Consider the following 56,487-nt stretch of genomic DNA (forward strand, 5'->3'; position numbering starts at 1 on the left):
AACCGACACGCCGATGAGCATGTAGAACAGATGCTGGAGAGACAAAAGCGTGCCAAGCGCAGACAGTAACGTGTCAATCACGGTCATAACTCCGTGAACACCGCGGCGATCCGCAGGTTCTCAAGATGTTTGATGAGATCTGGAAGGCGCATGGCAAGGCGTGACAGCACGCATCGCCGCACCGGACGGGCAGGAGAGCAGGATCCCGGCTCTAGTGGCGGTTTTCCCTGGAGGCCCGGGCCGCATCCGCGCCCGGGGCCAGGTCACATCCCGCCGGGGCCTGCAGTCCCGCTGTAAACAGCGTTGCAGCCGGATCCCTCGCGCCCTGGCGCGTCAGTGCAAACAAAGTCAATGGATCATTCCTCCCCCGGCCCCTGAACAGCATCAGGATGCAGCCAATTCTTATCTTCTGATGGAAGCGGACTTGATTTCTCCTCGTCAAGTCTGCTTGATCGCACATTACGAAAGTTTGCTGTCCATAACCTGTCTGACAACAGAAGGCACGAAGGTGCGAATAATCCTCGTCGAAGATAACATGAGCCTGGCACAGGGCATCGAGAATGCGCTGAAAGATCAGGGTCATGCAGTCGACCATCTCGACGACGGGCTGGCCGCGGAAGAATTTCTCAGAACAGAGACCTGCGACGTCATCATCATTGACGTCAACCTGCCGGGCCTGACGGGGATAGAGCTCACCCGCCGCCTGCGCCAGCGCGGGGATGCAACGCCCGTGCTGATGCTGACCGCCATGGGCAAGACCTCCGACCGGGTCAACGGACTGGATGCGGGGGCCGATGACTATCTGGTCAAACCCTTCGAAATGGCAGAGCTTTTCGCCCGCCTCCGCGCCCTGTCCCGCCGCCGCCCGCAGGTTGCGCCGCAGATCGAAACGGCTGGCAGCCTGACCTATGACCGGCAGCAGCGGACGGTCTACCGGGATGGCGAAAGGCTGGACCTGCCCCGCCGCGAACTGACCCTGTTCGAGCTGCTGCTCGACCAGAGGGGCCGGCTTCTGGCCAAGGAGCATATCACCGCATCGCTCTATGGCACCGGGGCGGAAGTCGAGGCCAATGCCGTCGAACTGCTGATTTCCCGCCTGCGCCGCAAGCTTGAGGGCAGCGGCGTCCAGATCCGGACCGCGCGCGGCCTCGGCTACATGCTGGACACGGACCCCGCATGAACCGGCTCTCCCTGCGCGCGCGGCTGTTCCTGCTGCTGATCGTGCCGCTGGTCATCATTGCCGCCTTCGGCGCCTATGCCCGTTATGAAGCGGCGCAGAACCTGTCGCGCCAGCTTTATGACAAGACGCTGCTGGCGGTCGCCCTGACCATCTCCCGCGATGTGATCATTTCCGAAGGCGACATGCTGACCGAGCCGCTCCTCGAAGAGCTGACCACCGCACTGGGGGACCCGGTCTATTACCGCATCACCGGCCCGGGCGGCAGTTTCGTCACCGGCTATTCCCACTCCCCCCGGATTCCGGAGGACATCAGCCTGCAGAGCGGCCAGCCCAGCTTCTTTGACAGCATTTATCTCGGCAGCGAGGTCCGTTCGGTCGTGCTGCGGGAGTTCATTGCCCATCCCCGCTTCAATGGCTGGGTCACCGTTGAAGTGTGGCAGACCACCACGCAGCGCAGCGCGCTGAGCCAGGAACTCTTGACGGAATCCCTGCTGCTGCTGGGTACGGTCATCCTGTCGGCCGCGCTGATCCTGTGGTTCGGCATCCAGCTGGGCCTCAAGCCGCTTCTGGACCTGCGCAATGCCATCAGCCTGCGCACGCCGGATGACCTGCGCCCCATCCGGCGCTGGGTGCCGAAGGAGCTGCGGCCTCTGGTGGAGACGACAAACTCGCTCTTCTCACGGCTCGCCAAGGCCTTCGAGATCCGGGCCGCCTTCATCTCCGACGCCGCCCATCAGGTGCGCAATCCCATTGCCTCCATCGTCAGCCAGGCGGAAGCCGCCCTGTCCGCACCGGATGAGGAAACGCTGCGCAAGCGGGTGAGCGCCATCGCCGTTTCGGCAAGGGCAACCGGGCGGCTGACCAACCAGCTTCTGTCGATGGAACGGGTGCGCGGCCGCAGCCTGCGCTCGCTGTTCACACAGGCCGATCTCGCCGCCCTCGTGGCCGAGCGCGTGCGTGCCTTTGCCGAGATCCAGATGCGCCGCGATGTTGCGGTCAGCTTTGCCATGGAGGGCGAGGCAAGGCTCGTCACCTGCGATCCGGTGATGGTTGAGGAAATGCTGGCCAATCTTCTCGACAATGCCGTCCGCTATGCCCTGAAGCCCGGTGGTGAGCTGACCGTGACGCTGGACTTCCAGCCGGAAACCGTGCGGCTGAGCGTGCAGGACGACGGGCCGGGCGTGCCGGAGGACCTGCGCGAGCGGGTGTTCGACCGCTTCTTCCGGCGCAGCCTCGACATGGACAACGGCTGCGGCCTGGGTCTGGCCATCGTTGCGGACATCGCCGCCGCCCACGGCGGTCACGCCCGCTGCCTTCCGTCCGAACGCGGCGCGCTGTTCGAGGTGGAGATCAAGGGCTGAGACCAGAGAGCCGGGCCGTCAGAAAATTTACCGAACGGGAAGCCTGCTGCCGGAGAAACAGTTTTCATCCCGAACGGGAAGATTGACATTGAGCCACCGGCTTTCTTCCTGTACGGTAAGACAAACAGGGAGAAGCCGCTTGTTCAGAACCGCAGGGGATTTTGGCGCCGCAATCCGGAAACAGCGCAAGGCGCTTGGCTGGACACAGGCCGGGCTTGCCGCCCGCTCCGGCACGGGCGAGCGCTTCATCGTCGAGCTGGAGTCCGGCAAGCCCGGCTGCCATCTGGAAAAGGCGCTGACCGTCGCCCGCACCGTCGGCCTCGAAATCGGCGACCTGCGGCAAGCACGCCCTGCCCCCGCAACGCCCCCGGATGACGGCGATCTGGCCTTCCTGCCCGACTTCGGGGAAGGCCGATGACCGCGATCTTCTACGAGAGCCTTCCCGTCGCGCAGCTGCGCTTCGATGGAGAATGGCGGCTTGACTACGAGCCGGGCTGGGCAGCCCGCCGGGCGGCCTTTCCCGTTTCGCTGACCATGCCGCTGCGCTCCGGCCCAGTGGAGGCCGGACGGCTGCTGCCCTGGCTGGCGAACCTTCTGCCCGAAACGCATCTGGCGGAAATCGGCCAGAAGCTGAAGGTCTCGCCGCAGGATATCGTCGGCCTGCTCAGCCACATCGGCCGGGATACGGCAGGCGCCCTTTCCATCGGCGTGCCGCGCAAACCCGGCATCCACCTGATGCCGGTTCCCGGTGATGTGGCGCTGGAGCGCATTCTGGACGAGCTTCCGGCACGGCCCTTTCTCGCCGGAGAGCGCGGCGTTTCCATGTCTCTGGCCGGCGTGCAGGAGAAGCTGCCGGTCTTCGTGACGCCGGAGGGCACCCTGGCCATTCCCGTGGATGGCACGCCCTCGACCCACATCCTCAAGCCGGACACGCGCCATCTGGCGGGCAGTGTCGAGAATGAGGCCTTCTGTCTGGCGCTGGCACGCGCCTGCGGGCTGGAGGCCGCCCGCGCATCCATCGGCACGGCCGGAAAGCGGCGCTATCTGCTGGTGGAGCGCTACGACCGCTTCACCGACGGGCAAGGGGAATTGCGGCGGCTGCATCAGGAGGATCTGTGCCAGCTCACCGGCCAGTTCCCGGCGCAGAAATACGAGCGCATGACCGGCGGCCAGGGTGTCACGCTGAAGATGATGTTTGCCGCGATCGACACGCTGGTCAGCCCGGCCGAGCGGCTGAAGCTGCTTGATGCGGTCATCTTCAATGTGCTGATCTGCAACTCGGATTCCCATGCCAAGAACCACTCCGTGCTGATCGGTGCGGGCGGGTCGGCAAGGCTTGCCCCGCTTTATGACCTGATGTGCGCTGCCGTCTACCGCCACGTGGACCAGAGCCTGCCGCAGGCCATCGGCGGCCGCTACAAGGCAGCGGACCTCAGGGCCGATGACTGGAAGGCGCTGGCAGAGGACAACGGCCTCAGCCCCGCCACCACCATACGGCGCGTGAAGGATCTGGCGGAGCAGGTCTCAAGCCGCAGCGAAGGCACCGCCGCTGCCATCGTGAAGGCGGCAGGCGATCCCTCCCGCATTCTGGAGCGCACCTTGCACGAGATTGGCAAACGCTGCCGCAGGATATTGGGCCAGCTGGACTAGGAATGCGTCAGGAAAGCAGCGGTGGAGTGTTGTCCCACTGCCGTCCAGCCTCGCACATGCATGGCCAGCCTTGATGGATTGAACGAGACGAGAGGCAGCTGCCCGGCATGCAAGAGACCCCACAGCCCCTGAGGCTCAGTCCGAAATTCCGTGAAGCCCTGGCAGGTTATTGCGAGGTCATGACGGCGCTGCCGCCATCGGGCTGGAACACGCGCAAGCTGATCCACGAGTTTGCCCGCTACTACGCTGCCTACATGCTGATCATGAACTATTACGGCTGGAAGGCCGGGGTTGCGCCGCTTCCCTCGCTGGCGCGGCTCAAGGCTGTCTCGGGCATGAGTCCGAGGCAGACAGCAGCGGTCGTCTCGGCCTTCAGGGCGGGCGGCCTCGTGACGGCAGAGGCAGCCGAAGCCGACCGCAGGCAAACGCTGCTGCGGCCCGAACCGTCCCTTGTTCTGGAGGTGGGGCGCTCGACCGGCGCCTTTCTGGCGGCCTATGACAGGGTGCAGGGCACAAGCCTTGCCCCGCGGATTTGTGCATCGGCGGATCAGCTGGGCACCCTGATCTTCCATGCTGCGGTTCAGGTCCTGCAAGGGGGAACCACCATTGCCGCCTTTCCAACCGTTCAGGAAATGGCCACACTGGATTGCGGCTATCTCATTCTCGTCGCCGTCATGCAGGCTCATTATGACCCGAGCCGGGGAGAGCTGCGGCAGTCTCTCACCTATGAGGCGCTGGCCAGCCGCTTCCGGATTTCCCGCTCGCATGCCGGAAATGTTCTGAACCGGCTGCAGGCCTCCGGCAAACTGACGGCAGATCGCAGCCCCGCACCCGCGCTCATCGACGAATTCGAGCGCTGGTGCGAAACCGAGATGACGTTTTATCCGCCCCTCGCAAGACGCGTGATCGAGGCGGAAAAATAGTCAGATCCCCAGATAGGCCTCGCGGATGCGGGGGTCGGCGATGAGGTCTGCGGCAGGGCCTTGCATGGTGATCTTGCCGGTTTCCATCACATAGCCCCGGTCGGCGATTTTCAGCGCGCCGAAGGCGTTCTGCTCCACCAGAAGCACGGTCACATCCAGCGCCTTGAGGCTTTTCACCACGTCGAAGATCTGGGCAACGATGATCGGCGCCAGGCCCATCGACGGCTCGTCCAGCAGGAGGCACGAGGGCCGGCCCATCAGGGCGCGGGCCATGGCCAGCATCTGCTGCTGCCCGCCCGAGAGCCCCCCCGCCGCCAGATTGCGCTTTTCGCGCAGCACCGGGAACATCTGGAAGGCATCGTCCATGTCCTTGCCCACCCGGTCATCATCAAAGAGATAGGCCCCGAGCCGCAGGTTCTCCTCCACCGTCAGGTTGGTGAAGATCTGCCGCCCTTCGGGAGACTGGGCGAGCCCGCGCGCCAGACGCCGGTGGGAGGGCACCTTTGTCAGCGTCTCGCCGCGGAAGGTGATGGAGCCCGCCGCAAGGGGATGGACGCCGGACAGGCAGCGCAGCAGCGTCGTCTTGCCCGCGCCATTGGCGCCGATCACGGCAACGGTCTCGCCCGAATTGACGGAAAGGTCGAGGCCATGCAGCACCTCGATCCGGCCATAACGGGCACGCAGGCCCTCAACCAGCAGCATGATCAGCTCCCAGATAGGCGGCAATGACAGCCGGGTTGCGGCTGATGCCGGCCGGGTCCCCTTCGGCGATCTTCTCGCCATGGTCCAGCACGACGATGTGGTTCGAGATGCGCATGACCATCTTCATGTCATGCTCCACCAGCAGGATGGCGGTGCCTGCAGCGGCGATTTCGGCGATCAGGTGGTCGATCTCTTCCGTCTCCACCGCATTGCAGCCCGCCGCCGGCTCATCCAGCAGCAGCACTTTCGGCGACAGCGCCAGCGCCCGGGCGATTTCCAGCCGCTTCAGTGAGCCATAGGAGAGGCTGGCCGCCTCGCGCTCGGCCGCCCGCTCCAGCCCGGCCCGTTTCAGCAGCGCCCGCGCCCCCTCCTCTGCCGCCTTGCCGCGGCGGCGGGAGGCGGGAAGGGCAAAGAGGTCGGCCAGCACGGAGCCGCGCTCCTTCAGGTGAAACCCGGCGGTGACATTCTCCAGCACGCTCATCTGCTGAAAGATCTGCAGGTTCTGGAAGGTGCGCGACATGCCGCGCCGGGCCAGAAGATGCGGCGGCATGCCGGTCACATCCTCGCCGTTCAGCTTCACCTTGCCTGCACCCGGCTGGTAGATGCCGGAGATCATGTTGAACAGCGTCGTCTTGCCCGCCCCGTTCGGCCCGATGACGGAGACGATCTCGCCGGGCTTCAGCGCAAAGGACACGTCATGCACTGCCTTCAGCCCGCCGAAGCTGATGCCGAGGCCCTCGATCGACAAAAGGCTCATCCCTCGCCTCCCCTGATCTTGCGCAGAATGGACGGGATCACCCCCTGCCGCAGGAAGATCATCACCAGGATCATCACCAGACCCAGAACCAACTGCTCATATTCGGCAAAGACGGTCAGCACCTGCGGCAGCAGGGTCAGCACCGCAGCACCAAAGATGCCGCCCATCACCGAGCCGACACCGCCGAGCACGGCCATGGTCACCATCTCGACCGAATGCATGAAGCCCGCCACATCCGGCGTGATGAACTTGTTCTGCAGCGCCAGCAGCGAGCCGGAGACGGAGGCATAGACGGCGGAAATCACGAAGGCCTGCAGCTTTGCCGCCGCCACATCGACGCCCACCGTTCCGGCCGCCACTTCCGAGCCATGCAGCGCCCGCAGCGCCCGGCCCGTGGGGCTGTTGTAGAGATTGAGCGCAAGCCACGCCCCGAGGATGAGGCAAAGCCCGCAGAAAAAATACCAGAACTGGCCGTTCGTCAGGTCCAGCCCGATGCCTTTCAGCACGGCGCGCAGGCCGAATTCCGGCACGTCGATGCCGTCCGGCCCGCGTGTCAGCGCCCGCTCGTTGTTCAGCACCATGGAAATCAGGATGCCCATGCCGAGCGTGGCGATGGCGAGGTAATAGCCCTTGAGCCGCAGGATCGGCCGGCCGACCAGATAGGCCAGCAGCCCGGACACCACCGCCCCCAGCACCACGGCGAACACCGGCGGCAGGCCGAGGTGGACGGGCGCCAGCGCGCAGGCATAGGCACCGATCCCGGCAAAGCCCGCATGGCCCAAACTGACCTGCCCGGCCCAGCCGGTCAGGATGACGATGCCCGTCACGGCGAGGCCGTTGACGAAGATGAGCGCGCCCACCCGGTAATAGAAGCCGGAAGGGAACAGGAGCGGCGCCAGGACCACCAGCAGCGCCAGAATAAGAAGTGCCGTTGCTTTGGAAGACAGTCGCATCGCTTACACCCGCTCCGTGGCCTTGCGGCCAAACAGGCCCTGCGGCAGGAAGAAGAGAACCGCGAGAATGACGAGGAAGGCGGCGGCATCCTTGTATTGCGAGGAGATGTAGCCCGCCGTCAGCGCCTCCAGCAGGCCCAGCGTCAAGCCGCCCACCAGCGCGCCTTTCGGGTTGCCCATGCCGCCCAGCATCGCCGCCGCAAAGCCCTTCAGCGCAAGGCCGAGACCCACGTCATAGGACGTGAGCGTGATCGGCGTTACCAGCACGCCCGCCAGCGCACCGATGCCCGCCGACAGGGCGAAGGACAGCGTCATGACGAAGCCGGTGTTGATGCCCACCAGCTGCGCCGCCAGCGGATTGTTGGAGGTGGCCAGCACCGCGCGGCCCAGCAGGGTGCGGGTGAAGAACAGCCAAAGGCCGATGAACACGGCCACCGCCCCGCCAATCACCCACAGGCTCTGCGGCAGGATCGTCGCCCCGCCGATATGGAACGGCGCATCGCCGGAAAAGGCCGGGAAACTGTGGATCTGCTTGCCGAAAATCAGCTGCGCCGCGCCCCGGATGAAAATCGACGCACCGATGGTGATGATGACCAGCGACACCACGGGCGCCCCGCGCGCAGGCTCAATCGCCAGCTTGTTCATGGCGACGCCGAGGCTCGCGGTGATGACGATGGCGAGCAGCGCCGCCAGCGGCAGCGGCGCCCCGGCGAGATGGGCGAAGACGGTGATCATCCCGCCCAGCATCACGAACTCGCCCTGCGCGAAATTCACCACATCCGAAGCGTTGTAGATGATGGTGAAGCCAAGGGCCGCAAGCGCATAAACCGCCCCGACCGTCACCCCTGAAAAAAGAAATTGCAGCAGTTCCGGCATGTCAGTCTCCGGCTGGATATGCAGTGGTCATTGCAGCAGGTGCAGAGGGCATCTGTTTCCCTCTCCCTTGAGGGGCTGAAACGCTCAGACTGCTGACAAGCCTTGGGCCTCTCCATCGTCATCCTCGGCCTTGTGCCGAGGATCTAACCAAATCAATGGCTTGTAGATGGCCGGGACAAGCCCGGCCATGACGAAAGAGGAGAGCCCTCGCTTTGTCATCGACCTCGGCGTTTCCTCAAGATTCAGAAGGGATTACCCGTTCCCTGCGGCTGGGCCCCTCCGCTCCCCTCCCCCTCGTGGGGAGGGGTGAGGGGAAGGCCTTTCCGTCTGGCACAGTGTCCATTGAATTCAGACGGCTGCTCCCCCTGATGCCCCTTCGGAAAAAGTTCCATCTTTCAATCCCTTGCAGGCTCACAGCCCCCACCCCTCACCCCTCCCCACCAGGGGGAGGGGGGCGGAGGGGTGGGGGGGAACAGCCTCTCCGTCAGGCAGTGAGGCTGCAGCCCCCCTCGTCACCTCATTCAACAACCGTCCACTTGCCGCCCTTGATTTCCAGCATGCGGAAGGCGGAGAGGTCGAGGCCGAGGTGGTCTTCCGGCGACATGGTGTAGATGCCCGTGGTGCCGGCAAGGCCAGAGGTTGCCTCGATGGCATCGCGGATCGCCTTCGGCTCGGCGGAGCCTGCCCGCGTCAGCGCATCCACGAGGATGAGGAAGGCATCATTGGCATAGCCGCCGAAGGTGCTGACCGGCGTGCCGGTGCGGGCCTCGAACGCGGCCTTGTAGGCCTCCACCGCAGGCTTCTGCGGGTCGCCGTCCTTCAGCAGGTCCGCCACCAGCAGCGCCGTGCCCGGCAGGCGCACGCCTTCGGCCGCATCCTCGCCCGCCAGCTTGATGAAGCCGTCGGAGGCCACACCATGAGACTGGTAGAACGGCAGGCCGACGGCCAGCTGCTTGTAGTTGCGCGTGACGATGGACGGGCCCTGGCCGAAGCCGGGGTTCAGCACCGCCTGCACGCCGGCCGTCGCCTTGATCTTGGTCAGCTGCGCCGTCATGTCGGCGTCCTTGGGATCATAAGTCTCGTCGGCCAGGATCTCGATGCCATAGTCACCGGCCACCGACTTGCACTGCGCCTGCATGGAGGCGCCGAAGCCATCCGTGCCGGAAATCATGCCGATCTTGGTCAGGCCGCGCGTCTTCATGTCCTCGAAGATCTTCTGGCAGGCCATGCGGTCGGTGTGCGGGGTCTTGAAGGTGTGCGGCTTCACCGGGCTGATGATGTCGATGGCACCGGCCAGCGAGATGAACGGCACTTCCGCATCTTCCGCCACCGACAGGATCGACATGGTGGTGCCCGTCGTGGTGCCGCCGATGATGGCCACCACCTCGTCATCCTCCACAAGGCGGGTGGCGAAGGTGCGGGCCTTGTTGGGGTCGCCGCCGTCATCATAGGAAATGAGGGTGATCTTCTCGCCGTTGACGCCGCCCTTGGCGTTGATTTCCTCCACCAGCATTTCCAGCGTCTTGGCTTCCGGATCGCCCAGGAAGGCCGCCGGGCCGGTTGCGGAAATGGATGCGCCAATGCGGATTTCGGCAAGCGCGCCAGTGACAAGGCTGGTGGCAAGGCCAAGCCCGGCCGCCACTGCCAGCGCAGTTGTCGTCAAATAGGTCTTCATGCTCTCCTCCCACGGAAACCGGACCGGTCTATCTCTCTCTTCGGGATGCGGCCCATCCGAACGGCCACTCCTCTGGCCAGCCCGAACGGGGGTATAACGGCAGGGACACAGATCAGCGCTGCCTGCGGGCTGTGCCCGGCGAGCAGCCGTCCAACAGGTCCTTGCGAAGTCCTCCCGCCGGCCCATCCCTGACCGGCAAGGATTATCATTGACCGGCCGGTCGGTTTATGCAAGAGCTTTTTATGTCCGGTCCCATGGCCCGGACGGGAGGAGAAAAGACCATGCCAGAATCTGGGCCAGAAACTGGGTCCCAACCTGCAACCAGCACCGTGCTGGTGGCGCTGGACAACGGCGTGCTGCGCCTGACGCTGAACCGGCCGGAAAAGCTCAACTCGTTCAACGAAGAGATGCACCTTGCCCTGCGCGCAGGCCTGACCCGCGCCCATGAGGATGCCGCCGTGCGCGCCGTGCTGCTGACGGGTTCAGGCCGCGGCTTTTGTGCCGGGCAGGATCTGGGCGACCGCGACCCGCGCAAGGGCGGCCCGGCGCCGGACCTCGGCCACACGCTGGAAACCTTCTACAACCCCACGCTCCGCCTGATCCGCAGCCTTGAAAAGCCCATTGTCTGCGCCGTCAATGGCGTGGCCGCAGGGGCTGGCGCCAATATCGCGCTGGCCTGCGACATCGTTCTGGCGGCAAAATCCGCCCGCTTCATTCAGGCCTTCGCCAAGATCGGCCTCATCCCGGATGCCGGTGGCAGCTGGAGCCTTGCCCGCATTCTGGGCGAGCCCCGCGCCAAGGCTTTGGCGCTGACCGCCGAGCCCCTGCCCGCCGAAACCGCCGCCAGCTGGGGCCTGATCTGGAAGGCCGTGGAAGATGACGCGCTGATGGGCGAAGCCGGGGCGCTGGCCGCCTCGCTCGCCGCCGGTCCCACGCTGGGTCTGGGCCTCACCAAGCGGCTCATTCAGGCCGCCGCCACCAACTCGCTGGACGAACAGCTCGACATGGAGCGCGACCTGCAGCGCCAGGCCGGACGCAGCGCCGACTATGCCGAAGGCGTCACCGCCTTCCTTGAAAAGCGCAAGCCGGAGTTCAAGGGCCAATGAAACCGCTCAGCGCCATGACCCCGCAGGAGATCGCCGAAGCCTCCGCCCGCTCCCTGTGGGAAGGCGACACTGCCACGCAGCAGCTTGGCATGCGCCTTGAAGAGGTTGGCCCCGGCACCGCGACGATCAGCATGACCATCACGCCCGCCATGTCCAACGGGCACGGCACCTGCCACGGCGGCTATCTGTTCACGCTGGCCGACAGCGCCTTCGCCTTTGCCTGCAACAGCCGCAACCAGCACGCCGTCGCGCAGCACTGTTCCATCACCTACCTCCTGCCCGGCCGCATCGGCGACCGGCTGACGGCACAGGCCGTGGAAGTGTCGCGGCAGGGGCGCTCGGGCATCTACGACGTGCGCATCACCAACCAGGACGGCCAGCACCTCGCCGAATTCCGCGGCCACTGCCGCACGATCAAGGGCACGCATATTCCCGAGGGGTGAGGGCTCACGGCACAGCCTCTCAGCCCCCCTCCCCCTGGTGGGGAGGGGTGAGGGGTGGGGGGCGCGGAGCCTGAGACGAACTGAAGGATGGAAGATTCATTGGGAGGGACCAGAGGAAGGAACTGATGGTCGCCAGCCTTTGTTGCCCTGCCAGCCGGAGAGGCAGCCCCCCACCCCTACCCCCTCCCCACGAGGGGGAGGGGAGCGGAAAGGCCGTGCCAGCAGGAACAGATTGAGCCGCTGCCCCTCGCTGGAACCGGCTCACGGCACAGCCTCTCAGCCCCCCCTCCCCCTGGTGGGGAGGGGTGAGGGGTGGGGGGCTCGGAGCCAGAAATGGACGGGAACTGACAGCAAGACTCACATGCGCCCCGTGAGCGCACGAAACCAAGCATGAGACTGGATATCCTGGGGAGGAGACCATGGAAGACCTGACGCCGGACCGCAAGTCGCTCGACCCGATCGAGACCGCGTCCCGTGACGAGATCGAGGCGCTGCAGTTTCACCGCATGAAGCGGTCGCTGAAGCACGCCTATGAGAATTCGCCCTTCTACCGCAAGCGCTTCATCGAGCATGACGTGCACCCGGAAGAGCTGAAGAGCCTGAAGGACATTGCCCGCTTCCCCTTCACCACCAAGCAGGACCTGCGCGACACCTACCCCTTCGGCATGTTCGCCGTGCCGCGCAACAAGCTGACGCGGGTGCATGGCTCTTCCGGCACCACGGGCAAGCCCACGGTTGTCGGCTACACCGCCAATGACATTGACGTCTGGGCCAATCTGGTGGCCCGCTCCATCCGCGCCGCTGGCGGGCGGCCGGGCGACATGCTGCACAATGCCTATGGCTATGGCCTGTTCACCGGCGGCCTTGGCGCCCATTTCGGCGCGGAGCGGCTGGGCTGCACCGTGGTGCCGATTTCCGGCGGCCAGACCGAGCGGCAGGTAACGCTGATCAGCGATTTTCAGCCGGACATCATCATGGTCACCCCGTCCTACATGCTGGCCATTCTTGACGAGTTCCGCCGTCAGGGGCTCGATCCGCGCCAGTCCTCGCTGAAGACCGGCATCTTCGGCGCCGAGCCCTGGACCAACGCCATGCGCGAGGAAATCGAGCAGGCCTTCGACATGCACGCGGTCGATATCTACGGCCTGTCGGAAATCATGGGGCCGGGCGTAGCGCAGGAATGCGTGGAGACCAAGGACGGCCTGCATGTGTGGGAGGACCATTTCTACCCGGAAATCATCGATCCGGTGACGGGCGAGGTGCTCCCCGATGGTCAGATGGGCGAGCTGGTGTTCACCACCCTCACCAAGGAAGGCCTGCCGATGGTGCGCTACCGCACCCGTGACCTGACGCGGCTTCTGCCCGGCACCGCCCGGTCCATGCGGCGCATCGAAAAGATCACCGGCCGCAGCGACGACATGATCATCCTGCGCGGCGTCAACGTGTTCCCGACGCAGATCGAGGAGCAGATCCTCAAGTGTAAGGGCCTTGCCCCGCATTTCCAGATCGAACTGAGCCGCGACGGGCGCATGGACACCATGACCGTACATGTGGAATGCACGCCGGACATGGCAGGCGATGATGCCCGCAAGGCCTCCGCCGGGGAGCTGGCCCATCACATCAAGGCCGTGGTCGGCGTCTCGACCCGGATCAACATCACGGCCCCCGGCGGCGTCGCCCGCTCGGAAGGCAAGGCCAAGCGGGTAGTGGACAACAGGCCGAAAGATTAACGGCACATACTAGGCTCCTGCGGCATCACAGCCCTAGGGCGAACCCCTGACAAGCGGGGCCGGATCGGCTAAACAACGCGCAATCCGCCCGTTTGTCATGAACAGGAACAGCAAGATGGCTCGCACGCGGGCAGCAGACTTTGAAGAGAAGCAGCGCAGCATTCTGGACAAGGCTGCGCAGGTCTTCGCCGAGCAGGGCATGGAAAAAGCCTCCATGTCCCAGATCGCCAGCGTTGCGCAGGTGTCCAAAGCCTTGCTCTACCATTATTATCCGAGCAAGGACGCGCTGATCTACGCCATCATCGTCACACATCTTGAAGCGCTGGACGAGGCCATCGAGGCCGCCGATGACCCGGCCCTGCCGCCGGGAGACAGGCTGCGGCGGCTGGTCGGCGCGGTTCTGGAGAACTACCGGGGTGCGGACAACCAGCACAAGGTCCAGCTCAACGCCACCTCCGCCCTCTCGGACGAGCAGAAGGCCGGCATCACCGCGCTGGAGCGCCGGATCGTGCGGCGCTTTTCCACCGTGCTGGAGCTGATCAACCCGGACCTCAACAGCCCCGAACGCCCGCTGCTGATGCCCGTCACCATGTCGCTCTTCGGCATGATGAACTGGGTCTACATGTGGTTCCGCGACGGCGGCCGCATCAGCCGCGAAGACTACGCCAGCGTCGCCACGACACTGATCCTGGAGGGGATCAAGGCGGTCAGGTGAGGTCCCAGCCATGCTTGTCGGCTATCGCGGCGAAGACATCCCCGGCAGGTAGAACGCCGCCCTCACGCATCGCGGCAATCCCGGCTTCGATCCGCTCCATCTGCCACATGTTGACATCCAGATAGTGTTCAATCGCCTGATTGACGATGTCATTGCGGGAGCGGCCCGTGGCATTCGCCAGGGCATCAATCTCCGCCACCCTTGAGGTGCGGATGGTGACAGGCTCCGCTCCGGGGCGCTGCGGCATGCTGGGCTCCTCTTTCATGAAGGCTGATCATACTCCAGTGCAGCACCTCTTCCAAGCTTCGTGAGCCGGGCCTCTGGCAGCAGCCACAAACCCACGTTCATGCTAATGTGGACTTGAGGAGCGCAGAGGAGCCTTGCCATGAGCCGTCTGACCATCGACCTTACGGACAAACAGCATCAAAGCCTGAAGGCTCTGGCCGCCTTGCAGGGGAAGACCATCAAGCAATATGCGCTGGAACGCCTGTTCCCCGGCCATACGGGCGGCCAACGAAGCCAGGCAGATCCCGGATGTCAGCAGTCACCTCGTGAAATAGTCGATTCTGCCAATATGCCTCCAGACATGTCTTCGTAACGAACGACCATCTTCCATCCGTAATCTGTGATTGCGGGATCAGCACATGAGTCTTTTACAAACTGAGGCCGGAGGGAACTCTCTAAAAAAGATCGAACTTCTTCGGACGTTAAAGAGGCATCAGTAATCCTGTAAACGAGCACAATGTCCTTCCGACTTGAATCAGCCGAAATGGACTGAATTATCGTCGTTTCATCAATTTCTTGCGGAAGATCAGCGTTTTGAACCTCGATAGACCTCACTATTTGCATAGTTGACCCCTCTCTTTCAAGGTAATCCACACCCAAATCCGTGAGATACTCCAAAGAAGATATCATTAAAAGAGCGAAAACTCCTATTGCAACCCGGAGCGAGCAGTCCTTTGGCACGTACGCAGGCCGCGCCGGTGACGTGACAGGTGACGCAAAAAACAGGAAAAAGCTCGCAATCGGAACTATTCCTATAAATGCGAAGCCCTTGGACTTGCCTGCATCCTTAGTACGGAGCATAGAGACATGCGCAAAAAGACAGCCGCCAACCGCGTACCAGAGCGGGTAGAACAAGAAATACCACTCCGCGCTCGATGAGCTCAAGTAGAACGCCCATATAAAAGCCAGCACAAACTCACCAAATATGATAAAGTAAGATATAATAGCTATAAAAATACAATACATCATTATCGAACCAACGTTCGAATTGATGATATCTTTTGAGTCTGGCCCAGTTCCTCTGATTATTTTATATGCGGTATAGGCAATGAATCCCGCAAATAGGCTACCAAACAGGGACACCTGACTTACCATTTGCTCTACATTCATTTAGGCCCCACAAATTATTTATTTTGTAAATCAGCACACTCGATATGAAGTGCCTTCAGCGGCACTTCGTTTGCCGCCCATGATCATCCGCATTAGACCTTCGCCATTTAGGACGCAATGACTCCGCAGCGCAATTTCAAGCTGTCAACGACTGGTCCGCTGCCGGTGGCCTTACTGACCTTGCCCCTTCGCCCTAGGCTTCAGACTCATAACCTGTAGCATACGGTTGCGGTGAGGCAGATGGAGGACAAAAAATTCCTGGTATTGCGGTCACAGCGTGTTGCGATCCTGTGGAATTCTCTCCGCCTTTCGAACATACGCATGATGACGTTTCTGCCTTTATAGGTATGGCAAGAAACAGTTTTACCATTTTCGTGTTTTGCGCGGCGGAATGTGTGGCAGTGAGCCGCGTGCCTCCACGATCCGGCGTATCCGGTCACTGTCGCAGCTCTTGTCGCCGTGCAAAACACCGTTTGCCGGAACATGTGGTAAGAGCGCCTCTGCTCCGGTGAAGTCAGAGACGTTGGCTCCCGTCAGGTGAAAGGCGATTGGCCGGGGCGACCGCCGGATGGGTCGCAAGGCCTTTCGCCTTCTCTTCTTCTCTCCGCGCCGTCCCTGCCCCAAACCCCAAACTGTGCCGGGGCCTGTATGGCAGGCAGTGCCTCACCGCGTGAAGCGACTTCATTCGCTAATAGCCTCAGAAAACAACCGCGCTGCACCCCTGACGGGTCCCGGCACAAGGCCGGGACGGCGCGGTGGGTGGGTGGGGAGCTTACTGCAATCCATAACGGCGGCAGGCTGAGGTGAAGTGGCGTCGAAAGGAGCTACGCTTTTCAAGCCGTCCCGGCCTTGTGCCGGGACCCGTCAGGGGCGCGCAGCTCTCTCCGCCGTCACCCCGGGCGGAGCGAAGCGAAGACCCGGGGACCACTCGCTTGCAGAGCGGTGAAAAGGCCACGGAAGGCACATGAGACACACTTCGTGTCATCTGCGGTGGTGTTCGGCATCTCTCTGGGAGCGAGTAGGCCCCGGCTCGCGCTGCGCTTGGCCGGGGTGACCCAGTGCCTGATGCTGGGCTGAGCGCACTCTCTCGCCGCCCCGGCCCCAAATCCCAAACTGTGCCGGGACGGCGCGGTGGGTGGGGAGGCGCCGATGGAGGCCAAGGGCGTTGCCACACCCTGCCCCGCTACTCCGCAGCCTTCACCACCTCCGCCACGGGCGGCCATGTCTTGGCGACCATGGTGAGCACGTCATATTGCGCCACGACCTCTCCCGACTGATTGGTGACCTGGCAGTCCCAGCGCACTTCGCCGTGTTCGGCATTGGCGCGGGGGTTGATTTCCTTGCAGGTCAGCCGGACTTGCAGCGTGTCGCCGAAATAGACCGGCGTCAGGAAGCGCAGGTTGTCGACGCCGTAATTGGCCAGCACCGGGCCCGGTGCCGGATCGACGAACAGCCCGGCGGCGAAGGAGGCGATGAGGTAGCCGTGGGCGACCCGGTCGTCGAAGAAGGGATTTGCCCTGGCCGCCTCGCTGTCCATGTGGGCATAGAAGGTATCGCCGGTGAAATGGGCGAAATGCTCCACGTCCTCCTGCGTCACCGCGCGGGCGGCGGTGACGATCTGGTCGCCGATGGCAAGCTCCGCGAGGGACTTGCGGAAGGGATGGACGCCCTGCTGCGCCCCGGCCCCCTCGATCCAGCGGCCCGTGACGGCGGAGAGCAGCCGGGGAGCGCCTTGCACGGCCGTGCGCTGCATGTAGTGCTTCACGCCGCGCATGCCGCCCATTTCCTCGCCGCCCCCTGCCCGGCCCGGCCCGCCATGCACCAGCGGTGCCAGCGGCGAGCCATGGCCGGTGGAGGACCTGGCGGAAGTGCGGTTGCCGATCAGCACGCGGCCATGGAAGGGCGCAAGGCCCAGCACCATCTCTTCGGCCACATGCGGGTCATCGGTGAAGACGGAAGACACCAGCGAGCCCTTGCCCATCTGGGCCAGTTCCACGGCTTCTTCCAGATCATCATAAGGCATGACGGTGGACACCGGCCCGAAGGCCTCCACATCATGCACGGCGCCCGCCTCGAAGGGCCTCGCGCAATACATCAGCACCGGATTGAGAAAGGCACCGGCCTGCGCATCGCCCGAGGCAAGGCGCACGTCATCCGGGTTGCCCGCAACGATTTCCGCATCGGCCTGAAGTCCGGCGATGCGCTCGCGCACCTCCTGCCGCTGGTCGAGGCTGGCCAGCGCGCCCATGCGCGTTGCCTCCTCGCCCGGCAGGCCCGGCAGCACTTTCGAAAGCCGCTCGCGCAGGGCGTCAATCAGCGGCTCCACATGGGCACGCGGGGCCATGACGCGGCGGATGGCGGTGCATTTCTGCCCGGCCTTGGCGGTCATCTCGCGGGCCACTTCCTTGACGAAGAGGTCGAATTCCGGCGTGCCCGGCGCGGCATCAGGGCCGAGGATCGCCGCATTGAGGCTGTCGGCCTCCATGGTGAAGCGCACCGCATTGGCCACCACGGCCGGGTGCGCCTTCAGCTTGCGGCCCGTTGCGGCAGAGCCGGTGAAGGTCACCGCGTCCTGCCCGGTCACATGGTCGAGAAGATCGCCGACGCTGCCGCAGATCAGTTGCAGCGCGCCTTCCGGCAGAATGCCCGAGGCGATGATCTGGCGCACGCACAGCTCGGTCAGATAGGCGGTCTGGCTTGCCGGCTTGACGATGCAGGGCACGCCCGCCAGCAGGGTGGGCGCGATCTTTTCCAGCATGCCCCAGACAGGGAAGTTGAAGGCGTTGATGTGCACGGCCACACCGCGCAGCGGCGTCAGGATGTGCTGGGCGCTGAAGCTGTTGTCGCGGGACAGGGGCTCCACATCGCCATCGGTCAGCACGCGGGTGTTGGGCAGCTCGCGCCGGCCCTTGGAGGCAAAGGTCAGCATGGTGCCGATGCCGCCCTCGATGTCGATCCAGCCATCGGCGCGGGTCGCGCCCGTGTGCAGGCTCTCCGTATAGAGCTCTTCCTTCCGCTCCATCAGATGGAGGCCAAGCGCCTTCAGCATTGCCGCCCGGTCGTGGAAGGACATGGCGCGCAGCTTCGCCCCGCCCGTCCGCCGCCCGTAGTCGAGCGCGGCGGCAAAGTCGAGGCCGGTGGCATCCACTTCCGCCACCGGCGCTCCGGTGGCCGCATCACGCAGAAGCTGGCCCTCGCCGGTTCCGGCAATCCAGCGTCCGCAAACATGGCTTTCAAGACGGCGCGGGGCGGCAGTCATGGGCATTTCCTTCTTTCAATAATCCTGCCCGCCAGAAGCGGGTTAAGGGTGATGACAAAGCAGGAACTCTTCTCTTTCGTCATGGCCGGGCTTGTCCCGGCCATCTGCAAGCCATTGATCTGGTTAGATCCTCGGCACAAGGCCGAGGATGACGGCGGAGAGGTCGCAGGTTGTCAAAAGTCTCGTTACTCCAAGGCTCCGGGTGGCCTCATTCGTCGTAGGTCACCACCACCTTGTCCGTCAGCGGGCGTGCTTGGCAGGAGAGCGCGTAACCAGCGCGCACTTCGTAATCCTCCAGCGCGTGGTTGACGGCCATTTCCACCTCGCCTTCCAGCACCTTGCAGCGGCAGGTGGAACAGACGCCCGCCCGGCAGGAGTAAGGCGCGTCCAGGCTGGCGGCGAGCGCGGCCTCCAGAATGGTCTCACCATCGCGGCCCATCTCGAAGCTGCGGGTCAGGCCATCGAGCGTCACCGAGGCCTGCGTGCCCGTGCCCGGCGCAACGGCGGTGCGGGAGACGGCGGGCGCCTTGGCCCGGCCCGGCTGGCCGGAGGCGAACAGCTCAAAGCGGATCTGGCTGTCATCCAGCCCATGCTCGCGCAGGCTGGCGGCGATGGTCAGCATCATCGGCTCCGGCCCGCAGATGAAGGCCGTGTCCACCGCGCTGGCGTCGATCCAGTGGGTGAAAAGCGCCTTCATCTTCTCCGCGTCGATCCGCCCGGTGAAGAGGTCGATCTCCTGCCCCTCCTGCTCCAGCACGTGGATGACTGAGAAGCGCCCGAGATAAAGGTTCTTCAGGTCCTCCAGCTCCTCGCGGAACATGATGGAGCTGATCTGCCGGTTGGCATAGACGAGGGTGAACTTCGAGCGCGGCTCGCGGGCCAGCACCGTCTTGATGATCGACAGCACCGGCGTGATGCCCGAGCCCCCGGCAAAGCCGAGATACTGGCGGCCCGCCTCCGGGTCGATGGGCGTGAAGAAGCGGCCCATGGGCGGCATGGCCTCCAGCACGTCGCCGGGGTGCAGCGCCTCATTGGCCCAGGTGGAAAAGGCCCCGCCATCCACCCGCTTGATGCCCACCTTCAGCACGCCCTCATCAAGGCCTGCGCAGATGGAATAGCTGCGGCGCAGCTCCTCGCCGTCAAAATCGCGGCGGAAGGTCAGATACTGGCCTTGCGTGAAGCCGAAGAGCGGAAGGTCCTCCTCGCGCGGGGCAAGGGTGACGACCACCGCATCGCGGGTTTCGCGGCGCACACCGGTGACGGTCAGCGGATGAAAACGGGCCATGGCTTGCGTCCTCAGATGCACTTGAAATAGTCGAAGGGTTCAAGACAGTCCGTGCAGCGGTAGCTGGCCTTGCAGGGGGTCGAGCCGAACTGGCTGACCTTCTGCGTGGCTGCCGAGCCGCAGCGCGGACAGGTGATCGCAAGGTTGCTGCCGGAGACGAGCCGCGCCACGCGGCCTGCGATCTGCTCGGCAACACGGCCATCGGGCGCCGTGCCGTCGATGGGCGGGGCGATGCCATACTGGCGCAGCTTTTCGCGCCCCTCCGGCGTCAGCCAGTCCGTGGTCCAGGGCGGCGACAGGCGCCGTTCCAGCCGCAGATCGGCAATGCCCTTTGCCCTGAGCGCCGCCTCGATGTCGAGGTTGATGATGCTGGTTGCCGGGCAGCCGGAATAGGTGGGCGTCACCGTCACCACCAGCGTTTCATCCTGCCAGGCCACATCCCGGATGATGCCGAGATCGGTGAGGCTGATCACCGGAATTTCCGGGTCCGGCACTTCGGCGAGCCAGGACCAGACTTCCGCCACATCGGGATGACGCGCGCTGGCCATGGCACTCACCACGTTGCGCCGGGATAGGCGCGCTGCAGGAACTGCATTTCGGCCAGGATATAGCCCAGATGCTCCGTATGGGTGCCGCGCTTGCCGCCCTTGTGCTGCCAGGCCTCGCCCGGATGGGCAAGCCCGGCTTCCGCCAGAACCGCGCCCACCGTCCCGTCCCAGCCCGCCTTGAGGCTGGAGGGCAGCGGCACAGTGCCGGAAGCGGCCAGCGCTGCATCCGTCTCGTCATCCATGAACATCTCGCCGGTATAGGTCCACAGCGCCTTCAGCGCCCTGGCCATGCGGGCGTGGCTTTCCTCCGTGCCGTCGCCAAGCGCGATCACCAGCGCGGCGGAACGGTCGAGGTGATAGGCCGCTTCCTTGGCCGCTTTCGCCGCAATCTCCGCCACACGCGGCTCAGTGGAGGACTTCAGCGCCTCCAGCAGCTCCACATGGAAGGCATCGAACAGGAACTGACGCATCACCGTGTGGCCGAAATCGCCGTTCGGGCGCTCCACCAGCAGCAGATTGCGGAAGGCGCCGGCATCGCGCAGATAGGCGAGCGCATCGGCACTGCGGCCCTTGCCCTCCACCTCGCCCGCCAGCCCCAGCCACAGCTGGCACTGGCCGATGAGATCCAGCGCCTGATTGGCAAGCGCAATATCCTCTTCCAGCGCCGGGCCGTGGCCGCACCATTCGGACACCCGGTGCCCCAGGATCAGCGCATTGTCGCCCATGCGCAGCAGCCACTCGAACAGCGCCGCCTGATGTGTCGCGCTGGCCATCACATGTGCCCCACTTCTTCGGGAATGTCGTAGAAGCTCGGGTGGCGGTAGACCTTGCTGTTCGACGGCTCGAACAGCGGCCCCTTCTCCGAAGGCACGGAGGCGGTGATGTTTTCCGACTTCACCACCCAGATGGAGACGCCCTCATTGCGGCGCGTATAGACATCGCGCGCATGGCGGATGGCCATGTCCGCGTCGGGCGCATGCAGGCTGCCCACATGGCGGTGATTGAGGCCATGCTGGCCACGGATGAAGATTTCCCAAAGGGGCCATTCGCTGGACATGTTCCGCGTCCTCCCGCAAACACGTTGAAATCAGACTGTCTTTTGCCGGGCGCCTGAAAGCTCATGCGCCCCACCGGCCCTGGCCTATTCGGCCGCCACCCGCGCTGCCGCACGGCGCGCATCCTGCTTCTTCGCATGGGCCATCAGCCCCTCGCGCACCCAGGCGCCATCTTCCCAGGCCTTGACGCGGGCACCGAGGCGCTCCTCGTTGCAGGGGCCATTGCCGGCGATCACGGCAAAGAACTCGCTCCAGTCCGGCTCGCTGAAATCATAGCCGCCCTTTTCCCCGTTCCACTTCAGTTCGGGATCGGGAATGGTGAGGCCGAGATATTCGGCCTGCGGCACGGTCTGGTCGACGAACTTCTGGCGCAGCTCGTCATTGGTGTTGATCTTGATCTTCCAGGCCATGGACTGGGCGGAATGCACCGAGTCCTTGTCCGAGGGGCCGAACATCATCAGCGAGGGGAACCAGAAGCGGTTCAGCGCATCCTGCGCCATCGCCTTCTGCTCCGGCGTGCCCTTGGCCATCTTCATCATGATGTCGTAGCCCTGCCGCTGGTGGAAGCTCTCTTCCTTGCAGATGCGGATCATGGCGCGGGAATAAGGTCCGTAGCTGGTGCGCTGCAGCGGCACCTGATTCATGATCGCCGCCCCGTCCACCAGCCAGCCGACAGCGCCCATATCGGCCCAGGTCAGCGTCGGATAGTTGAAGATGGAGGAATATTTCATCTTGCCCGCATGCAGCAGGTCTATGAGTTCATCGCGGGAGACACCCAGCGTCTCGGCGGCGGAATAAAGATAGAGCCCGTGGCCCGCCTCGTCCTGCACCTTGGCCAAGAGGATCTGCTTGCGCTCCAGCGTCGGTGCACGGGTGATCCAGTTGCCTTCGGGAAGCTGGCCGACAATCTCGCTGTGCGCGTGCTGGCCGATCTGGCGGATCAGCGTCTTGCGGTAGCCCTCCGGCATCCACTCCTTGGGCTCGATCTTCTCGCCCCGGTCGATGCGGTCCTGAAAGGCTGCCTCTTCCGGCGTCATCGCCTCACGGGCCTTGCCGCCTTCGGATGTCACAAGCTGCGCATACATGATCCGGCCTCCTCCCTCATCAAACGCCCTGCTCCGCGCTTCAATCCAGCGCCTTGCAGCCGCGTGACAGCCAGCTCACTCCTCATATCGCTGACCGATCGGTCGATTTATACGCCCAAAACCGTCACAAGAAAAGTCACTTTTTCATGATTCTTGTGATGCTTTTGGGTGCAAGGATTTTTCTGTTATATTTCAGGTGGTTATAGAGTTTCAGAGAGAGCGGAGGCTTCTCCCATGGCAGTGTTTGCGGAGGCCACCGGGTGAGGCACCACCCCCTCTCCCTCCCCTCTTGAAGGGCCGTGTTTGCAACGGACTGCCAGTCAGGCACCAATTTCTCTCCCCCCTTGAGGGGGAGATGCCCCCGGCAGGGGGCAGAGGGGGTAACGGACGATCCGTTTAAGAGAGATCCTGCCGTATTGAAGCGCAGACATCTCCCCTCTGTCTGCTGGCGCAGACATCTTCCCCTCAAGGGGGGAGAGGGACGCTGCGGTGAGCGGCGAAAGCCTGCAGTCTGGGTGATTGGTCGCGGCCTTTCAGCCCCCTCCGCGCCGCCCCGGTCTTGTGCCGGGGCCTGTCAGGTTGCCGCCGCGCCCCGGCATCGGGCGCTTTCGATCGATGATAGCCGCAGAAAACAACCGCCCTGCGCCCATGACGGGTCCCCGCACAAGGCGGGGACGGCGCGGTGCGTGTGGCGAGCCTGCCTTCATCTAAACAACCACCGGAATCCGGCTGAGGCTCTCCGGTGTGCGTGCGGGCAGGAAGCCGTCTGTGCCTTCGAGGTGGGCGGCCACATGCCGTTCGGTGGCCGGGGTCAGCGCGAGATAGAGCCGGCGGAACAGGCCGCGCGCCTCGCCGCCGTTCCAGTCCACTGGGAGAGCCGCCTGAGGCAGGCGCGGGTCGCGCAGCAGAACGTGGCGGTAGGCATGCACCAGCAGCAGCCGGGCGGTCAGCGCGTCCCCATCGGCAAGGCGGCAGCCGCCCTCATCTGCCATCGCAAGCAGCGGCGAAAAACTGGCGATGAACTCCGCATAGCCCTCCTGCAGGGCCGAAAGATCCCAGAAACCGGCGAGCCTTGCCGGGTCCGCAACCTCGCCCGCATGCAGCACCAGCGCCCCCGGCGGCGGGGTCTGGCCCCGGTCCGGACGGATGAACACCGGTCCGCCCATATGCCCCAGCCGCAGACGGCGGGCGTCGTCCGGCGTCAAATCCGGCGCATGGAGCACCTGCCAGCCCCGGCCCGGCTGGTCCGGCCCGTAGAGAAGATCCGCAGCCTGCTGGAACTCCGCCCTTGCCGCCTCCGCCAGCCGGTAGTAGCTGCGCCGCCCGATGCGCTCACCCGCCAGCCGCTCGGCCGCCACAAGGCGCGAGACAGCCGTGCGCACCAGCGATTCATTGATGCCTGCCCTTGCGCAAAGCTCGATCAGCGTTCCCGTCCACAGCACGCCGCCGCGTGGCACGGCGATGTCGCCGTAAACCGTGACGATAAACGCCGCCGCATTCAGCCGCATCCGGCGGAGAATCTCCGCAATCTCTTCGCCTGCCCCGTCCAAACTCAAGGCCCCGTTATCCTTTCCAAAGCGTCAGTTCATCCCTGTCGATGGGTTCAAAAAAGTCCGGTCCGGCCCCGAGATCCCGATCCTTCAGCAAGCCGATCCTGAATGTCTTGTGAGGGACAGGAACAAGCCGCACAAGGGGCACTCCCTCCCGTGTGATCACCACATCCCCGCCGGAAAGCGCAGCCTCGACAAGCTGCGGAAAGCAGGTTTCAGCGGTACCAACATCAACCTGCATCCGACCACCCTCTGCAAGATCAACCATTTCGGCAAGGCCCCCAATGCTGACGCATCAAACCTTGAAAAGGCGCAAGCGCTATACGTCACTTCAGACTACTGGCAAACCGGAGACCCGCAAGCTGCCCGGCTTCACCCCGCGGTAAAACCGCTCCCGCCCGGCGCAAGCTTGCCACCCATCACCCTTCAAGCATCCGCCGGATGTCCTTGATGAGGCGGTAGAGGACCAGAGGCTGGTCTTCAAAGGGAATGAAACCGAATGTCTCATAGAAGGCACGGGCTTCACCGTCCTTGGCATGCACCGCAAGCGCCCGTAGTCCGGCAATATCCGCCGCCTGAAGCGTGCGCAGGATTGCATTTTTCAGCAGGCCGGAGCCCAACCGCTGTCCCTGCCAGTCACGGTCCACCACAAGACGCGCCAGCAGCATCACCGGAACCGGATGACGGGGCAAACCCTTGCGCAGCCGGTCAGGTGCCCCGGCATATTCGACCTGGCCAAAGGTCAGGCTGTAGAATCCGGCGACTGCCTCCCCTGCCATTGCAAGATAGGTCTGTGCACTGCCGGATTTCTGGCTCGCCAGAGCGTGTCTTTGCAGGAAAGCATTCAGCGCCTGCGTTCCGCAATCGAAGGCGGACAGGTCATGGTGTGCGCTGAGCTTTTCGATCCGGAGCTTCGGCCCGCCGCCCATGCTTCAGTCGAATACGCCGGGAGACGTCAGCAATTGTTCCATGCGCGCGTGCCGAAGGGGCGGGGCGTCGAGAGCCTCGACGAATGCCTGCCACTCTGCCTCGCCAAGCCGCAGGATGCGGCGCTGCAGAACGGTTTCCTCAGCCGCAGCAAGGGCACTGTCGAGCACGAATTCGGACATGGTCTTGTGGCGCAGCTCCGCCGCTTCCCGCAGCAGCCGCTTGGCCTCGGGCGATACCCGCATTTCCAGTTTTTCCGAACGGACAGGCGCTGTCATGGTGCCGGGCTCTCCGCAGATCGTCTCTGTCGCATATCCTATCAGACTGCCGGGACAATGTCATGACCGGCTACACCGTCCCCCGCTCCACCAGACTGACCGGAATGGCCACGCGCCGGGGGCCCGTATCCTCGTCGTCTTCGGCCAGAAGCGTCAGCACGGCGGCCACCACGTCCGGGGCGGACTGGCGGATGGTGGTGAGGTTGTGGGAGGACCAGGCCGCTTCCGGGATGTCGTCGAAGCCGATCACGGCCACATCCTGCGGCACGGATATGCCCATTTCAAACCGCGCCGTGTTGAGAAAGCCGAGTGCCGTGCGATCGGTCGCGGCAAAGACGCCATCAATAGCAGGACCTGAACCGCGCAGCAGGCTGCGGGCGGCCTCGCAGCCTGCTTCATAGTTGCCGCGCCCGGCCACCCAGCGTTCGCAGGCGATCCCTTCTTCGTCCAGCCGCTCCAGAAAGCCCGCCGCCCGCCGCCGCTGGCTGGGCGTGTCCGCCCCGGAGCGCACCACGCAGAGCTTCCGCCGCCCTGCCGCCAGCAGGTGCTCTGCCGCCAGCCGCCCGCCCATGCGGTCGTCGGTCTCAATGGAGCCTGCCTCGACGTCTTCCATGTGGCGGTTGATGAGGATCATGCGCTGACGGGCGCGCAGGCACTGGTCGATCAGCTCACGCGGGGGCGCGCCGGAGAGCACGATCACCGCCCGCACCCTGTATTCCAGCACCAGATTGAGCAGCGCCGTCATGTCCTGCGACGAGGCATTGAGCAGCAGCGCATGCAGGCCCTTGCCGATCAGCGCGGCGCTCAGGTCATCCAGCAGCCCGGCCACATAGGGCTCGTAAAAGCGGGCGCCGACAATCGCCACCATGCTGGAGCGGGAGGTTTGCAGGTCCTTGGCCAGCCGGTTCACCCGGTAGCCCAGCTCATCCGCCGCCCGCAGCACCTTTTCACGCACCGCCGGGGAAACATAGGCATCGGGCGTGAAAGTGCGTGAAACGGCCGAGCGCGACACGCCCGCAAGCTTCGCCACATCGGCTGCGGTCACAAAACCGGCCTTGCTCATTCACCTCTCCCCGCTGTTTGCGCACTGGCAGCCCTGCCGGATTGCAACCTCTGGCCCCGTCATAAAACCGAAGCATAACACCTGTAATGTGCACACGTGTGCAGATCAAGTTTTATCTGTGGTCAGGCACATCAAATCACTGAGATTGCTCAATTTTCAGGATCGGCACGTGGCTGGAATCGAACTGACGGATATTGCCCGGAGCTATGGCGGCAAGCGGGTGGTGGACGGGGTGTCCCTGACGGTCAACGACGGGGAATTCGTCGCCATTCTCGGCCCCTCCGGCTGCGGCAAGACGACGATGCTGCGGCTGATCGCGGGCTTCGAGACGCTGGAAGCCGGCTCCATCCGCCTGGGCGGGCGCGAGGTGGCCTCCCCTGCCGCCAGCCTGCCGCCGGAAAAGCGCAACATCGGCATCGTCTTCCAGAACTACGCCCTGTGGCCGCACATGAGCGTGGAAGAGAATGTCGGCTATGCGCTGAAGGTGGCCGGTGTCAGCTCTGCAGAGCGGGCGCGCCGCTGCCGCGAGGCGCTGGCGACCGTGGGCATGGAGGCTCTTGGCACCCGCGCCCCGTCTGATCTTTCAGGCGGCCAGCGCCAGCGCGTTGCTCTGGCGCGCTGCCTTGCGGCCAACCCGTCCGTGATGCTGCTGGACGAGCCGCTGGCCAATCTCGATGTGCACCTGCGCGCCTCCATGGAGCGCGAGTTCCTCGACTTTCACCGCCGCACCGGCGCCAGCATGATCTACATCACCCATGACCAGTCCGAGGCCATGGCCCTTGCCAGCCGCATTGCGGTGATGGAGGCGGGCCGGGTGATGCAGTTCGGCAAGCCGCGCGAGCTGTACCGCGAACCGCAGAACGAAATGGTCGCCCGTTTCATCGGCGGCGGCCTGATCCTGCCGGGCACGGATGCCACCCCTTCGGGCCGCGCAGGCCATGCCATGGTGGATATTTTCGGCCACCGGCACGAGGTGCGCGCCCGCTCCGGCCAGCAGCAGCAGGCAGCGGTCAGCATCTGCGTGCATCCGGGCGAGCTGGCGATTGCCGCCGGTTCTGAAGGCGGTTTTGCCGCCACCATCACCCAGGTGATCTTCCGCGGCTCCCACACACAGGTGGATTTCCACCCCCACGCCATGCCGGACCTTCAGCTGACGCTGCAGGCTCCCGGTGACTTCGCGCTGCCCTCCGGCAGCGTCATCCATGTCCGGGCCGAAGACGGCTGGATCATTCCGGATGCGGGCTGACATGCCCCGCCGGCTTTCTACCCTCAAAGACGACAGGATCTGACCATGCGCCTTCTTTCTGCACTTGCTCTCATGCTGATGGCCGGCACGGCTCACGCCGGAACGCTGGTGCTCTACACCTCCCAGTCGCCGGAAATTGCCCAGCAGACGGTTGACGCCTTCAAGGCGAAGAACCCGGGCATCGAGGTGGAATGGACCCGCAACGGCACCAGCCAGCTGATGAACGTGCTGCGCGCCGAAATCACCGCAGGCGACGTGAAGCCGGACGTTCTGCTGGTGGCCGACACCATCAACCTGGGCCAGCTCAAGGCCGAAGGCCTGCTGATGGCCTATCCGGAAGCCAAGGTGGACGGCTATGACGCCAGCACCTATGACAAGGACAAGATGTTCTTCGGCACGAAGATCATGTCCACCGGCATTGCCTACAACACCCAGAATGCCAAGCCCGTCGAAACCTGGGCAGAGCTGCTGAGCGAAGACAACAAGGGCCAGATCGCCGTGCCGAGCCCGCTCTATTCGGGTGCTGCGCTCAACCACATGCACAGCGTCGTCAACGTGCCGGGCATCGGCTGGGAGTTCTATGAAGGCCTCGCCAAGCTCGGCATCGCCCCGGAAGGCGGCAACGGCCCGGCGCTGAAGGCCGTCGCCGGCGGCATGGCCAAATATGCCATCGTCGTCGATGCCGACGTGATGCGCGCCAAGGCCAGCGGCTCGCCGGTGGACTTCATCTTCCCGAAGGATGGCGTCTCCTTCATCACCGAACCGGCCGCCATCATGTCCACGGCGAAGAATGTGGATGCCGCCAAGGCCTTCATCGACTTCCTGCTGTCGAAGGAAGGCCAGGAACTGGTGGTGTCGCAGGGCAACCTGCCGATCGACGCTGGCCTCACCCCGCCGGCCGGCTTCCCCAAGCTGGACACCATCAAGCTGCTGCCGGTGGATGCGGACAAGGCCGTCGAAACCGACGCGGCCGCCCGCGCCAAGTTCACCGAGATCTTCGGCGGCTGAGGCATGTCCGACATCACCCTGTCCGCATCGGGGGGGCGCCGTCTGGCGCTCCCCTTGCGCACGGACTGGCTGGTCCTTGGCGGACTGGCCATTCTCGTCGGGCTGCTTTCCTTCGCCCCCCTCGCCCGCCTCGCCATGGCCGGTCTTGCGCCGGACGGGGTGATCGATCTTGACCGCCTGTCCTCGCTCTATCTCAAGGGCCGGGTGATCACGGCAGCGCTCAATTCGCTGCAGGTCGCGGTTCTGTCCTCGGTGATCGCGGTTGCCATCGGCACGCTCGCGGCCATCCTCACCGTGCACACCAACATGCGCGGCAAGACGGCGTGGATCTTCTGCTTCGTGCTGCCGCTGATGATCCCGCCGCAGGTGACCGCCCTTGCCTGGGTGCAGGCCTTCTCGCCATCGAGCCCGCTTCTGGGCGCGCTCGGCCTTGCCCTGCCTGCAGGCGTCAGGCATCCGATGTTTTCCGCCACCGGCATCATCCTGCTGCTGGGGCTCTACAATGCACCGCTGGTGTTCCTGACCGTGCGCGCCACGTTGCGCCGCATTCCGCAGAACCTGGCGGAGGCTGCCCGCGCTGCCGGGGCCGGAAACCGGCGCATGCTCTTCACCATCCTCCTGCCGCTCGCCCGCTCCGGCATCATGGCCGGGGCCGCGCTCGCCTTCGTCTCGGCCATCGGCAATTTCGGTATTCAGGCGATGCTGGGCATCCCGGCCCGCTTCCCGACGCTGATCACCCTCATCTATCAGCAACTCAACAGCTACGGCCCCTCGGCCCTGTCTGATATGGCCGCGCTCGCCCTGCTGCTTTCCGCCCTCACCGTGGCAGGCCTCGGCCTTGCCGGATGGATGGCCCGGCGCGGTGATCTCCGGGTCGATGGCCTCGGCCAGCCGGTCACCTTCTCCCTCGGCAGGGGCCGCATTCTGGCGGAAGCCGGGGCGTGGATCTTCCTCGTCCTCACCCTGCTGCTGCCGCTCTCGGCCCTCGTCACCACGTCGCTGGTCAGCGGCTTCGGGCAGGAGCTGACATTCGCCAGCCTGACGCTGAAGAACTACGCCAACGCGCTGGTGCATCATGCCTCGATCCGGCAAGCCTTCCTCACCAGCTTCGGCCTGACGCTGGCGGCAACGCTCATTCTGGTGGTGATGGCGGTGTTCCTCGCCTATTTCCTCAGCTGGCACAAAGGCCCTGTCGTGCGGCTGGTGCAGCTGGCGGCGGAGCTTGCCTATGCGCTGCCGGGCATCGTGCTGGGCGTGGCCATGATCCTCTTCTTCCTGAAGCCCCTGCCCTTCATCAATGTCAGCATCTATGGCACGGTCTGGATCATTCTCGCCGCCTATCTCTCCAACTTCCTCGCCCTCGCCCTTCGCCCCGTGCTGGGTGGCTTCGCCCAGATCGAGCGGTCGCTGGAAGAAGCGGGCCGTGTGGCAGGAGCCGGGTTCCTCGCCCGGATGAAGGACATCATCCTGCCCATGCTCGCCCCTTCCGCCATTGCCGGCGGCATCATCGTCTTCATGACGGCGCTGAACGAGATCCAGGTCTCCATCCTGCTCGTCTCCTCCAGCGCCCGCACCATCGGCCCGATGATCGTCTTCCTCGAGGAAGGCGGCGCTTCAACGCTGGCAGCCGCCGTCGGCTGCCTCATGGTGGTGGCCGTGCTGCTGTTGATGGGCACCGCCTCGCTGTTCTCCTCCCGCCTGCCAAAGGGAGCCCTGCCTTGGCAGAACTGAAAATCATCAGCGGTGCGGGCGGCAAGCTGCCCGCAGCCTTTCTGCTGGAAACCTGCGGCCGCCGCATTCTCTTTGACCTTGGCGAAGGGCCCGAACCCGGCGTTCTGCCGGATGTGAGCCGTGTTGGCCCTGTAGATGCCCTGTGCCTCTCCCATGCCCATCAGGACCACGCCGGCGCCCTGCAGCTGCGGGCAAAGCTGGGGCGCCCGCCAGTCTATGCCACGGCGGAAACCTTCGCCCAGATCCCGGAGGCGGTGCTGCCGCAGGCCGCGCGCCATCTGCTGCCGCTCGCCGGAACTGCGGAAGTGGCGGGGCTGACCCTCACCACAGGCCGCAGCGGCCATGCGCCGGGCGGCATCTGGCTGCATGTGGCGGCGGACTGCGGCTTTCTCTACATGGGCGACTGGACGCCGGAGTCCGGCCTTCTCGCCTTCGACCCGCCGCCCTGCGCCGCCTGCCTCGTCACCGACGCTTCCTATGGCGACCGGGACACCGGCCTTGCGGACCAGATTGGCCTGATGGCAGAGGCAGTGCGCGGCGGCGCGGTGCTGCCCGTGCCTTCCGCCGGGCGCGGCCCGGAAGTGGTGCTGGCACTGGCCCGTGAGGGGTTGAAGCCCCGCGCCTGCCCGGTGGTTCTGGCGGAGATGATGGCCCTTGCCCGGACACCCTCGCGCATCTGCCATCCCGGCACACGGGAAGAGCTGGCAGCGCTTCTGGAAAGTGCCGGGCGCAGCGGAGCGTATCAGCCCACGGATGTGATCGTCACCACGGAAGCCAACGCGGAATCCGGCCTTGCCGCCAGCCTGCTGGCGCGGGCGGGTGAGGGCTTCCGTTTCGTCTTTTCCAGCCACGTGCCCCCCGGCACGCCGGCCGCCGATCTGCTGGCGCAAGGACAGGCCGAATGGCTTGGCTGGAATGTGCATCCCCGCCTCAAGGACACGCTCTGGCTTGCGGACCACACCCGCGCCTGCCATGTGGTGCCTGCCTTTGCCGCGCCGGAAGCCATGCCGCAACTCACCGCCGCCCTCGGCAAGCGGCTGCACACTGGCCGCAGCCTTGTCTTCGGGCCGGAACTTGACCTGCAATTGGGACCGGTGCAGCCGGTCAGGAGATGGATATGACCCGCATGCCCCCCGCCAGCGCCCTTCTGCCGGAAGAAGAAGAGGACCGCCTGCCGGTGCTGTGTGAAGTGGCGAGCGGCCTCGGCCCCCACGGCGCCAGCCTCTTCATCGGCAACAAGGTGGCGGCGGATGATCCCGCCCTGCTGCTGGACGAAGGCGTCACTTCCACCATGAACCTTGCGGTCAATGTGGAAATGGCCCCGCTGACCCTTTCCGATGGCACCACCATCCGCCGCACCCACATCGGCCTCATCGACGGGCCGGGCAACGCGCCGCAGCACCTGCTGGCGGGCGTCATGGCCCTGCATGGCATGCTGGCGCAGGACAGCCCCGGCAAGCCGCATTACCCGCCCCACCGGCGCGGCCATGTGCTGGTGCACTGCCGGGGCGGGCGCAGCCGCTCGGCCACCGTCATCGCGCTCTATCTGCACCTCGCCCTGCCGGAGCGGTTCCCGGATTTCGATACTGCGATCAACCACGTGCGCCAGGTGCGCGGGCTCAGGGACAACCAGCCGCAACCCGCCATGCTCGCCCTCGCCCGCAACGCCCTCACCCACCTCTCCACCGGACTTCGCATCTTCGCACCTGCGAAGTTTTGAGGTGGGGGCTAAAGCAAGGCGCTTCTGCCCTCTTCCGCGGGGGGTGTTTATTCCGGACTGCCAGTCAGGCTTCAACTCCTCTCCCCCCTTGAGGGGGAGATGCCCCCGTCAGGGGGCAGAGGGGGGTAGCTGACTGTCCGCTTGTGAGAGAGTTCCCGCCGTGCTGAGGCGCTGATACCCCCCTCTGTCTGCTGACGCAGACATCTCCCCCTCAAGGGGGGAGAGGGGCGCTGCGGCCTTCCCATCAGAATTGCCGGTACTGATCCAGCGGCAGCCCATTCTCTTCCACCCAGGCGTTCGAGCTTTCGAGCGCGGCGGCATTTTCCCGCAGCCAGGCTTGAGCACGCTCCGGGGCCTGAGCTTCCGCCTCTGGCTTGCCGCGCCCGGCATCTTTGTGCCCGCCTGACTTGATCGCCTCAGTCATCAGATATTCCTCACGCCGTGATCCTGCGGGATTCACATATCATGTTTGAAGCCACCCGCGGCTTTCGGGCAAGGTGACAATTTAGCCATCCCGGCACCGCCCTTCAGCCCTCATAAACTTGACTATTAAATACAAGTATTATACCCGTGCGTCAGGTTCTGCCGGACATCTGCAGACACAGTCCATATTTTCCCGCCGCGCCTGCGGCATGGGGTTGTTGAAGCGCATGCCGTCAGATCAGGATCAACTTGCCGCGCTGTACCTGTCCGAGCGGGACCGGCTGCAACGGCAGATCAACCGCAGGGTTGGCTGCCCGGCGGCGGCATGCGATCTGGTGCAGGACATCTTCATGCGCCTGTGGGAGCGCATGCCCCTGCGCTGCTGCGGCGACCCGGCCTATCTCAGCCGCTGCGCCCGCAATGCGGCGGTGGATCACCTGCGCGCCGAAAAGACCCGCCGCAGCTTCGTGGACGGCCTGCTGCCGGACCAGTATGCCGCCGCCCCCGCCACGCCTCAGGAGATTTTGCAGGCCCGGCAGGGGCTGACGGGCGTTGATGCGGCGCTGGCCGCCCTGCCGGAGCGCACGCGCCACGTCTTCCTGCTCAACCGCATTCATGGCAGAACCTTTGCCGAGATCGCCGCAGTGATGGAGATTTCCGAGCGCATGGTGGCAAAGCACATGGCCCGCGCCATGGCCGCCTGCCAGAGCTGCCTTGCTGCCGAGTGAGCGGACGCGAAAGAACGCCGATGAGCCCTGCCCCTTCCACTCCGCCCGGCAAAGGCCCGGCCCATCGCACGGCACGGGACATCGAGGCCGAGGCCCGCGCCTGGTTCGTCGATCTGCTGCAGACGCCGACTGCCCGCAAGCGCGCAGAGTTTGAAGCCTGGCGGCAGGCCGACAGCGCCCATGCCGAGGCCTTCCGCACCATCGCACTGGCCTGGGAAGCGGCCGAAGCGCCGGGGCGGCGGCTGGCAGAGGCCGAAGGCGAGGCGCTGGAGCGCTATCTGCAGGCGATGGATGCCCGCAAGGCGCGGCGCCGGACAACCCAGCGCCTGACGGGGCTGACGCTGGCCCTGCTGGCGGTTCTGGGCGGGGCCATCTGGCTGGAGCGGCCGGAGTTGTTCGAGGACATGCGCGCCGATTACGTCAGCCCGCGCGGCAGCCGCACCACCATCACGCTTGCCGATGGCTCTGCCGTGCTGCTGGATGCCGGCAGCGCGCTGGCCGAGGATTTCACGCCCGGCGAAAGGCACGTGCGGCTGCTGCGCGGCACGGCCTTTTTTGATGTGGTGCGGGACGAGACCCGCCCCTTCACGGTGTCAGCGGCAGGCGGCAGCATCACGGTTCTGGGCACCCGTTTCGACGTGCGCCTGCAGGAAAGTGGGGGCACCGTCACGCTGGATCATGGCAGCGTTTCCGTCACCGCCGAAGGCGCTGAGGCCGTGCTGAAGCCGGGCGAACAGGTGGATTTCGGCGGCAAGGGCGTCTCCGCCCCCCGGCCGGTGGACCTTGACGAAACGCTGGCCTGGCGCAACGGCCGTTTCGTCTTCTACCGCGCCAGCCTCGGTTCGGTGCTGCAGGAAATCGGCCGCTACCGCAAGGGCCGCATTCTCGTCACCTCCGATGCGCTGGCCAGCGAAATGGTCAGCGGCAGTTTTTCGCTGGACGATACGGACGCCGCCCTCGCCGCCCTGCAATCCTCCGTCGGCTTCCGCATCACTTCAGTCGCGGGCCGGCTGACAGTGATCTCGCGGTAGAACGGTTTCGTTGAAAACAGAACCGCGGGCACAGCGCAGCCAACAGGCACCGGGTCACACCGGCCAAGCATGAGCCGGGGGCTACTAGCATGCAGAGAAATGCCGTTGGCCCGAGCGCTGCGGCAGAGGCCCACCCGCTGCAGAAGCTCCACACCCTCCGCGCCGTCCCGGCCTTGTGCCGGGACCTGTCAGGGACGCAGTGTGGCCCGCCGCCGTTGCAAGTGCTCGAGGAGAGAGGCCGCACCAGCCTTACAGGCCCCGGCGCAGGGCCGGGGCGGCGCGGTGGGTGGAATTGACGAAACGGCAAACCACCGGCGAGAGCAAACCTCTCCGCCGCAAACACATTTCACCGCTCTGGAAACGAGTGGTTCCCGGATCTCCGCTTCGCTCCGTCCGGGACGACGCGGAGTGTGTGGCACGGCGTTTCAGCCCCCCTCCCCCTCGTGGGGAGGGGTTAGGGGTGGGGGGACAGGCCTTTCCGTCTGGCAGAGTATCCATTGATTGCGGGCAGCTGCTCCTCGTGAGGCCTCAACAGGAAAAGTTTATTTTTCAAATCCTTGCAGGCGCAGAGCCCCTTACCCCTTACCCCTTACCCCTTACCCCTTACCCCTCCCCACGAGGGGGAGGGGGGCGGAGATGCACCGCCACAAATCCGATGCATCACTGCGGGGCAGCGCCCTGTCATCTGCCGCTGATCCGCCCCAACACCCCCTCAAAAAAAATCAAAAAAACCGCATCCCACCGGTTCATGAAGCGCAGCTCTCATCCGTGAAGCAGGTAGAGACACGGCAGGAAGGGGGCTTCCGCCGTGCAAAAGCCTTGCGAAAGAGGACAGGTAACATGGCGTTGAACGGGTTGGGCAAATCGGGCGGACTGCGGCGGACGGGACTTCTTCTGGCGGCAACGCTGCTGACCCCCGCAGCCATCATGACGGCGGGAAGTGGTGAAGTGCGGGCTCAGGCGGCCAGCCAGCAGTTCAGCTTCAACATCGCTGCCAAGCCGGTGCCGCAGGCCGTCAATGACATTGGCCGCATTACCGGCCTTGCCGTTGTGGTGCGCGAGAACCAGGCCATCACCCGCGCGGGCAACCCGGTGCGCGGCTCGATGACAGCAGCCGAAGCCCTGTCGCGCCTGTTGCAGGGCACCGGCCTTTCCTACCGCTTCAGCAACCCCGGCACGGTGCAGGTCTATGATCCCGCCGCAGCAGACGCGGGAACCAGCGCCACGGCCACCAGCGGCACCACGCTGGACAAGATCCAGCTGCAGGGCGACACCAACGGCGCCACCACCTTCGTTGCCACCAACGTGACCGGCGCCACCAAGATGGACGCCCCGCTCATCGAGGTGCCGCAGTCCGTGTCCGTCGTCGGCCGCAAGCAGATGGAAACCCAGAACGCCCAGAGCGTCACCGAAGTTCTGCGCTATGTGCCGGGCGTCGCCATCGAAACCTACGGCCCGGACCCCAAGGGCTATGACTGGATCATGATGCGCGGCTTCAATGCGCAGGCCACCAGCTCCTACATGGACGGGCTGCGGCAGGTCTCCAGCAGCTACAGCTTCTTCCGCACCGATCCTTATCAGCTGGACTCCGTCGAAGTGCTGCGCGGCCCCTCCTCCGCGCTCTTCGGCCAGAGCGATGCGGGCGGCGTGGTCAACAAGACCAGCAAGAAGCCGACGGAAGAAGTCATCCGCCAGATCGCCTTCGACTATGGCAGCCATGACCGCAAGCAGGCGCAGTTCGACTTGAGCGGCCCGCTCAACGAAGACAAGACGGTGCTTTACCGCGTCATCGGCACGGCGCGCGATGCCAACACCCAGTTCAAGTATTCCGACGGCTCGAAGATCGGCGATGACCGGCTGATGATCGCCCCGGCGATCACGTGGAAGCCCAGCACGGACACCAGCCTGACCCTGAGCGGGCAGGTGCTGCGGGACGAGAGCGGCGGCACCATCATGCTGTTCACGCCGACGAACATCCTGCTGGGTGACCCGAACTTCAACCAGAGCGAACAGCAGCAGCAGACCATCGGCTACGAATTCGCGCATCGCTTCAACGACACATGGTCGGTGAAGCAGAACGTGCGCTATGGCCACACGGACTTCCTGCTCGACAACCTGTTCCTCTCGGGCATGAATTCCTCGGGCGTCACCCGCATCGCCCGCCGCTTTGACGAAAGCTTCGATGCCTTCACTGCCGACAATCAGGTGCTGGCGAAGTTCGACACCGGCCCTGCCTCCCATCAGGCGCTGATGGGCATCGATTACAGCTGGTCCGATGCGGATGTGAAGCGCTATCAGGGGCTTGCCCCGTCGCTCAACCCCTTCAACCCGGTCTATGGCGTGAATGTGCCGGTGCCCACGGCGGCCTTCATCAACTATTCCGAGCGCTACCACCAGACCGGCCTTTACGTGCAGGACCAGATCAAGTTCGGCAACGGCTTCATCGCCACGCTTGGCGGGCGCTATGACTGGCTGAGCATGGACACGCACAACCGGCTGACCAGCACCACCACGAAGCTGGATGTGGGCCAGTTCTCGGGCCGGGCGGGCATCAGCTATGTCACCGCCTTCGGTCTGGTGCCCTATGTCAGCTTCTCGCAGTCCTTCGTGCCCAATGGCGGCGTCGATGCGCGCGGCAACACCTTCGACCCCTCGCAGGGCAACCAGTGGGAAGCGGGCATCAAGTACCAGCCGCAGGGCTTTGACGGCCTCTTCACCGCCGCCTATTTCGACATCACCAAGAACAACGTGCTGAACTATCTCTCCAATGGCACGGCGGTCGCCACCGGCGAGATCCAGTCGCGCGGCGTCGAACTGGAAGCGCGGTTCAACGTCACCCGCAACTGGGATTTCACCGCCTCCTACACCTACACCAAGGCGGAAATCACCAAGGATGCCGCTTCGGGCAATGTCGGCAAGCGGCCCATGCTGGTGCCCGAGCATCAGGCCTCCGGCTGGCTGAACTACACCTTCACCTCCGGTGTGCTGGAAGGCGCATCGCTGGGCGCGGGCATCCGCCACGTGGGCGACGTGTTCGGCAACAATGCCAACACCTTCAGCGTGCCGAGCCGCACCCTCTTTGATGCCGGGGCCAGCTACCGCGTCAACGAGCACGCCAAGCTGCAGATCAACGCCACCAACCTGTTCGACAAGAAGTACTACACCACCTGCGACGCCAGCTACTCCTGCTATCAGGGCGACCGGCGCACGGTGATGGGCCGTCTGACCGTCGATTTCTGAGAAAGGCGCCCCTGCCGGATCACCTTCCGGCGGGGGCTCGTTGCATGACGGACAGACGCACGCTCCTTGCCGCCGCCCTGAAGGGCACCCTCGCCGCTGCCATGCTGCCCCTTGGCGGAGCGCCCTTGCGCGCAGACGGAAGGCGGCGGATTGCGGCCATTGACTGGGCGGCAGCGGAATCCCTCATGGCCCTTGGCCTGCCGCCGCTGGCGGTGGCCGACACCGGCTATTTCAACCAGCGCATGCCGCAGGCCCTGCCGCCGCAAACGCAGGACATCGGCCCCTTCTGGGCCGTCAATCTGGAACTTCTCGACCGGCTGCGCCCGGATCTGATTTTTCTGGGCGCGCCGAGCCTGTTCATGACGCCGCTTCTCAAGGACATTGCGCCAGTGGAAGTGGTGGCCGAAGGAGACAGCGGCGGGCGCTCCGCCGCCATCCTGCTCCAATGCGCCGCAGCCACCGGCCTGCCGGACACCGCCGCAACCGCCCTGCTGGCCGGGATTACCAAAGAAACCGCCGCCCTTGGCGCCAGCCTTGCGCAGAGCCTTGCCGAGGCCCCGCCGGTCTGCATCCTCCTGCCGGACCAGAGCGGCGGGCGCGCCACGATCTACGGCAAGGGCAGCATGCCGGACACGGTGCTGACGCGCCTCGGGCTCAGCAACGGCTGGACCGGGCCGGTCAATGCCAGCGGCTTTACGCAGGCCGGGATGGACCGGCTGATGCCGCTGGAAGATGCCATCCTCATCCAGATCACCATCCCCTCGCTGGAGGCCCAGACGGAGCGGGCGCTCGGCAACAGCCAGATCTGGCAGCAGCTTCCCGCCGTGCGGCAGGGGCGGCTGGCGCGGATCAGCCAGTTTTATCCCTTCGGCGGCTGCCTGTCGGAGCTGCATCTTGCCCGCTCCGTTGCCAAAGCCGTGCTGGACCTGACGCGGGAGAAAAAATCCTGATGCCCGCCGCCGGTCTTCCCGCTGCAATGCCGCCCCCTGCAGTCCTTCGTGCAGGCATCCGCACAGCCCTTCTCACCGGCCTGCTGGCGGTGCCTGCACTGGCGCTGGCGGGACTGGCCATCACCGGCACCTCCGATCCGCTGATCCTCACCTACAGCCTGCTGCCGCGCATTCTGGCAGCGCTGGTGGCCGGGGCGCTGCTGGGGCTGGGCGGGGCCGTGTTCCAGCGCGTCTTCAACAATCCCCTGGCCGAGCCGTCGCTGCTGGGCATCACCGGCGGGGCGGCGCTGTGCATGGCCGCAACGCTGGTGCTGGCGCCGGTCCTGTGGTCGCAGGGCTATCAGATTGTGGCGCTGGCCGGGGCAGGGCTTGCCCTTGCCGCCGTGCTCGCCATCGCCTGGGGGCCGCATCTCAATTCGCAGAAGCTGGTGCTCGCCGGGGTGATGGTGAACCTGCTGTGCAATGCGGCCTATTCGCTGCTGGTGCTGTTCAACCACGATTTTCTCAGCAACCTGCTGACCTGGCAGGCCGGATCGCTGCAACAGAACGGCTGGGCCGCGCCGCTGCGGCTCACGGTTCTGGCGCTCCTTGCCATCATCCCCCTGTGGCTGCTGGAACGGCCGCTGCGCCTGCTGGCTCTGGGCGATGCCGGGGCCACAAGCCTTGGCCTGCCGGTGCGCGTGGTCAAGCTGCTGATGCTGGGCCTCGTTTCCTGCCTTGCCGCCTGCGTGACGGCGGAATTCGGCCAGATCGGCCTCATCGGTCTGGCCGCCCCGGCCCTTGCCCGGGCCATCGGCCAGCGGGCAAGCCCCGGCCTTGCCACCGCCGCCCTCACCGGTGCGCTGCTGCTGCTCACCGCCGACCAGTGCATGCGGCTGCTGGCGCCCTTTGCCGGGGATCTGCCGGTGGGTGCGGCGGCCGGGCTCTTCGCTGGCCCCCTGCTCATCCTTCTCGCCCGCCGCGCTTCCGGCAGCGCGCCGCTGAATTTTCAGCTGCAGGCACCGCAGCGCAAGGCCGGAGCGCGCCTCCTGCTGCTGCTGGGCCTTGCGCTGACACTGGCCTTTGCCGCCGCCCTCATCGTGGGCCGTGTCCCCGGCGGCTGGTCCCTTGCGCTGGACGGCGGGGATCTCGCCCGCATCTGGCAATGGCGCCTGCCGCCGCTGCTCGGCTCGGCCAGCGCGGGCCTCTGCCTTGCCCTTGCGGGCCTGCTGCTGCAACGCCTGCTGCGCAATCCGCTGGCAAGCCCGGACCTGCTTGGCATCGGCCATGGCGCGGGCCTTGCGCTGGCGCTGGCGCTCGTCATCCTGCCCGCCGCCAGCGCCCCGGCGAAGCTGGCCGTGACGCTGACCGGCGCCGGGCTCGCCATGCTGGCGGTGACGCTGCTTGCCCTGCGCAGCCGCTTTGATCCGGCGCGCATGCTGCTGATTGGTGCCGGCATCGCCAGCACCGCCAATGCCCTGCTTGTGCTGGTGATGGCCGGCGGCGGCCAGCGGGGGGCGGCGCTGCTCGGCTGGTTCTCCGGCATCACCTCCTCCACCAGCTTGCCGGTGGCCGTGGCTGCCGCCCTCACCGGCTGCGCCTGCCTTGCAGGCAGTCTTCTCCTCAGCCGCAGGGTCGATCTGGTGGCACTGGGAGAGCCTGCCGCCATCAGCCTCGGCGTCTCCGTGCGCCGCACCCGCATTCTGGGCCTGACGCTCGCCGCCCTTGCCACCGCCGCCGGAACGCTCGTCACCGGCCCCGTCAGCTTCATCGGCATTCTCGTGCCGCATCTCGTCACGCGCCTCGGCTTCCGGGGCACGGCCAGCGCCAGCATCGCCTGCGGCCTCACCGGCGCGCTGCTGATGACGCTGGCCGAATGGGCGAGCCAGACGCTTGCCTGGCCCTGGCCCCTCTCCCCCGGCCTCCTCGCCGCCCTCCTCGGCGGCCCCTGTTTCCTGTGGCTCCTGCGGCGGCAGACGGCACAGGGGTGAAAGGCTTCAGCCCCGCCACACAGGCTCTGCCAGCCCCTGAAACGGCAGATGCACGGCGTAGATATCGCCGCCGGAGGTGCCGTTGTTGAGGGAGGTGATGACGGCGGTGCGCAGGTCCGGGCCGGTGAAGCACAGGTTCGTCAGGTTGGGCACATCCGCATGGATTTCCGCGTCGATCCGCCCCTCCGGCGTCAACCGCAGGATGCGGGCGCTGTCGCTGGCGGCGATCCAGTAGCAGCCGTCCACATCCATCGCCGCCCCGTCCGGCCTGCCGCCCAGCAGGCCGTGGCTGGCGAAAAGCTGCGGATTGGAGCGGTCTCCCGTCTCCGGGTCAAAGTCAAAGCGCGTCACGTGGACATTGGAAACATGCGAGTCCGAGACATACATGCGCCGCCCGTCCGGGCTCCAGGCAAGGCCGTTCTGCACCCGGAAGCGCCCGCCGCGCGCGCTCACCTTACCTTCGCCGTCCAGACTGAAAAGCCCGCCCCACTGGCCCTCCTCCGCCGGGCGCGGTGACAGAGACCCGGCCCAGAACCGCCCCTGCCGGTCGCAGGCCCCGTCATTCATGCGCCAGCCCTCCGGCAGCTCGGGGCCCATGCTGAAGCGGAAGACGGGACCGGTCTCTTCCAACGCCAGATGCGCAAAGCCGCGCGAGGTTGCGGCCATGAAGCCGCCGTCTGCGGCCAGCACCAGCGCGCTGACCTTGACCGGCAGATCCCATTGCGTCAGCCCCTGCCCGTCCGGCTGCATGCAGAAAAGCCGCTGGTTGGGAATATCCACCCAGTAAACCCGCCCGCCGCGGACATCCCACACGGGACTTTCGGCAATGTGACAGCCGGGGCTGGCGATCCTTTCGGCCTGAAAACGGGCCGGTGCGCGGCGCAATGTCATGACGGCAAGCCTTCCGGTTGGTGGCGGCGGTGGAAACGCGAGAGGCAGAACGTCTCCGCTTCCTCCCTCTGGTGGCTGGTGGATTCACACATCAGGTCCGGAAACTGCCCGCAATGAGGCGTTTGTTTTTCGGGAGGGGGGCTGAGAAGCTGTGCCGAAATAACCAGACGCAGGCTTTTCCCAAGGCCTCACCAGCTCCAAACACGATATGTGTACCCGGCAGCCCCTCAAAGGGGAAAGGAACGGGTCCCTCACCTGCCATCCAACCCAAACACCCCGCTACTGACGGGGAATCCGCCGCTGGCTGGTCTTGTCAAACAGCAGAATGCGGGCCGGATCGGCGCGAAGGCCGATGGTCTCTCCGGCGGCCAGCGCACTGCGCTGCTTGGAGGAGACAAGAACCTTGCCCGCCTGCGTGTCGCAGAACACGGTGGTGTCGGAGCCGGTCGTCTCCACCGTCCGCACCACTGCGGGCAGCACGCCGGGGGTACCGGTATCCGTGATTTCCAGATGCTCGGGCCGGATGCCGGCCAGCACCCCGGCCCCGTCCTCCACCGCATGCGCCCCTGCCAGCGGCAGGTCTACGGCGCAGCCGGACAGGCTCAGGCGCCGGCCCTGATCCCCCACGCTGGCCGTCAGCATGTTGATCGCGGGCGAGCCGATGAAACCGGCCACGAAGACGCTGTCCGGCTGGTCATAAAGCGCCAGCGGCGTGCCCACCTGCTCCACCCGGCCATCGCGCAGCACGACGATCTTCTGGCCCATGGTCATGGCTTCCACCTGATCATGGGTGACATAGATCGAGGTGGTGCCGAGGCGCTGGTGCAGCTCGCGGATCTCGCCGCGCACCTGATTGCGCAGCTTGGCATCAAGGTTCGACAGCGGCTCGTCGAAGAGAAAGACGGAAGGGTCGCGCACGATGGCCCGGCCCATGGCGACACGCTGGCGCTGGCCGCCGGAGAGTTCCTTCGGCAGGCGGTCGAGCAGCGGCTCCAGATCGAGCATCTTCGCCACCGCATCGATCTTGGTGCGGATTTCCTCCTTCGAGGCCCGGCGCAGGCGCAGGGCAAAGCTCATGTTCTCGCGCACGCTCATCTGCGGGTAGAGCGCATAGGACTGGAACACCATGGCGATGTCGCGGTTCTTGGCCTCCAGATCCGTCACATCCCGGCCGGCAATGTGGATTTCTCCGTCGCTCACCTCTTCCAGCCCCGCAATGATGCGCAGCAGCGTCGACTTGCCGGATCCGCTCGGCCCGATGAGGACGCAGAACTCGCCCTCTTCGATATCGATCGACACGTCCTTGATGACGCTCACCGCCCCGAACGACTTGGAGACGCCTTTCAGCGATACAGCTCCCATCTCATTCCTCTCCAGTTTCCGGTCCAGTTTCCGGTTTTCCGGGGCGTCAGCCCTTGACGGCGCCGGCCATGATGCCGCGGTTGAACTGCTTCTGCAGCAGCAGGTAGACGATGATCGGCGGCGCCATGGCAATCAGCGTGGCAGCGACGAAGATGTTCGGCGTGATGGTTTCATCGACCCGCAGCGCGCCCAGGATGACCGGTACCGTGAACAGGTGCTTGTCATTCACCACGATCAGCGGCAGCAGATACTGATCCCAGATCATGATGAAACCGAAGATGAGCACGGACCCCAGCGCCGGGCGCACCAGCGGCAGCACGACACGGCTGAAGATCTGCCACTCGTTGGCCCCGTCGATGCGGGCTGCTTCCTCAAGCTCCTTGGGGATGGCGCGCATGAACTCGGTCAGCATGAAGATCGAGAAGGCCCAGCCCACCACCGGCAGCACCATGGCCGCATAGGTGTTGTAGATCGAGGCATCAATGAGCGGCAGCCGGGCCTGCACCACCAGATAGAGCGGGATGGAGATGATCTCCTCCGGCAGCATCATGGTGCTGAGGATCAGCAGGCTGACCACCGCCGCGCCCCGGAATTTCTTGCGGGCCAGCGCATAGGCGGCCAACGCGCTGACACCGGCCTGAAGGAACGTGCCGGTCAGCGCGACGATCATCGAGTTCAGCAGATAGCGCCAGACTTCCATGTTGATGAGGGCGGCGCGGAAATTCTCCAGCGTCGGCTCCACCGGCAGCAGCAGCAACTGGCCGGGCTTGAGGATCAGGCCGCTGAAGGCGGTGATGACAATGCCCCAGAACGGGCCGACGAAAATGGCGATCACAGCCACATACATCAGCAATCTGCCGAGGCGGGAGAGAAGGGACGGACGCATCGGAAAACCTCCCTTACTTGACCAGCCTGGACTTGATCAGCGTGTGCAGCACCGTCAGCAGGATCGTGAACAGCAGCAGCAGCAGCGACACCGCCGAGGCATAGCCATATTCAAGGTTCTGGAAGCCGGTCTTGTAGATGTGGGTCATGATGGTTTCCGTCGATCCGGCCGGCCCGCCGCCCGTGGTCGCGTAGACCTCGGCAAAGACGCGGATGCCACGGATGAAGGACAGCATGATGACCACGGAAATCGCCGGGATGAGGCCGGGCAGCGTCACATGCCACAGCACGCGCAGGCGGCTGGCGCCATCCACATTGGCCGCGTCGTAAAGCTCGCGGTTGATGCCGGCGAGGCCCGCGACGAAAATCAGCATATCATAGGGCGTGCTCTTCCAGATCTGCATCAGGATCAGCACCCAAAGCGCCTGATTGGGATCGCTCAGAAAGCCCTGCGGCGCGATGCCGACAAGGCCGATCAGCTCGTTGGCAAGGCCATAGTGAGCCGGATTGAACAGCAGCCGCCAGATTTCGGCGATGATCGCGGCGCTGGTGATGGCCGGCAGGAAGATGGCCGTGCGGATGATGCGCAGGTGCCGGGCCTGCCCCTCCAGCGCCAGCGCCAGGAAGAGACCCAGCGTGGAGGCGCAGAGCGTGGCGGACACCACATAGATCAGCGTGTTGACGACAGCCGAGCGCAGGTCCGGATTGGTGAAGGCGGCAATGAAGTTGTCGAAGCCAACCCACTCGCTGTCGCCGTAGAACTGCACCTCATAGAAGGACATGTTCAGCCCCGAGAGCATCGGGTAGAACTTGAACCAGGTGAAGATGACCAGTGCCGGCAGCACGAAGAGCCACGGCACCACAGCCCGGCGCAGGCCCGGACGGCGGCGTCTGGCGCGCTTGCTGCCCCGGTCCAGGGCAAGCCCGTTTGCTGCTGTCATGAGAACCTCTTTGTTGCGCAAGGATCAGGACCGGTGCCGGACTTGCAATGAGAAGGCCGGTTCCGGGTACACTACCCGGAACCGGCCGTGACACCTTACTCGGCCAGAGCCTTCTGCTTGCGCAGTTCGGTGGCAATTTCCTCATCGATCTTCGCCAGCTCTGCCGGAATATCGGCATTGCAGTTGGAGAGGATCTTGTTGAAGCCTTCGGCCGTCAGCATGCGGATCGGGATCCAGTTCGGAACCGGCGGAACATAGTGGCCGCTGGTGTCGAACACCTCCTTCAACGTCGCCCAGCGGGGATCCTGGCGCACCGCATTCACATCCACCTGCTGGTTCACCGGCAGGCGCACCAGCGGCGTGTGGCCGGTGTTGTGTGCGATGCCGATTTCCTGGCCCTCGGGCGAGATGGCGAAGGCGATGAACTTCTCGGCCGCCTCGCGGTTCCTGGAGCCTGCCATGATGTAGGCGCTGGTGCCTTCGGCAAGCGCGGCGACACCGCCGGGGCCGGCCGGAGGCGCGATGACCTCGACCACATCCGCGCCCGGCTGTTCGCTGATCTGGGCAATGTGGTAAGGGCCGGAGAGGAAGATGCCCGTCTGGCCGGAGCGGAAGGTGGGCAGCGCATCGCCGGTGGTGGCGTTGATCGCACCCGGCTGCACCAGGCCTTCGCAGAACAGGCCGCGCACGAAGCCGAGCGCCGCAGCCCCCGCCTCATTGTTGAGGTTCGGTTTGAAGCCGCCGTTCTCCTGCTTCACGAAGTCGCCGCCCGCGCCCCAGATGAAGTTGCTCATGAACCAGCTGGTGTAGCCGCGGGTCGTGGAGCCCGGGATGGTCATGCCGAAGGTGTCATCCTTGCCGTTGCCGTCCGGATCTTCCTTGGTGAAGGCAACCGCCAGCTTGTGCAGGTCCTCCCAGGTCGTGGGCTGCGGCAGGCCGACCTTTTCGCGCCAGTCCTTGCGGATGAAATAGGCAAAGGCCTGCGCCGAGATGGGCACGGAATAATATTTGCCATCGGCGCCCTTGGCGCTGTTCCAGGCGTTTTCGGCGATCTGGCTGCTGCCCTCGATCTTCTCCGGATCGATCTCCTGGATGATGCCCATCTTCAGCATCTGGCCCAGAGCAGAATCGTCGTTGATCACCACATCCGGCAGATCACGGCCAGCGGCGGCGCGGGCAAGACGCTGCTCGAAGTCCATGCCGGTGTTGTAGGTTTCGACCTCGATGCCGGTCTTCTCGGAGAAAGCCTTGGTGAGGTTCTTCAGGATGACGGCAGACTCATCCGTCTGGCGCGACCAGACCTTGAGCGCCTCGGCGGAAGCGCCGGAGGCTGCCGCCATGAATGCTACGCTGCCCATCAGGGCCACCATGATTCCAGAACGCATTTTCCACTCCTCCCAGTCCTGGCGGCTACCCCCCTCAGGTTCCGCCTGTAAAATCATCCGGCCATGGGCCAGTTCCCCCTGCCGGAATAATCCGGCCGGCATAACTTGCAGGCTCCCCCCTACGGGCTTGCCCCGCTCTCAATGAGACAAGCTCGCCGGTTTCAGGCCGCCTTTTCGCGCCGGTACGGGGCGATCAGCTTGTCCAGCATCTCTTCCTCTTCGCGGCTGAGGTCACACAGCGGCGCGCGCACCTTGCCGGCCGCAAAGCCCTGCAGCCGGACGCCCGCCTTGATCGCGGCCACCGCATAGCCCTTGCCGCGGTTGCGGATGGCCATGAAGGGATAGAAGAACTCGTTGAGCATGCGCTCGCAGGCCTGCCGGTCGCCAGCCCGCAGCGCGCGGTAGAACTCCACCGCCAGCCCCGGCACGAAGTTGAACACCGCCGAGGAATAGGTGGTGAAGCCGGCCCCCAGATAGGCTTCGGCGAAAAGCTCTGCCGTCGGCATGCCGCCCAGATAGATCAGCCGGTCACCCATCTTCGCCGTCACCTGGCGCACCAGCCCTATGTCGCCGGTGCCATCCTTGAAGCCGATCAGGTTGGGGCACTCATCACACAGGCGAGCGAGCGTATCCGGCAGGATCACCGAATTGTCGCGGTTATAGACCATGACGCCGATATCGACCGACTGGCACACGCGCTTCACATGGGCATGGAGCCCTTCCTGCGGCGCATCGATCAGATAATGCGGCAGCAGCAGGATGCCATCGGCACCGGCGGCCTGCGCGCCCTGCGCAATCTCCACCGCCACCTCCGTGCCATAGCCGCAGCCGGACACGATCGCCGTATCCCCGGCAACGTCCTTGGCAGCCCGCACGATTTCCGGCACTTCACCGGGCTTCAGCGAGAAGAACTCACCCGTGCCACCGGCGGCAAACAGCACCGGCGCATCGAAGCCGGACAGCCACTCCACATGCGCCTGATAGCTGGCGCGGGCAAAGGCGCCCGATGCATCAAAATGGGTGACCGGGAAGGACAGCAGCCCGGACCCGAGAGCACTCTTGATTTCCTGCGGACGCATGCAGCTCTCCATCCAATTCCATGATTTCGAGCCACGTTATTCAGGTCCGGGGAAGCTGTCAAGAAGTCATATTATCTATTTCGCAAACCAGTATGATAAGCAGCCCTGTACCGGGACAGGCTGCCACGCAGATGCAGCTTCATGGCTGCCCGTGCGGCCGCTTCATCCCCATTGGAAATGGCCTCGACAATATCCGCGTGTTCCCGGTGGATCTGCAGCATGTAATCATGCTGCGGGGCAGGCTCCTTGCCTTCGCTGAGCGCCGAACGTGGAATGATGGCCTGGCCAATCATGGTCAGGAACTCGGAGAAACGCGGGTTGTTCGTCGCCTCGGCAATGGCCAGATGCAGCGCGAAATCGGCAGCGACAGCCGGTTCACCAGCCTGAACGCGCTCGTAGAAATCGTCATGCCGGGCAAGGATCGCCTCTTCCTGCTGCGGCGAGCGGCGCAAGGCGGCAAGGCCGGCCGATTCCACCTCCACCGCAATGCGCAGCTCCAGCAGCTCGATGACGGAGGACACCCGGTCCCGGTCAACATTCTGGAAAGGCAGGGAAACCGGCTCAGGCACATCCAGCACGAACACGCCCGCACCCTGCCGGGGCTCCACCAGCCCGTCGGATTTCAGCGCCGCCACAGCTTCGCGGATCACCGTGCGGCTGACGTTGTAGTCCTGCGTCATCTGCGCTTCGCTGGGCAGCCGCTCGCCGGGCTTGAAATCGCCCGCCAGGATCGCATCCCGCAGCTTTTCGACCAGCTGCGTGACCAGCGTTCCCTTGCCTTTTGCCCCAGCACGCGGCTGTTTCGCCTCTATTGCCACATCCAGACCCTGTCCTTGATCTGCCCCCGCCCGTGGCAGTGCGCCCCGGCAGGAGCAGCGCGCCACGACTCAAGCCGTGCCGCATCAGCCCTGTATTTCGTCCGGAACCATCTCACAGCCGGCGTTTCGCTTCAAGCCGGGCCGGCAAACTCATATGACAGGTTGCCGCCTCATGGCGCTTCATGTATGACTTCAGCAGGATCATGGCCAGCAGCACGCTCCGGGATCCGCCGTCTTTCCTTCGCGCAGGCGCAAGGTCCGGGCCGGTTTGACAGGCTTTGCCGCCCTCATGCCCGGCCCTGCGCGCCGCGCCTCATCTTCCGGAGATTTCCGTGGAACGTCTTCTCATCACCGGCGCCGCAGGCGGAATTGGCAGCGTGATGCGGCAGAAGCTTGCCCCGCTCGCCGGCAAGCTGCGCCTGTCCGATATCGTCAGCCTGGGCGAGGCCGCCAGTCACGAGGAGCTGGTGACCTGTGATCTGGGCGACCGGGACAGCGTGATGGCGCTGGTGGAAGGTTGCGACGGCATCGTTCATCTCGGCGGCGTGTCGGGCGAGGAGCCCTTTGCCACCGTGGTTCATGGCAACATCACCGGCACCTTCAACCTGTTCGAGGCCGCCCGCGCCCATGGCATGCCGCGCATCATGCTGGCCAGCTCCCTGCATACGGTCGGGTTTTACCGGCAGGATGAGTATCTCGATGCCCGCGCTCCCATGCGGCCCGACGGGCTCTACGGCCTGTCCAAGTGCTTCATGGAACTGATGGCGCAGATGTATTTCGACAAGTTCGGCCAGGAAACCGCCGTGGTGCGCATCGGCTCGTGCTTCGAGGCCCCGCGTGATCAGCGCATGCTGTCCACCTGGTTCTCCTATGACGACTTTGCCTCGCTGATCGATCACGTCTTCGCCGTGCCGCGGCTCGGCTGCCCGGTCGTCTGGGGCGTATCGGACAATGACGCCTGCTGGTGGGACAACCGCGCCGCCAGCTTCCTCGGCTGGCGTCCGAAGGACAACGCCGCCGCTCACCGCGCCCGCATCATGGCCGAAGTCCCCAAACCAGCCCCCACCTCCCCCAGCGCCCTCTACCAGGGCGGGCCGTTTGTGGAGAAGCCGGTGCGGGGGTGAGGCTGGGGGGCGGGCAAACAGTCAAAAGCGCCCGGACAGGAACTCCCTCTCAAGCCGCCCCGTCATCTCACGGTAAAGCGCATAGGCACGCCTGTAGGCGCCAATGCGGATCAGTGCCACACAGGGGAGTATCCGTGTCCAGTAAAGGGCCCGCAGCTTCCGCTTCCCTTCCGGGCTTGCAGCCAGCCGGGACAGGATCGGCGGCGACACCGCATAGTAATGCGAGACAACGTCCGGGCCGAAGGGCTGGCGCAGAAGCCAGCCATCCCGGAAACGGCGCAGGGTCTGCAGTTCGAAGCAATCATCGGGACGGCCAAAGGCGAGGCAGCAGGCCGTCGTCAGGAAGCAGGGATTGTCGACAGCTTCACAATCCCAAACGGCCTGCAGCTTGTGGCTCAGCTCCGCCAGTGCCTCCCTGTAGATCCTGTCAGGCCCCTCGCCAGCCAGCGTCTGCCTGAACACGGCAGCCCGGCGGCCGTCCGGGAACAAAATCCCGGTTTCGGCCGTCACCGGCATCTGCTTGCGCAAAAAATGAACCAGCTGATTTGCAACGGTCTCACCCTGGAGGGTGAACTTGACTTCGACAGGGTCCTCTGAATCGGAAAGACCGCTGTTCATGCCCGGGATCGGGCTGCGTCTTCCGCGTGAGATTTTCCCTTCCAGCCGCACCGCCTGCCCGTTGGCCGCAGTCAGAAGAAAATAGACGCCCATTCCTGCCCTGTGCTCCTCGTGGGCACGAATGCCGTGATCCTGCTGATCAAGGCGCGGCCAGTACTGGATGGCGGGCTCCCCGGAGGTGAACCCGGCATAGCTCCTGGAGCCATAGGCGAGCGGAGACACCTGCACGGTGCCTTCGATGATCTTTCCTGCCGCAACATACAGGCTGATCGAGAACCCGAGCTCTGGCTCCATGATAAGAGTTCCTGCCGAAGCTCCGTAAGGCGACCCATAAAAGAAGGAATGCGCCACCTCCAGCTTTGCAATGTCAGCGCCAGCCGGATCGCCGTCGAACAGCGGATCCAGTTCAACGCTCCAGTCCCCATCGTCTTTGCGGACGTCGCATCTGACCGCTGCTGATGCAGCACCACCCAGCAAGGGCGACAGGGCGGCGGCAGGGCCACCGGCAAGCAGGGCACGGCGGCTGAGGAGCCATGAGGGCTTGTCAGTCTTGGGCATCGGTTGTGGTCTCCTGTGCGCGGAAGCCGCGAAGCAGCTTGAGAGAGGGAAGGCTGAAGACGAGATGATCAGTGCCGCTGGCAGCCAGCACGCTGTCACCGGCAGCGGAAAGGCCGATCGCATGGCTGCCACGGCCCGGCCAGGTGGCGGTTGTCCGCAACTGTTCGAAATTCATGACGGTAAACGCTGTGCCGTTTGCCTCGAACCGGGCGTTAAAGGCCACAAGCGGCAGGTCCGGGTGAAAGACAAGCCGGTACGGGATCATCGGAACGCGGACCTGCTGCGGTCCTGCCCATGAGCCTGTCTCCCAGACACTCATATCGAGGCGGTTGTCGAAGGCAAGGAGGAACCGGCCATCCGGGCTGACCCCCAGTGCATGGGGCCACTGCACACCCTGCAGCCGCCGGCGTTCGGCAAGGGTCCGGGGATCATAGATGGTGATTTCCTGCAGGCGGTGCTGACCGCTCGCAAGCGCGCTCCCGTCCGGAAACCATGCCAGCGGACCGCCGATGCGGGTCGGCCCCATCCGGGTCACGGCCGTGAATGCAGCGGCCTTGATGTCGTAGAGTTTCAGGAAGCCGTCAGCTGTGGCATAGGCGATGGCCCCGCCATCCGGCCGCCAGACGAGATCCACAATCTCCAACGCTTCATGCAACTGCGCAACGGCATGCCCCGTCGAGGCATCGTAGACATAGGCCGCTTCAGTGGCGTGCCCGCTCTCCTCCCGATAGCTCGAAATGGATGCAACATAGCGGCCATCGGGGGAAAAGCGGTGATCCCGGCCGCGATAGAGACGGACCAGCGGCACCATGGTCCGCAGATCATGGATCTGCGGCGGCTCAGACCCCAGCACCGCCCGGTAGGCTCCCGGATCAAACGCACTGCCCCTGTCCGCAAGCGCAAGGGACGCAGACGATGGACTGTCCGCAGGCACCGGGCGGAGTTCCGTGCGCCGGTTGACGCTGCGGCCCTTCCGGCTGCTGTTGCTGGCGGCCGGAAAACGGGAGCCGAAACCTGACACCTGAAGCCTTCCGGCCTCGATGCCATGCGTGAGCGTCAGGTAGGTCAGGACAGACCGGGCGCGGCGAAGGGACAGGCTGTCGTTGACCGCCGCGCTTCCCGCCGCATCGGTATGCCCCTCGATGGAGAGGGAGAGGCCGGCGCCGCGCGCTGACTTCAGAAACGCCGCAACCTCATCCAACTGCGCAAGGCCCTTGCGGGACAGGCCATCGGAGCCAAAGGCAAATCCAACACTGACCTTCTCGCGGGAGCCGATTGCCAGCGGCCGCTCAACAATCCGCGGCTCCTGCATTTGCCTTTGCAGGCGCAGGGCATTGGCGGTCACCGAGGACTTCCAAGAGAGCCATTTCTCCGCCTCGCCGCCCAAGGCCTTCAGCTCGTCGAGATGCGCATTGGCCTGGTTGAACTTCTGCGCACCAATCCTGTTGTCCACCATCGCCCTCAGCAGCTGGCGCCGCCGTTGAGGCGCCCAGGGAAGGGCCAGTTTCTCGCGGAAAATCTCATAGGCAGCGTCAAAGTTGGCGTAGGACTGCGCAATGTTGCCAAGCATGAGCAGGGCTTGAAGCCGTCCGTCATCATGCGGGGCCAGAGCATAGGCCTGATGAGCAAGGCCAGTTGCCTCGTCCGGATGTGCCAGAAAGCTGGAGTTCATCCAGGCCATCGAAAGTTTCAGGGAGTAACTTTCCGGCAGTTTGCGCTCTGCGTCCTGCAGGAAGGCAACCGCCGCAGCGGCATCATGCAGGGACATTGCGAGAAAGATCTCCTCGGCGGTCTCTGCTGACGGATCAAGGTCGAAGCCGGCCTTCAGAAACGTGATGGCCGTGCGGCTGGAATCCAGATCATCGCGGATCATTCTGCCAATGAGATAGTAAGCGGCGGCATTGCCATCGGGCTCCAGCAGCGGCGCCAGAACACGCGTTACATGGGCCAGCCTTTCGGCTGCCGGGGTGGTGTCTGCCGTGTATTTCTTCAGCTGCAGTCTGGCGAGCCTTTCATAGACTTCAAAAGAGCCGTCCTTGGCGATTGCGCTTTGGTACAGCTTTTCAGCCTCCTCATGCTGCCCCCCGGCTTCGGCATCGAGCGCCCGCACGAAGTCGAAGGCGTAGTCCAGGCTGCCAACCTCTGCCTCCCACTTCGCAAGAAAATCCATCGCTGCCGGCCTGCCGCCGAAATGCGCCTTTCGCAGAAAGAAGCCGTTCCTCACCAGATCCGGATCAAAGGGGGCGGTGGCAAGCGCCTTGTCATAGAGGTCACGCGCGGCCTCCGGACGTGCGGCCTGTTCATGCGCCAGAGCGAGATTGATATAGGCGGTGGTCAGCTCGGGATCGGCTTCGATTGCAGCCTCGTAGAGCCGGATTTCGTCACGCGCCCGTCCATCCCTGCCCGCGATCCAGGCGGCAGAGAACAGGCCCTCCGGCGTGTCCGCGTGGCTTTGCGCAAGATATCCGCGGATCATTGCCCGTTCCGAAGGGCTGGAAGTCTTCAGGCTGCGCTCGAACAGATCGAAGCGGTTCTGACCGTCATGAATGGCGTGCAGGGCTGCAAGCGGCTGCACGAGACTGCCGAGCACCAGGACAAGAGACAGAAGGAGGCGAAGGGGCATGGTGTTTCCTGCTGTGGTCAGAAGAAAAGGCCATCAGCGGCGCGGCGGGCGCTGATGCAGGGGCTCGGGTGGAACGGACAGGCCGGGTGATCGCGGGCGCAGCCCTGGCGCAGACGCCGGACCGGCCGCCGCCTCTTGAACCTGGCCGCAGTTTCCTGCAGCTTGTAAGGAGCTGACGGGGTGGGGCCTGATGGCGTGCCCCGGGCTTTCCTGCCGGGGGAGATGTTCTTTCCGCCCCGCAGAACATGAATGCGGAAAGCTGGGCCGTGCAGACCATTGAGCAGAAGACAAGCGAACTGACCGCTGCGATCTACGCGGCCTTGCTTGGCGAGAGCAGCTGGCAGGGCTTTCTGGACGAGCTGACCGGCGGCACGCCCGGCAGCCTTTCGACGCTTTTCTTCCACAACTTCACGGCCGGCACGGGTGGTGTCGCCTATGTGGCCGGGGCCGAAGGGCGGCAGGATGCCCTTGCTGACTATGAGCGCTATTACAGCAACATCAATCCATGGATGCGGCGCGTTGCAGCGACGCCGCTCGGACGGGGCGTCATCGGCGAGGAGATCATATCCCGGAACGACTTCAACAGAAGCGAGTACTATTCCGACTATGTGCGCAAGAATGGCCTCGAAACGGGCATCGGCCTCACGCTGTTCAAGAGCCAGAGCTTCTATTTCCTGCTCAGCATGCTGACGGACGATGTGGACACTGACCGGAACCTCGAGCGTGCAGAAGTCCTGACCCGTATCGCCCCGCATTTGCAGCGGGTGTTCCGCTACTACCGGTCCGAAGAGTTCCACGCGGATGTGCTGGATGCCGGAAAAGGCATCGGAATGGCCACGGGGCTGGCCTTCATTCTGGTCAACGAGGATCTCAAGGTCATCAAGGCGTCCCCGGCTGCAGAACAGGCGCTTGCATCCGGACGGGTGGCCGGCCTCGATCCCTCCGGCCGCATCCGGCTTGCCGATCCCGGGACACAGGCGGTGCTGCGCGCGCTCCTGCTCCGGCGGAAGGCGCCGGGGGAAACGGAGGTCTTCAGCAGCCGGGATGCCAGCGTCCAGATCATCCGGATCGGGCGCAGCCCTGCGGCCGAATTCTTCGCAGGACCCGTGGCCGCCATTCTGATCGGTGAGGACAGCAATCAGGCGCGGCTTGACCGCCTTGCTGCCCGCTACCGCCTGTCGCCGGGAGAAGCCAGGGTCTGCGCAGGCATCCTCGAGGGGCTGAACCTGTCGGAAATCGCCGATCAGGCCGCGGTGACGCGGGAGACCGTGCGGTCGCAGCTCAAGTCGGTTTTCAGCAAGACCGGCACGTCCAGCCAGATGGACATCATCCGGCTCGTGGCAGGACTTTCCCTGAAACCGTGAGGGCCGGAAGTGGCGCTGCCGGGAGGAAGGGGCCGGGCGGTTCGGCATCAGTCGTAGGCCGCAGTTCTGTGCCAGCGTCCGGACCGGCCCAGGACAAAGGCCTCTCCCTTGCTGTTGTGGCGCAGGCTGGCGAATTCGCAGCCTCTGGACGTCATGATGTAGCCCGCGGCGCAAGAGCCGTAGCGGACGTTGAGATGATGATTTGTCTCGTTGATGTTCGCACTGGCCTGGGCAAGCGCACCGCCGAACAGCTCGCCTGTCCTGTTGCATCCGGGCAGCAGCAGCAGCAGACACAGCATCACGCGTGATGAGGGCATCTCATTCCTCCCCCAATGGCATGATCAGGACCGGCTGCGGCTTCTGGGGAGCCGCGTCAGGGGCTGCAAGGCCGGAACTGGGATTGGGGCCGGGAACAGGTGCGCTGACGGCATCGTAAAAGACGGCGATGATCGAACCGTCCAGATCCTGCGCCAGAAGCTCCGGCCAGATGGCTTCGTATGTCCTTCTGAAGTTTGCCTGTACCGAAGTGAAGTAAAAGCTCTCCGCGCTTTCGAGGCAGGCATGGTAAGATTTGGCGCTTCCGGATTCCGTTCCCTTCACGCAGGCAGAAGCGATGGAAAGAGGCGGGTATTTCGCCCTCAGGAAAACTGGAACATCTTCAACTATTCCGGCGGCAATTTTCTGTTTCTCGACCTTCAGAAGCTGCGGCTCGCTTTCAAAGCCCTGCTCCATGGCGGCAACATAAGCCACAATGCATTCCCCGTGGGCTTCGAGCTTCACCGCGCTTCGCAGGCGCCCGCAAAAGGCAAAGGCAGCATGTATCTCCGCCACCGCATTCACTGCAGCCGTTGCATGTGCACCGGAAGCTGCATTGGTCACTTGCGGCGCCGGAGCTGATGCCTGAGCCGGCTGACTGACAATCTCGGTGATCGTTTTGCCTTCGCCACCCCTCGCTTCGCCCAACGCGGCATAGATCTGCGCAATGGCTTTTGCAGATCCGTTCATGGCGATGACATGCTGGAAGGCGCCTGCCTCCAGCGTCAGCCTGTCGGCTCCCTGAAGGTGCACGATGAAAGTGCGCGGCAATGTGAGCTGGATGGCCTGACTGGCATAGGTTCCCCTCAGGATTTCCTTCAGGCCTGATTGGGCGGTACTGACGGTCGAGGGCTCCAGCTCCAGCGTCTCCACCCGGTGGGGCCGGTTGCGGGCCGGATCTTCGTCATAGACAGCAGACAGGCGGAGGCGCGTGACGCGGGACCAGTCATGCCCTGACAGGAGCAGAAGCCGCCATTGCCTTGTGGTCTTGTCGAAGGTCAAGGCACTGAACAGCTCACTGTCGCGGTAGCGCGCCGCAGGGACACCCTGACTGGCGGCTGCCTCCGCGAAGCTCCAGTTTCCTTCCGGCAGAACGGTTGCGCGTCCGGTTTCCGCCGGAAAGCCACTGCAGAACAGGCCTGCGGCAACTGCAAACGCCAGCTGCCGTGCCCTGCGGTGAAGCGAAGAGGCTGCGGTATCAGGCCTTCCGGCCGCAGAGCGGCGCGTGGTTTGCCTGCCGGATCGTGTTGCTGCCATGTGACCGGTTCCGTTCTGCCATGGAAAAGGGGTAGTACCGGCGCTCGATGATCCTGACTCATCGAGTGCCGGTTAAGCCCGTGCGGCGCTTGAGCCTTTTCAAGGCGCGATGCGTCAGCATCTCAGAGCCTTGGTACAAAGCGCTGCCGTCCCGCAGGAAAAGCCGCCCCGATGCGCTTAAAATGCTTGCGCACCGGGGCGTTGAGGCCGTGAGCGCCATGCTAGCCCGGCACTGCCCACGGCTTCGTTCTGTCCGGAGGTTGGATTTACGGGTTGCCGAAGGGGGTCTTGCTGCCGGTGTCGCGCTCCCAGAACTTGTAGCGGCCGGTGCCGTCACACACCATGAAGCCCCAGCTTGTGGGATAGACTTCGCCCGGGCTGGTGTTGAAATTGGTGAAGCAACCCCAGCCGCCATGGGACTTCTGCAGGCAAAGGCGGAAGTCCTTCGGCGAGCTGCCGGTGTTGCGCATCCTCACCGAAAAGCTCTTCGAGTTGTTGCAACTCTTACCCCAGGCGGTGTCGTGAACAACGATTCCGGCTTCTGCCGCAGCGCCGGGAGCAAGCAATATGGCGCTTGCCAGCAATGTCTTCTGCAGGGCGCGGATAAAAAGATGTGATGCGGTCTTCATGCTGAGCCTCCAACTTGGAAACATCATTATTTCAGCAGGAAGACATCCGGCATCCCCCGCCCGGGGGATGGACAG

General features: G+C 64.7%; 52 protein-coding genes. 22 read left to right on the forward strand and 30 right to left on the reverse strand.

The window, feature by feature from the left end; translation table 11 throughout:
* Positions 1-508 precede the first annotated feature (508 nt).
* The 5 genes from AC0CMF_RS23270 to AC0CMF_RS23290 all read left to right on the forward strand — a co-directional run bounded on the left by AC0CMF_RS23270 (position 509) and on the right by AC0CMF_RS23290 (position 5,114).
* Entirely contained in the window at positions 509-1,180 is a 672-nt protein-coding gene (locus AC0CMF_RS23270) for a response regulator transcription factor (protein ID WP_050475290.1), read from the forward strand.
* A complete protein-coding gene (locus tag AC0CMF_RS23275; RefSeq protein ID WP_122521866.1) occupies positions 1,177-2,541 on the forward strand; it encodes a sensor histidine kinase in 1,365 nt (454 codons plus the stop codon). Before AC0CMF_RS23270 ends, AC0CMF_RS23275 begins: the two co-directional genes overlap by 4 nt.
* Before the next feature lie 139 nt (positions 2,542-2,680).
* Entirely contained in the window at positions 2,681-2,959 is a 279-nt protein-coding gene (locus AC0CMF_RS23280; RefSeq protein WP_374631340.1) for a helix-turn-helix domain-containing protein, read from the forward strand.
* Positions 2,956-4,191: a type II toxin-antitoxin system HipA family toxin gene (locus AC0CMF_RS23285; protein ID WP_374631338.1), complete on the forward strand. Its 1,236-nt coding sequence runs from the start codon at positions 2,956-2,958 to the stop codon at positions 4,189-4,191. Before AC0CMF_RS23280 ends, AC0CMF_RS23285 begins: the two co-directional genes overlap by 4 nt.
* 107 nt (positions 4,192-4,298) lie before the next feature.
* Positions 4,299-5,114 carry a helix-turn-helix domain-containing protein gene (locus AC0CMF_RS23290; RefSeq protein WP_374631337.1) on the forward strand — a complete coding sequence of 272 codons (816 nt, stop codon included), beginning with the start codon at positions 4,299-4,301 and terminating at the stop codon, positions 5,112-5,114.
* Here the strand turns inward: AC0CMF_RS23290 and AC0CMF_RS23295 are convergent, their stop codons facing one another.
* From AC0CMF_RS23295 to AC0CMF_RS23315, 5 genes are all read right to left on the reverse strand, one after another.
* Entirely contained in the window at positions 5,115-5,816 is a 702-nt protein-coding gene (locus AC0CMF_RS23295; RefSeq protein ID WP_374631335.1) for an ABC transporter ATP-binding protein, read from the reverse strand. It abuts the gene before it with no gap.
* On the reverse strand, positions 5,803-6,573 hold the full coding sequence (locus AC0CMF_RS23300) for an ABC transporter ATP-binding protein (protein WP_374631333.1): 771 nt from the start codon (positions 6,571-6,573) through the stop codon (positions 5,803-5,805). The genes AC0CMF_RS23295 and AC0CMF_RS23300 overlap by 14 nt, the downstream gene beginning before the upstream one ends.
* A complete protein-coding gene (locus AC0CMF_RS23305) occupies positions 6,570-7,526 on the reverse strand; it encodes a branched-chain amino acid ABC transporter permease (RefSeq protein WP_374631331.1) in 957 nt (318 codons plus the stop codon). The genes AC0CMF_RS23300 and AC0CMF_RS23305 overlap by 4 nt, the downstream gene beginning before the upstream one ends.
* A gap of 3 nt (positions 7,527-7,529) precedes the next feature.
* The gene (locus AC0CMF_RS23310) at positions 7,530-8,402 is read right to left on the reverse strand and encodes a branched-chain amino acid ABC transporter permease (protein WP_050475270.1); all 873 of its coding nucleotides are present in this window, start codon (positions 8,400-8,402) and stop codon (positions 7,530-7,532) included.
* A 517-nt stretch (positions 8,403-8,919) separates the two neighbouring features.
* Positions 8,920-10,077 carry an ABC transporter substrate-binding protein gene (locus AC0CMF_RS23315; protein WP_374631329.1) on the reverse strand — a complete coding sequence of 386 codons (1,158 nt, stop codon included), beginning with the start codon at positions 10,075-10,077 and terminating at the stop codon, positions 8,920-8,922.
* A gap of 281 nt (positions 10,078-10,358) precedes the next feature.
* Here AC0CMF_RS23315 and paaG point away from each other — a divergent pair, with 281 nt between their 5' ends.
* From paaG to AC0CMF_RS23335, 4 genes are all read left to right on the forward strand, one after another.
* Positions 10,359-11,183: a 2-(1,2-epoxy-1,2-dihydrophenyl)acetyl-CoA isomerase PaaG gene (gene paaG, locus AC0CMF_RS23320; protein WP_374631327.1), complete on the forward strand. Its 825-nt coding sequence runs from the start codon at positions 10,359-10,361 to the stop codon at positions 11,181-11,183.
* Entirely contained in the window at positions 11,180-11,626 is a 447-nt protein-coding gene (gene paaI, locus AC0CMF_RS23325) for a hydroxyphenylacetyl-CoA thioesterase PaaI (protein WP_374631325.1), read from the forward strand. The genes paaG and paaI overlap by 4 nt, the downstream gene beginning before the upstream one ends.
* A 419-nt stretch (positions 11,627-12,045) precedes the next feature.
* Positions 12,046-13,356: a phenylacetate--CoA ligase PaaK gene (gene paaK / locus AC0CMF_RS23330; protein ID WP_472482483.1), complete on the forward strand. Its 1,311-nt coding sequence runs from the start codon at positions 12,046-12,048 to the stop codon at positions 13,354-13,356.
* 115 nt (positions 13,357-13,471) lie between these two features.
* Positions 13,472-14,071, forward strand: coding sequence for a TetR/AcrR family transcriptional regulator (locus tag AC0CMF_RS23335; RefSeq protein ID WP_119396871.1), 600 nt, complete (start codon positions 13,472-13,474; stop codon positions 14,069-14,071).
* Here the strand turns inward: AC0CMF_RS23335 and AC0CMF_RS23340 are convergent.
* Positions 14,064-14,318, reverse strand: a complete 255-nt coding sequence (locus AC0CMF_RS23340) for a CopG family ribbon-helix-helix protein (protein ID WP_472482484.1) — start codon at positions 14,316-14,318, stop codon at positions 14,064-14,066. The genes AC0CMF_RS23335 and AC0CMF_RS23340 overlap by 8 nt on opposite strands.
* A gap of 138 nt (positions 14,319-14,456) precedes the next feature.
* Between AC0CMF_RS23340 and AC0CMF_RS23345 the strand changes: the two genes are divergently transcribed.
* Positions 14,457-14,669 (forward strand): hypothetical protein, encoded by a 213-nt coding sequence (locus AC0CMF_RS23345; RefSeq protein ID WP_247648063.1) that lies wholly within the window; start codon positions 14,457-14,459, stop codon positions 14,667-14,669.
* A gap of 1,980 nt (positions 14,670-16,649) precedes the next feature.
* On the opposite strand, the gene paaZ is transcribed toward AC0CMF_RS23345, so the two are convergent.
* From paaZ to AC0CMF_RS23400, 11 genes are all read right to left on the reverse strand, one after another.
* On the reverse strand, positions 16,650-18,725 hold the full coding sequence (gene paaZ / locus AC0CMF_RS23350) for a phenylacetic acid degradation bifunctional protein PaaZ (RefSeq protein ID WP_374630517.1): 2,076 nt from the start codon (positions 18,723-18,725) through the stop codon (positions 16,650-16,652).
* A 208-nt stretch (positions 18,726-18,933) separates the two neighbouring features.
* On the reverse strand, positions 18,934-20,010 hold the full coding sequence (gene paaE, locus AC0CMF_RS23355; RefSeq protein ID WP_374630515.1) for a 1,2-phenylacetyl-CoA epoxidase subunit PaaE: 1,077 nt from the start codon (positions 20,008-20,010) through the stop codon (positions 18,934-18,936).
* Between the two features lie 11 nt (positions 20,011-20,021).
* Positions 20,022-20,558, reverse strand: coding sequence for a 1,2-phenylacetyl-CoA epoxidase subunit PaaD (gene paaD / locus AC0CMF_RS23360; protein WP_374630513.1), 537 nt, complete (start codon positions 20,556-20,558; stop codon positions 20,022-20,024).
* Between the two features lie 5 nt (positions 20,559-20,563).
* Positions 20,564-21,331, reverse strand: coding sequence for a 1,2-phenylacetyl-CoA epoxidase subunit PaaC (paaC, locus tag AC0CMF_RS23365; RefSeq protein ID WP_374630511.1), 768 nt, complete (start codon positions 21,329-21,331; stop codon positions 20,564-20,566).
* Positions 21,331-21,615, reverse strand: a complete 285-nt coding sequence (gene paaB / locus AC0CMF_RS23370) for a 1,2-phenylacetyl-CoA epoxidase subunit PaaB (RefSeq protein WP_019966655.1) — start codon at positions 21,613-21,615, stop codon at positions 21,331-21,333. Before paaB ends, paaC begins: the two co-directional genes overlap by 1 nt.
* Before the next feature lie 84 nt (positions 21,616-21,699).
* On the reverse strand, positions 21,700-22,698 hold the full coding sequence (gene paaA, locus AC0CMF_RS23375) for a 1,2-phenylacetyl-CoA epoxidase subunit PaaA (protein ID WP_374630509.1): 999 nt from the start codon (positions 22,696-22,698) through the stop codon (positions 21,700-21,702).
* A 707-nt stretch (positions 22,699-23,405) separates the two neighbouring features.
* Positions 23,406-24,254, reverse strand: coding sequence for a PaaX family transcriptional regulator C-terminal domain-containing protein (locus AC0CMF_RS23380; RefSeq protein WP_374630507.1), 849 nt, complete (start codon positions 24,252-24,254; stop codon positions 23,406-23,408).
* Positions 24,255-24,261: 7 nt separating this feature from the next.
* Positions 24,262-24,516 (reverse strand): type II toxin-antitoxin system Phd/YefM family antitoxin, encoded by a 255-nt coding sequence (locus tag AC0CMF_RS23385; RefSeq protein WP_374630505.1) that lies wholly within the window; start codon positions 24,514-24,516, stop codon positions 24,262-24,264.
* A gap of 151 nt (positions 24,517-24,667) precedes the next feature.
* Positions 24,668-25,177 carry a GNAT family N-acetyltransferase gene (locus AC0CMF_RS23390; protein ID WP_374630503.1) on the reverse strand — a complete coding sequence of 170 codons (510 nt, stop codon included), beginning with the start codon at positions 25,175-25,177 and terminating at the stop codon, positions 24,668-24,670.
* A gap of 3 nt (positions 25,178-25,180) precedes the next feature.
* Positions 25,181-25,453, reverse strand: a complete 273-nt coding sequence (locus tag AC0CMF_RS23395; protein WP_050475282.1) for a type II toxin-antitoxin system TacA family antitoxin — start codon at positions 25,451-25,453, stop codon at positions 25,181-25,183.
* A 70-nt stretch (positions 25,454-25,523) separates the two neighbouring features.
* Positions 25,524-26,516 carry a LacI family DNA-binding transcriptional regulator gene (locus AC0CMF_RS23400; protein WP_374630501.1) on the reverse strand — a complete coding sequence of 331 codons (993 nt, stop codon included), beginning with the start codon at positions 26,514-26,516 and terminating at the stop codon, positions 25,524-25,526.
* 169 nt (positions 26,517-26,685) lie between these two features.
* On the opposite strand from AC0CMF_RS23400, the gene AC0CMF_RS23405 reads away from it, so the two are divergent.
* From AC0CMF_RS23405 to AC0CMF_RS23425, 5 genes are read left to right on the forward strand one after another with little or no spacing between them, the layout of a single operon-like run.
* Positions 26,686-27,762 (forward strand): ABC transporter ATP-binding protein, encoded by a 1,077-nt coding sequence (locus AC0CMF_RS23405; RefSeq protein WP_374630499.1) that lies wholly within the window; start codon positions 26,686-26,688, stop codon positions 27,760-27,762.
* Positions 27,763-27,807: 45 nt separating this feature from the next.
* A complete protein-coding gene (locus AC0CMF_RS23410; RefSeq protein ID WP_374630497.1) occupies positions 27,808-28,770 on the forward strand; it encodes an ABC transporter substrate-binding protein in 963 nt (320 codons plus the stop codon).
* A 3-nt stretch (positions 28,771-28,773) separates the two neighbouring features.
* Positions 28,774-30,501 (forward strand): ABC transporter permease, encoded by a 1,728-nt coding sequence (locus AC0CMF_RS23415; protein WP_374630495.1) that lies wholly within the window; start codon positions 28,774-28,776, stop codon positions 30,499-30,501.
* A complete protein-coding gene (locus AC0CMF_RS23420; protein WP_374630493.1) occupies positions 30,489-31,622 on the forward strand; it encodes an MBL fold metallo-hydrolase in 1,134 nt (377 codons plus the stop codon). Before AC0CMF_RS23415 ends, AC0CMF_RS23420 begins: the two co-directional genes overlap by 13 nt.
* Entirely contained in the window at positions 31,619-32,221 is a 603-nt protein-coding gene (locus AC0CMF_RS23425) for a dual specificity protein phosphatase family protein (RefSeq protein ID WP_374630491.1), read from the forward strand. Before AC0CMF_RS23420 ends, AC0CMF_RS23425 begins: the two co-directional genes overlap by 4 nt.
* Before the next feature lie 244 nt (positions 32,222-32,465).
* Here the strand turns inward: AC0CMF_RS23425 and AC0CMF_RS23430 are convergent, their stop codons facing one another.
* Positions 32,466-32,645: a type II toxin-antitoxin system CcdA family antitoxin gene (locus AC0CMF_RS23430; protein ID WP_374630489.1), complete on the reverse strand. Its 180-nt coding sequence runs from the start codon at positions 32,643-32,645 to the stop codon at positions 32,466-32,468.
* Between the two features lie 226 nt (positions 32,646-32,871).
* On the opposite strand from AC0CMF_RS23430, the gene AC0CMF_RS23435 reads away from it, so the two are divergent.
* The 5 genes from AC0CMF_RS23435 to fhuB all read left to right on the forward strand — a co-directional run bounded on the left by AC0CMF_RS23435 (position 32,872) and on the right by fhuB (position 40,563).
* Positions 32,872-33,372: an RNA polymerase sigma factor gene (locus tag AC0CMF_RS23435; protein ID WP_374630488.1), complete on the forward strand. Its 501-nt coding sequence runs from the start codon at positions 32,872-32,874 to the stop codon at positions 33,370-33,372.
* 20 nt (positions 33,373-33,392) lie between these two features.
* Positions 33,393-34,403: a FecR family protein gene (locus AC0CMF_RS23440; RefSeq protein ID WP_374630486.1), complete on the forward strand. Its 1,011-nt coding sequence runs from the start codon at positions 33,393-33,395 to the stop codon at positions 34,401-34,403.
* Between the two features lie 840 nt (positions 34,404-35,243).
* Entirely contained in the window at positions 35,244-37,643 is a 2,400-nt protein-coding gene (locus AC0CMF_RS23445; protein ID WP_374630484.1) for a TonB-dependent siderophore receptor, read from the forward strand.
* Positions 37,644-37,687: 44 nt separating this feature from the next.
* The gene (locus AC0CMF_RS23450; protein WP_374630482.1) at positions 37,688-38,593 is read left to right on the forward strand and encodes an ABC transporter substrate-binding protein; all 906 of its coding nucleotides are present in this window, start codon (positions 37,688-37,690) and stop codon (positions 38,591-38,593) included.
* Positions 38,593-40,563, forward strand: coding sequence for a Fe(3+)-hydroxamate ABC transporter permease FhuB (gene fhuB / locus AC0CMF_RS23455; protein WP_374630480.1), 1,971 nt, complete (start codon positions 38,593-38,595; stop codon positions 40,561-40,563). The genes AC0CMF_RS23450 and fhuB overlap by 1 nt, the downstream gene beginning before the upstream one ends.
* Positions 40,564-40,569: 6 nt before the next feature.
* On the opposite strand, the gene AC0CMF_RS23460 is transcribed toward fhuB, so the two are convergent.
* The 7 genes from AC0CMF_RS23460 to AC0CMF_RS23490 form a co-directional block, all read right to left on the reverse strand.
* The gene (locus AC0CMF_RS23460) at positions 40,570-41,454 is read right to left on the reverse strand and encodes an SMP-30/gluconolactonase/LRE family protein (RefSeq protein ID WP_374630479.1); all 885 of its coding nucleotides are present in this window, start codon (positions 41,452-41,454) and stop codon (positions 40,570-40,572) included.
* Between the two features lie 279 nt (positions 41,455-41,733).
* Positions 41,734-42,816 carry an ABC transporter ATP-binding protein gene (locus tag AC0CMF_RS23465; RefSeq protein WP_374630477.1) on the reverse strand — a complete coding sequence of 361 codons (1,083 nt, stop codon included), beginning with the start codon at positions 42,814-42,816 and terminating at the stop codon, positions 41,734-41,736.
* Positions 42,817-42,862: 46 nt separating this feature from the next.
* Positions 42,863-43,702, reverse strand: a complete 840-nt coding sequence (locus tag AC0CMF_RS23470; protein ID WP_050475316.1) for a carbohydrate ABC transporter permease — start codon at positions 43,700-43,702, stop codon at positions 42,863-42,865.
* Between the two features lie 13 nt (positions 43,703-43,715).
* Positions 43,716-44,642, reverse strand: a complete 927-nt coding sequence (locus AC0CMF_RS23475) for a carbohydrate ABC transporter permease (RefSeq protein WP_374630475.1) — start codon at positions 44,640-44,642, stop codon at positions 43,716-43,718.
* A 95-nt stretch (positions 44,643-44,737) separates the two neighbouring features.
* Positions 44,738-46,027 (reverse strand): ABC transporter substrate-binding protein, encoded by a 1,290-nt coding sequence (locus AC0CMF_RS23480; RefSeq protein ID WP_374630473.1) that lies wholly within the window; start codon positions 46,025-46,027, stop codon positions 44,738-44,740.
* 161 nt (positions 46,028-46,188) lie between these two features.
* On the reverse strand, positions 46,189-47,106 hold the full coding sequence (gene kdgD, locus AC0CMF_RS23485) for a 5-dehydro-4-deoxyglucarate dehydratase (protein WP_374630471.1): 918 nt from the start codon (positions 47,104-47,106) through the stop codon (positions 46,189-46,191).
* A 71-nt stretch (positions 47,107-47,177) separates the two neighbouring features.
* A complete protein-coding gene (locus AC0CMF_RS23490; RefSeq protein ID WP_050475314.1) occupies positions 47,178-47,924 on the reverse strand; it encodes a FadR/GntR family transcriptional regulator in 747 nt (248 codons plus the stop codon).
* A gap of 332 nt (positions 47,925-48,256) precedes the next feature.
* Between AC0CMF_RS23490 and AC0CMF_RS23495 the strand changes: the two genes are divergently transcribed.
* Entirely contained in the window at positions 48,257-49,048 is a 792-nt protein-coding gene (locus AC0CMF_RS23495) for an NAD-dependent epimerase/dehydratase family protein (RefSeq protein WP_374630469.1), read from the forward strand.
* A gap of 21 nt (positions 49,049-49,069) precedes the next feature.
* Here the strand turns inward: AC0CMF_RS23495 and AC0CMF_RS23500 are convergent, their stop codons facing one another.
* A complete protein-coding gene (locus AC0CMF_RS23500; protein WP_374630467.1) occupies positions 49,070-50,224 on the reverse strand; it encodes a CFI-box-CTERM domain-containing protein in 1,155 nt (384 codons plus the stop codon).
* Positions 50,211-52,847 carry an OmpA family protein gene (locus AC0CMF_RS23505; RefSeq protein WP_374630465.1) on the reverse strand — a complete coding sequence of 879 codons (2,637 nt, stop codon included), beginning with the start codon at positions 52,845-52,847 and terminating at the stop codon, positions 50,211-50,213. The genes AC0CMF_RS23500 and AC0CMF_RS23505 overlap by 14 nt, the downstream gene beginning before the upstream one ends.
* A gap of 266 nt (positions 52,848-53,113) precedes the next feature.
* Between AC0CMF_RS23505 and AC0CMF_RS23510 the strand changes: the two genes are divergently transcribed.
* Positions 53,114-54,211, forward strand: coding sequence for a helix-turn-helix transcriptional regulator (locus tag AC0CMF_RS23510; RefSeq protein WP_162936506.1), 1,098 nt, complete (start codon positions 53,114-53,116; stop codon positions 54,209-54,211).
* A 47-nt stretch (positions 54,212-54,258) separates the two neighbouring features.
* On the opposite strand, the gene AC0CMF_RS23515 is transcribed toward AC0CMF_RS23510, so the two are convergent.
* From AC0CMF_RS23515 to AC0CMF_RS23525, 3 genes are all read right to left on the reverse strand, one after another.
* A complete protein-coding gene (locus AC0CMF_RS23515; RefSeq protein WP_374630463.1) occupies positions 54,259-54,528 on the reverse strand; it encodes a hypothetical protein in 270 nt (89 codons plus the stop codon).
* A 1-nt stretch (position 54,529) separates the two neighbouring features.
* Positions 54,530-55,783: a hypothetical protein gene (locus AC0CMF_RS23520; protein ID WP_374630461.1), complete on the reverse strand. Its 1,254-nt coding sequence runs from the start codon at positions 55,781-55,783 to the stop codon at positions 54,530-54,532.
* A gap of 266 nt (positions 55,784-56,049) precedes the next feature.
* On the reverse strand, positions 56,050-56,412 hold the full coding sequence (locus tag AC0CMF_RS23525; RefSeq protein WP_050475308.1) for a hypothetical protein: 363 nt from the start codon (positions 56,410-56,412) through the stop codon (positions 56,050-56,052).
* Between the last annotated feature and the right edge of the window lie 75 nt (positions 56,413-56,487).

It is taken from the genome of Pannonibacter sp. CBAS1226, assembly GCF_055685825.1.

Bases quoted from the DNA above. Each gene is read 5' to 3' on its own strand.
- paaE (WP_374630515.1), bottom strand. From the start codon at position 20,010: ATGGCCCGTTTTCATCCGCTGACCGTCACCGGTGTGCGCCGCGAAACC.
- AC0CMF_RS23475 (WP_374630475.1), bottom strand. From the start codon at position 44,642: ATGACAGCAGCAAACGGGCTTGCCCTGGACCGGGGCAGCAAGCGCGCC.
- AC0CMF_RS23465 (WP_374630477.1), bottom strand. From the start codon at position 42,816: ATGGGAGCTGTATCGCTGAAAGGCGTCTCCAAGTCGTTCGGGGCGGTG.
- AC0CMF_RS23410 (WP_374630497.1), top strand. From the start codon at position 27,808: ATGCGCCTTCTTTCTGCACTTGCTCTCATGCTGATGGCCGGCACGGCT.
- AC0CMF_RS23445 (WP_374630484.1), top strand. From the start codon at position 35,244: ATGGCGTTGAACGGGTTGGGCAAATCGGGCGGACTGCGGCGGACGGGA.
- AC0CMF_RS23340 (WP_472482484.1), bottom strand. From the start codon at position 14,318: ATGCCGCAGCGCCCCGGAGCGGAGCCTGTCACCATCCGCACCTCAAGG.
- paaD (WP_374630513.1), bottom strand. From the start codon at position 20,558: ATGGCCAGCGCGCGTCATCCCGATGTGGCGGAAGTCTGGTCCTGGCTC.
- paaB (WP_019966655.1), bottom strand. From the start codon at position 21,615: ATGTCCAGCGAATGGCCCCTTTGGGAAATCTTCATCCGTGGCCAGCAT.
- AC0CMF_RS23520 (WP_374630461.1), bottom strand. From the start codon at position 55,783: ATGGCAGCAACACGATCCGGCAGGCAAACCACGCGCCGCTCTGCGGCC.
- AC0CMF_RS23285 (WP_374631338.1), top strand. From the start codon at position 2,956: ATGACCGCGATCTTCTACGAGAGCCTTCCCGTCGCGCAGCTGCGCTTC.
- AC0CMF_RS23310 (WP_050475270.1), bottom strand. From the start codon at position 8,402: ATGCCGGAACTGCTGCAATTTCTTTTTTCAGGGGTGACGGTCGGGGCG.
- paaA (WP_374630509.1), bottom strand. From the start codon at position 22,698: ATGTATGCGCAGCTTGTGACATCCGAAGGCGGCAAGGCCCGTGAGGCG.
- AC0CMF_RS23290 (WP_374631337.1), top strand. From the start codon at position 4,299: ATGCAAGAGACCCCACAGCCCCTGAGGCTCAGTCCGAAATTCCGTGAA.
- kdgD (WP_374630471.1), bottom strand. From the start codon at position 47,106: ATGCGTCCGCAGGAAATCAAGAGTGCTCTCGGGTCCGGGCTGCTGTCC.
- paaZ (WP_374630517.1), bottom strand. From the start codon at position 18,725: ATGACTGCCGCCCCGCGCCGTCTTGAAAGCCATGTTTGCGGACGCTGG.
- AC0CMF_RS23450 (WP_374630482.1), top strand. From the start codon at position 37,688: ATGACGGACAGACGCACGCTCCTTGCCGCCGCCCTGAAGGGCACCCTC.
- paaC (WP_374630511.1), bottom strand. From the start codon at position 21,331: ATGGCCAGCGCGACACATCAGGCGGCGCTGTTCGAGTGGCTGCTGCGC.
- AC0CMF_RS23435 (WP_374630488.1), top strand. From the start codon at position 32,872: ATGCCGTCAGATCAGGATCAACTTGCCGCGCTGTACCTGTCCGAGCGG.
- AC0CMF_RS23515 (WP_374630463.1), bottom strand. From the start codon at position 54,528: ATGCCCTCATCACGCGTGATGCTGTGTCTGCTGCTGCTGCTGCCCGGA.
- AC0CMF_RS23345 (WP_247648063.1), top strand. From the start codon at position 14,457: ATGAGCCGTCTGACCATCGACCTTACGGACAAACAGCATCAAAGCCTG.
- AC0CMF_RS23335 (WP_119396871.1), top strand. From the start codon at position 13,472: ATGGCTCGCACGCGGGCAGCAGACTTTGAAGAGAAGCAGCGCAGCATT.
- AC0CMF_RS23425 (WP_374630491.1), top strand. From the start codon at position 31,619: ATGACCCGCATGCCCCCCGCCAGCGCCCTTCTGCCGGAAGAAGAAGAG.
- AC0CMF_RS23415 (WP_374630495.1), top strand. From the start codon at position 28,774: ATGTCCGACATCACCCTGTCCGCATCGGGGGGGCGCCGTCTGGCGCTC.
- AC0CMF_RS23395 (WP_050475282.1), bottom strand. From the start codon at position 25,453: ATGACAGCGCCTGTCCGTTCGGAAAAACTGGAAATGCGGGTATCGCCC.
- AC0CMF_RS23505 (WP_374630465.1), bottom strand. From the start codon at position 52,847: ATGCCCCTTCGCCTCCTTCTGTCTCTTGTCCTGGTGCTCGGCAGTCTC.
- AC0CMF_RS23500 (WP_374630467.1), bottom strand. From the start codon at position 50,224: ATGCCCAAGACTGACAAGCCCTCATGGCTCCTCAGCCGCCGTGCCCTG.
- AC0CMF_RS23275 (WP_122521866.1), top strand. From the start codon at position 1,177: ATGAACCGGCTCTCCCTGCGCGCGCGGCTGTTCCTGCTGCTGATCGTG.
- AC0CMF_RS23525 (WP_050475308.1), bottom strand. From the start codon at position 56,412: ATGAAGACCGCATCACATCTTTTTATCCGCGCCCTGCAGAAGACATTG.
- AC0CMF_RS23300 (WP_374631333.1), bottom strand. From the start codon at position 6,573: ATGAGCCTTTTGTCGATCGAGGGCCTCGGCATCAGCTTCGGCGGGCTG.
- AC0CMF_RS23295 (WP_374631335.1), bottom strand. From the start codon at position 5,816: ATGCTGCTGGTTGAGGGCCTGCGTGCCCGTTATGGCCGGATCGAGGTG.
- AC0CMF_RS23470 (WP_050475316.1), bottom strand. From the start codon at position 43,702: ATGCGTCCGTCCCTTCTCTCCCGCCTCGGCAGATTGCTGATGTATGTG.
- AC0CMF_RS23440 (WP_374630486.1), top strand. From the start codon at position 33,393: ATGAGCCCTGCCCCTTCCACTCCGCCCGGCAAAGGCCCGGCCCATCGC.
- AC0CMF_RS23315 (WP_374631329.1), bottom strand. From the start codon at position 10,077: ATGAAGACCTATTTGACGACAACTGCGCTGGCAGTGGCGGCCGGGCTT.
- AC0CMF_RS23305 (WP_374631331.1), bottom strand. From the start codon at position 7,526: ATGCGACTGTCTTCCAAAGCAACGGCACTTCTTATTCTGGCGCTGCTG.
- paaG (WP_374631327.1), top strand. From the start codon at position 10,359: ATGCCAGAATCTGGGCCAGAAACTGGGTCCCAACCTGCAACCAGCACC.
- AC0CMF_RS23480 (WP_374630473.1), bottom strand. From the start codon at position 46,027: ATGCGTTCTGGAATCATGGTGGCCCTGATGGGCAGCGTAGCATTCATG.
- AC0CMF_RS23400 (WP_374630501.1), bottom strand. From the start codon at position 26,516: ATGAGCAAGGCCGGTTTTGTGACCGCAGCCGATGTGGCGAAGCTTGCG.
- AC0CMF_RS23385 (WP_374630505.1), bottom strand. From the start codon at position 24,516: ATGGTTGATCTTGCAGAGGGTGGTCGGATGCAGGTTGATGTTGGTACC.
- fhuB (WP_374630480.1), top strand. From the start codon at position 38,593: ATGCCCGCCGCCGGTCTTCCCGCTGCAATGCCGCCCCCTGCAGTCCTT.
- paaK (WP_472482483.1), top strand. From the start codon at position 12,046: ATGGAAGACCTGACGCCGGACCGCAAGTCGCTCGACCCGATCGAGACC.
- paaI (WP_374631325.1), top strand. From the start codon at position 11,180: ATGAAACCGCTCAGCGCCATGACCCCGCAGGAGATCGCCGAAGCCTCC.
- AC0CMF_RS23460 (WP_374630479.1), bottom strand. From the start codon at position 41,454: ATGACATTGCGCCGCGCACCGGCCCGTTTTCAGGCCGAAAGGATCGCC.
- AC0CMF_RS23390 (WP_374630503.1), bottom strand. From the start codon at position 25,177: ATGGGCGGCGGGCCGAAGCTCCGGATCGAAAAGCTCAGCGCACACCAT.
- AC0CMF_RS23430 (WP_374630489.1), bottom strand. From the start codon at position 32,645: ATGACTGAGGCGATCAAGTCAGGCGGGCACAAAGATGCCGGGCGCGGC.